This is a genomic window from Stenotrophomonas sp. PS02300 (assembly GCF_029959395.1).
Taxonomy (GTDB): Bacteria; Pseudomonadota; Gammaproteobacteria; order Xanthomonadales; family Xanthomonadaceae; genus Stenotrophomonas; species Stenotrophomonas maltophilia_AD.
The window spans coordinates 1-50,606 of record NZ_JASCOP010000016.1; the positions used below are offsets into that span (position 1 = coordinate 1).

The 50,606-nt window shown below is 67.6% G+C and carries 42 protein-coding genes, 1 other RNA gene and 1 pseudogene; 14 read left to right on the forward strand and 30 right to left on the reverse strand.

The annotated features are described in order from the left end of the window. From QMX79_RS05240 to hrcA, 6 genes and pseudogenes are all read right to left on the reverse strand, one after another. Nucleotides 1-300 (reverse strand): annotated as a pseudogene (locus tag QMX79_RS05240) (hypothetical protein); the annotation flags it as partial. Continuing rightward, on the reverse strand, nt 297-1,205 hold the full coding sequence (pdxY, locus tag QMX79_RS05245) for a pyridoxal kinase (RefSeq protein WP_282245075.1): 909 nt from the start codon (nt 1,203-1,205) through the stop codon (nt 297-299). The gene pdxY and the pseudogene QMX79_RS05240, both read right to left, overlap by 4 nt. Before the next feature lie 108 nt (nt 1,206-1,313). Next, nucleotides 1,314-2,441, reverse strand: a complete 1,128-nt coding sequence (gene dnaJ / locus QMX79_RS05250) for a molecular chaperone DnaJ (RefSeq protein WP_282245077.1) — start codon at nt 2,439-2,441, stop codon at nt 1,314-1,316. A 119-nt stretch (nt 2,442-2,560) separates the two neighbouring features. Next, nucleotides 2,561-4,495: a molecular chaperone DnaK gene (dnaK, locus tag QMX79_RS05255; RefSeq protein WP_282245079.1), complete on the reverse strand. Its 1,935-nt coding sequence runs from the start codon at nt 4,493-4,495 to the stop codon at nt 2,561-2,563. A 129-nt stretch (nt 4,496-4,624) separates the two neighbouring features. Next, complete coding sequence (grpE, locus tag QMX79_RS05260; protein WP_282245081.1) at nt 4,625-5,140, reverse strand: nucleotide exchange factor GrpE; 516 nt, start codon at nt 5,138-5,140, stop codon at nt 4,625-4,627. Nucleotides 5,141-5,222: 82 nt separating this feature from the next. After that, nucleotides 5,223-6,290, reverse strand: a complete 1,068-nt coding sequence (gene hrcA, locus QMX79_RS05265) for a heat-inducible transcriptional repressor HrcA (protein ID WP_282245083.1) — start codon at nt 6,288-6,290, stop codon at nt 5,223-5,225. Between the two features lie 92 nt (nt 6,291-6,382). On the opposite strand from hrcA, the gene recN reads away from it, so the two are divergent. Continuing rightward, complete coding sequence (recN, locus tag QMX79_RS05270; protein ID WP_282245085.1) at nt 6,383-8,047, forward strand: DNA repair protein RecN; 1,665 nt, start codon at nt 6,383-6,385, stop codon at nt 8,045-8,047. A gap of 32 nt (nt 8,048-8,079) precedes the next feature. Here recN and QMX79_RS05275 read toward each other — a convergent pair whose 3' ends face one another. Beyond that, entirely contained in the window at nt 8,080-8,997 is a 918-nt protein-coding gene (locus QMX79_RS05275) for a LysR family transcriptional regulator (protein WP_282245087.1), read from the reverse strand. A gap of 96 nt (nt 8,998-9,093) precedes the next feature. Here QMX79_RS05275 and QMX79_RS05280 point away from each other — a divergent pair, with 96 nt between their 5' ends. Further along, nucleotides 9,094-10,332, forward strand: coding sequence for an SGNH/GDSL hydrolase family protein (locus QMX79_RS05280; RefSeq protein WP_282245089.1), 1,239 nt, complete (start codon nt 9,094-9,096; stop codon nt 10,330-10,332). 76 nt (nt 10,333-10,408) lie between these two features. Here QMX79_RS05280 and fur read toward each other — a convergent pair whose 3' ends face one another. Then, nucleotides 10,409-10,825: a ferric iron uptake transcriptional regulator gene (gene fur, locus QMX79_RS05285; RefSeq protein WP_068851145.1), complete on the reverse strand. Its 417-nt coding sequence runs from the start codon at nt 10,823-10,825 to the stop codon at nt 10,409-10,411. Between the two features lie 103 nt (nt 10,826-10,928). Between fur and bamE the strand changes: the two genes are divergently transcribed. Further along, nucleotides 10,929-11,324, forward strand: a complete 396-nt coding sequence (bamE, locus tag QMX79_RS05290) for an outer membrane protein assembly factor BamE (RefSeq protein ID WP_282245100.1) — start codon at nt 10,929-10,931, stop codon at nt 11,322-11,324. Between the two features lie 78 nt (nt 11,325-11,402). Here bamE and QMX79_RS05295 read toward each other — a convergent pair whose 3' ends face one another. Then, the gene (locus tag QMX79_RS05295) at nt 11,403-11,660 is read right to left on the reverse strand and encodes an RnfH family protein (protein WP_282245102.1); all 258 of its coding nucleotides are present in this window, start codon (nt 11,658-11,660) and stop codon (nt 11,403-11,405) included. Nucleotides 11,661-11,663: 3 nt separating this feature from the next. Continuing rightward, nucleotides 11,664-12,092, reverse strand: a complete 429-nt coding sequence (locus tag QMX79_RS05300; protein ID WP_282245104.1) for a type II toxin-antitoxin system RatA family toxin — start codon at nt 12,090-12,092, stop codon at nt 11,664-11,666. A gap of 56 nt (nt 12,093-12,148) precedes the next feature. Between QMX79_RS05300 and smpB the strand changes: the two genes are divergently transcribed. The 3 genes from smpB (at nt 12,149) to ssrA (ending at nt 13,625) form a co-directional block, all read left to right on the forward strand. Continuing rightward, entirely contained in the window at nt 12,149-12,652 is a 504-nt protein-coding gene (smpB, locus tag QMX79_RS05305; protein WP_068851133.1) for an SsrA-binding protein SmpB, read from the forward strand. 100 nt (nt 12,653-12,752) lie between these two features. Then, nucleotides 12,753-13,109, forward strand: coding sequence for a hypothetical protein (locus QMX79_RS05310; protein ID WP_184123990.1), 357 nt, complete (start codon nt 12,753-12,755; stop codon nt 13,107-13,109). A 112-nt stretch (nt 13,110-13,221) separates the two neighbouring features. After that, nucleotides 13,222-13,625: a transfer-messenger RNA gene (ssrA, locus tag QMX79_RS05315) on the forward strand. 68 nt (nt 13,626-13,693) lie between these two features. Here the strand turns inward: ssrA and QMX79_RS05320 are convergent. After that, the gene (locus QMX79_RS05320; protein WP_095364192.1) at nt 13,694-14,005 is read right to left on the reverse strand and encodes a hypothetical protein; all 312 of its coding nucleotides are present in this window, start codon (nt 14,003-14,005) and stop codon (nt 13,694-13,696) included. 137 nt (nt 14,006-14,142) lie between these two features. Here QMX79_RS05320 and QMX79_RS05325 point away from each other — a divergent pair, with 137 nt between their 5' ends. From QMX79_RS05325 to QMX79_RS05340, 4 genes are all read left to right on the forward strand, one after another. Then, nucleotides 14,143-14,940: an isocitrate lyase/phosphoenolpyruvate mutase family protein gene (locus QMX79_RS05325; RefSeq protein WP_282245116.1), complete on the forward strand. Its 798-nt coding sequence runs from the start codon at nt 14,143-14,145 to the stop codon at nt 14,938-14,940. Between the two features lie 278 nt (nt 14,941-15,218). Beyond that, nucleotides 15,219-22,787, forward strand: coding sequence for a deaminase domain-containing protein (locus tag QMX79_RS05330; RefSeq protein WP_282245118.1), 7,569 nt, complete (start codon nt 15,219-15,221; stop codon nt 22,785-22,787). A 73-nt stretch (nt 22,788-22,860) separates the two neighbouring features. Then, nucleotides 22,861-23,529: a hypothetical protein gene (locus QMX79_RS05335; protein WP_282245121.1), complete on the forward strand. Its 669-nt coding sequence runs from the start codon at nt 22,861-22,863 to the stop codon at nt 23,527-23,529. Between the two features lie 94 nt (nt 23,530-23,623). After that, nucleotides 23,624-24,490 carry an endonuclease/exonuclease/phosphatase family protein gene (locus tag QMX79_RS05340; RefSeq protein WP_282245123.1) on the forward strand — a complete coding sequence of 289 codons (867 nt, stop codon included), beginning with the start codon at nt 23,624-23,626 and terminating at the stop codon, nt 24,488-24,490. Nucleotides 24,491-24,522: 32 nt separating this feature from the next. Here QMX79_RS05340 and QMX79_RS05345 read toward each other — a convergent pair whose 3' ends face one another. The 7 genes from QMX79_RS05345 to QMX79_RS05375 all read right to left on the reverse strand — a co-directional run bounded on the left by QMX79_RS05345 (nt 24,523) and on the right by QMX79_RS05375 (nt 32,725). Then, on the reverse strand, nt 24,523-24,747 hold the full coding sequence (locus QMX79_RS05345; RefSeq protein ID WP_282245125.1) for a hypothetical protein: 225 nt from the start codon (nt 24,745-24,747) through the stop codon (nt 24,523-24,525). Between the two features lie 201 nt (nt 24,748-24,948). Further along, nucleotides 24,949-26,379: an efflux transporter outer membrane subunit gene (locus QMX79_RS05350; protein WP_282245127.1), complete on the reverse strand. Its 1,431-nt coding sequence runs from the start codon at nt 26,377-26,379 to the stop codon at nt 24,949-24,951. Then, a complete protein-coding gene (locus tag QMX79_RS05355) occupies nt 26,373-27,110 on the reverse strand; it encodes an SDR family oxidoreductase (RefSeq protein WP_282245129.1) in 738 nt (245 codons plus the stop codon). The genes QMX79_RS05350 and QMX79_RS05355 overlap by 7 nt, the downstream gene beginning before the upstream one ends. Before the next feature lie 25 nt (nt 27,111-27,135). After that, the gene (locus QMX79_RS05360; RefSeq protein ID WP_282245131.1) at nt 27,136-30,306 is read right to left on the reverse strand and encodes a multidrug efflux RND transporter permease subunit; all 3,171 of its coding nucleotides are present in this window, start codon (nt 30,304-30,306) and stop codon (nt 27,136-27,138) included. 128 nt (nt 30,307-30,434) lie between these two features. Beyond that, nucleotides 30,435-31,637: an efflux RND transporter periplasmic adaptor subunit gene (locus tag QMX79_RS05365; protein ID WP_282245133.1), complete on the reverse strand. Its 1,203-nt coding sequence runs from the start codon at nt 31,635-31,637 to the stop codon at nt 30,435-30,437. 93 nt (nt 31,638-31,730) lie between these two features. After that, entirely contained in the window at nt 31,731-32,501 is a 771-nt protein-coding gene (locus QMX79_RS05370) for an SDR family NAD(P)-dependent oxidoreductase (RefSeq protein WP_282245136.1), read from the reverse strand. Then, on the reverse strand, nt 32,498-32,725 hold the full coding sequence (locus QMX79_RS05375; protein ID WP_282245137.1) for a hypothetical protein: 228 nt from the start codon (nt 32,723-32,725) through the stop codon (nt 32,498-32,500). Before QMX79_RS05375 ends, QMX79_RS05370 begins: the two co-directional genes overlap by 4 nt. A gap of 141 nt (nt 32,726-32,866) precedes the next feature. On the opposite strand from QMX79_RS05375, the gene QMX79_RS05380 reads away from it, so the two are divergent. Next, entirely contained in the window at nt 32,867-33,889 is a 1,023-nt protein-coding gene (locus tag QMX79_RS05380) for a LysR family transcriptional regulator (protein WP_282245138.1), read from the forward strand. 77 nt (nt 33,890-33,966) lie between these two features. Here the strand turns inward: QMX79_RS05380 and QMX79_RS05385 are convergent, their stop codons facing one another. Further along, nucleotides 33,967-34,662 (reverse strand): OmpA family protein, encoded by a 696-nt coding sequence (locus QMX79_RS05385; RefSeq protein ID WP_282245139.1) that lies wholly within the window; start codon nt 34,660-34,662, stop codon nt 33,967-33,969. Nucleotides 34,663-34,779: 117 nt separating this feature from the next. Further along, nucleotides 34,780-36,189, reverse strand: a complete 1,410-nt coding sequence (locus QMX79_RS05390; protein WP_282245141.1) for a deoxyribodipyrimidine photo-lyase — start codon at nt 36,187-36,189, stop codon at nt 34,780-34,782. A gap of 161 nt (nt 36,190-36,350) precedes the next feature. Here QMX79_RS05390 and QMX79_RS05395 point away from each other — a divergent pair, with 161 nt between their 5' ends. Continuing rightward, nucleotides 36,351-37,427: a catalase family protein gene (locus tag QMX79_RS05395; protein ID WP_282245143.1), complete on the forward strand. Its 1,077-nt coding sequence runs from the start codon at nt 36,351-36,353 to the stop codon at nt 37,425-37,427. On the opposite strand, the gene QMX79_RS05400 is transcribed toward QMX79_RS05395, so the two are convergent. The 3 genes from QMX79_RS05400 to QMX79_RS05410 are packed head-to-tail and all read right to left on the reverse strand — an operon-like array spanning nt 37,396 to nt 39,963. Then, nucleotides 37,396-38,433 (reverse strand): NAD-dependent epimerase/dehydratase family protein, encoded by a 1,038-nt coding sequence (locus QMX79_RS05400; protein ID WP_282245145.1) that lies wholly within the window; start codon nt 38,431-38,433, stop codon nt 37,396-37,398. The two genes, QMX79_RS05395 and QMX79_RS05400, sit on opposite strands and share 32 nt — an antisense overlap. A gap of 8 nt (nt 38,434-38,441) precedes the next feature. Continuing rightward, nucleotides 38,442-39,014, reverse strand: a complete 573-nt coding sequence (locus QMX79_RS05405) for a TetR/AcrR family transcriptional regulator (RefSeq protein WP_282245147.1) — start codon at nt 39,012-39,014, stop codon at nt 38,442-38,444. Between the two features lie 55 nt (nt 39,015-39,069). Continuing rightward, nucleotides 39,070-39,963: an AraC family transcriptional regulator gene (locus QMX79_RS05410; RefSeq protein ID WP_282245149.1), complete on the reverse strand. Its 894-nt coding sequence runs from the start codon at nt 39,961-39,963 to the stop codon at nt 39,070-39,072. A 113-nt stretch (nt 39,964-40,076) separates the two neighbouring features. Between QMX79_RS05410 and QMX79_RS05415 the strand changes: the two genes are divergently transcribed. Next, nucleotides 40,077-40,853 carry an SDR family oxidoreductase gene (locus QMX79_RS05415; protein ID WP_282245150.1) on the forward strand — a complete coding sequence of 259 codons (777 nt, stop codon included), beginning with the start codon at nt 40,077-40,079 and terminating at the stop codon, nt 40,851-40,853. 119 nt (nt 40,854-40,972) lie between these two features. On the opposite strand, the gene QMX79_RS05420 is transcribed toward QMX79_RS05415, so the two are convergent. The 4 genes from QMX79_RS05420 to QMX79_RS05435 are packed head-to-tail and all read right to left on the reverse strand — an operon-like array spanning nt 40,973 to nt 46,654. Continuing rightward, the gene (locus QMX79_RS05420) at nt 40,973-41,608 is read right to left on the reverse strand and encodes an inorganic diphosphatase (protein ID WP_282245151.1); all 636 of its coding nucleotides are present in this window, start codon (nt 41,606-41,608) and stop codon (nt 40,973-40,975) included. A gap of 8 nt (nt 41,609-41,616) precedes the next feature. Next, entirely contained in the window at nt 41,617-42,957 is a 1,341-nt protein-coding gene (locus QMX79_RS05425) for a metallophosphoesterase family protein (RefSeq protein WP_282245160.1), read from the reverse strand. Nucleotides 42,958-42,992: 35 nt separating this feature from the next. After that, nucleotides 42,993-44,105, reverse strand: a complete 1,113-nt coding sequence (locus tag QMX79_RS05430) for a phytase (RefSeq protein WP_282245152.1) — start codon at nt 44,103-44,105, stop codon at nt 42,993-42,995. Continuing rightward, a complete protein-coding gene (locus tag QMX79_RS05435) occupies nt 44,105-46,654 on the reverse strand; it encodes a TonB-dependent receptor (protein ID WP_282245154.1) in 2,550 nt (849 codons plus the stop codon). Before QMX79_RS05435 ends, QMX79_RS05430 begins: the two co-directional genes overlap by 1 nt. A 157-nt stretch (nt 46,655-46,811) precedes the next feature. Here QMX79_RS05435 and upp point away from each other — a divergent pair, with 157 nt between their 5' ends. Beyond that, nucleotides 46,812-47,447, forward strand: coding sequence for a uracil phosphoribosyltransferase (gene upp / locus QMX79_RS05440; RefSeq protein ID WP_282245156.1), 636 nt, complete (start codon nt 46,812-46,814; stop codon nt 47,445-47,447). 11 nt (nt 47,448-47,458) lie between these two features. On the opposite strand, the gene QMX79_RS05445 is transcribed toward upp, so the two are convergent. The 3 genes from QMX79_RS05445 to QMX79_RS05455 form a co-directional block, all read right to left on the reverse strand. Next, nucleotides 47,459-48,346, reverse strand: coding sequence for an MBL fold metallo-hydrolase (locus QMX79_RS05445; protein WP_282245158.1), 888 nt, complete (start codon nt 48,344-48,346; stop codon nt 47,459-47,461). Between the two features lie 80 nt (nt 48,347-48,426). Continuing rightward, complete coding sequence (gene ggt / locus QMX79_RS05450; RefSeq protein ID WP_282245159.1) at nt 48,427-50,172, reverse strand: gamma-glutamyltransferase; 1,746 nt, start codon at nt 50,170-50,172, stop codon at nt 48,427-48,429. Beyond that, nucleotides 50,169-50,450, reverse strand: a complete 282-nt coding sequence (locus tag QMX79_RS05455) for a YfhL family 4Fe-4S dicluster ferredoxin (RefSeq protein ID WP_068851051.1) — start codon at nt 50,448-50,450, stop codon at nt 50,169-50,171. The genes ggt and QMX79_RS05455 overlap by 4 nt, the downstream gene beginning before the upstream one ends. Nucleotides 50,451-50,606 lie beyond the last annotated feature (156 nt).

Below are 50,606 nucleotides of genomic sequence, written 5' to 3' on the forward strand. Positions count from 1 at the left end.
GGCCAGCATCGCAGCCACCGGCTCGCTCTTTACCGAGGTCACATCCAGCCACAGCCGGCCGGCTTCGCGGCCGGCCGAACGGGTCACGTAATCGGCAATCAAGGCAGGCGTGTGCCGAATCGGCGCGGAGAACACCAGCACGTCCGCGCGCTCCAGCAGTGTTTCCGGGTCGTCCGACTGCGGATCGGCCGGGTCATGCCCGATCACTTCCAGCCCCAGGCGCTGCGCCAGGAACGTGCGCAGCCAGCGCCCATAGGCGCCGGCGCTGCCGACGATGCCGACAACCGGGCGCAGGCTCACGCCAGCCGCTCGGCGCGGAAGCGGTGCGGCTGCGCCAGCGCGGCCGGTGCGGCAGCCAGCACGTCGAATTCTTCGTGGTCGTTGGCCAGGGTGGCCTCCAGCGCGGCATGCACGCCGGAGATCGACCGCGACAGTGCCTGCTCGAAGCGCTCACCACGCAGCAGGAACGCGACCAGCAGCGACATCAGCACATCGCCGGTACCGGCCACGTCGACCGGCAGGTGCGGCGAAGACCAGCGCCAGATCGCCTCGCGGCTGACCGCCAGCGTGACCAGCTCGCCCGGGTCGCCACCCACGCTGTGCGCCAGCACCCATTCCGGCCCGCGCGCCAGCAGTGCCTTCGCGGCGGCGATGGCATCGGCTTCGGCCAGGCTCGGCATGCCGGTCAGCCGGCCCAGCTCGAACGCATTCGGCGTGACCAGCCACGCATGCGGCAGCAGGCGTTCGGCGAAGATGGTTTCCAGGCCCGGCTCCACGTAGGGACCGGTGTGGGTATCGCCGATCACCGGGTCCAGGCAGTAGCGCAGCTGCGGCGACGCCGGCAGCACCGTGTCCAGCCAGTCGGCGAACGCCGCACCATTGCCGACGCTGCCGAAGTAGCCGGACACCAGCATCTTCGCGCGCGCCGGCAGGCCGCGTTCGCTGGCGCCCAACAACAGGTCGGCGAACCAGTCGGCCGGCAGCACGCGGCCGCGCGTGGTGGGATAGAACGGCGCATTGCTCAGCAGCGTGGTCGGCACTTCGGCCACGCGCACGCCCAGCGCGCGCAGCGGCGGCACCGCCGCGCTGTTGCCGGCGTGGCCATAGACCAGCTGCGATTGAACCGAGATGACGTCGACCGGCGACGGACCGTCCGGGCGCTGGCGGCGCCCATGGACCAAGTGGCTTTCGAGGGTATCGTTCATGGCTCATTTTAGAGCCTACCGACCAACGGTCGGTACCTGCCGGCTGAATCGCAGCCACGAAAAAGCCGGGACGTGCCCGGCGTTTTCGTTACCGATGGAACCAACCGCTTACGAGGTCATGCGATCCCAGAAACCCTTCACGCCATCGATGAAGGTCGCCGACTTCGGCGAATGCTTGCGCGCTTCTTCGCCGGTGAAGGTGGTTTCGAACTGCTCCAGCAGCTTGCGCTGCTCGGTGGTCAGGTTGACCGGGGTCTCCACCACCACGCGGCAGTACAGGTCACCTTCGCTGCGGCTGCGCACCGAACGCACGCCCTTGCCGCGCAGGCGGAACAGCTTGCCGGTCTGGGTTTCGGCCGGAATGCGGATTTCCGCATAGCCGCCCAAGGTGGCTACGCGCACGGTATCGCCCAGCGCGGCCTGCGAGATGCGGATCGGCACTTCGCAGTGCAGGTCGTCGCCATCGCGCTGGAAGATGGCGTGCTCGCGCACCCGCACTTCCACGTACAGGTCGCCCGGCGGCGTGCCGGCCGGACCGGCCTCACCCTCGCCCGCCAGGCGGATGCGGTCGCCGGTGTCGACGCCCGCGGGCACCTTGACCGACAACACCTTGTCTTCCTCTACCCGGCCATTGCCGTGGCAGGTCTTGCAGGGGTTCTGGATGATCTGGCCGCGGCCGTTGCAGTTGTGGCAGGCCTGCTGCATGGCGAAGATGCCACGCTGGATGCGCACCTGGCCCTGCCCACGGCACACGCTGCAGGTTTCCACCTTGCCGTCGTCCGAACCGCTGCCGTGGCAGTCGTCGCACTCGGCCAGGGTCGGAATCTCGATGCGGCGCTCGATGCCGCGCACCGCTTCTTCCAGGTCCAGCTCCATCACGTAGCCGATGTCGGCACCGCGACGTGCCTGGCGCGGACCACCACCGGCACCGCCGAAGATGTTGCCGAAGATGTCGCCGAAGATGTCGCCCATGTCCGGGCCACCCGGGCCGCCACCGCCGCCCATGCCGTGCTCGAAGGCCGCGTGGCCGTGCGCATCGTACATGCGGCGCTTGTTGGCGTCGGACAGGGTTTCGTAGGCTTCCTTGCACTCCTTGAAGGCCGCTTCGGCGGCGCTGTCGCCGGGGTTGCGGTCAGGGTGGTGCTTCATCGCGCAACGGCGATAGGCCTTCTTCAGTTCTTCTTCGGTCGCCGTGCGGGTAACACCCAGCACTTCGTAATAATCGCGCTTGCTCATGGTTTGAATCGGGTTCCGGCGGTCGGGATTCATCCCCGACATGCCGCGGCACGGCTGTCAGGATCTAATGGAAACGACAACGGGACGTTGCCTGCGCAACGTCCCGTCTGGCGTCCGGATCAGGACTTCTTGTCGTCCTTTACTTCGGTGAACTCGGCGTCGACCACGTCGTCCTGTGCGCCGCCGTTGGTGCCGGCACCGGCATCGGCACCCGGGGCGCCGCCGCCCTGCTCGGCCGTAGCCGAGGCCGCGAACAGCGACTGGCCGGCTTCTTCAAGCACCTTCGACTTGGCTTCGATCTGGGCCTTGTCGTCACCCTTCATCGCGGTTTCCAGGTCGGCCAGGGCCGATTCGACCTTGCCGATCACTTCGCCACCAACCTTGCTGCCGTGTTCGTTGATCGCGGTACGGGTACCGTGGATCAGCGCGTCAGCCTGGTTGCGGGCCTGGACCAGCTCGTGGAACTTCTTGTCTTCTTCGCGGTTGGCTTCCGCGTCGGCGACCATGCGCGCGATCTCGTCCTCGGACAGACCCGAACCGGCCTTGATCTCGACCTTCTGTTCCTTGTTGGTCTTCTTGTCCTTGGCCGACACGTGCAGGATGCCGTTGGCGTCGATGTCGAAGGACACTTCCACCTGCGGCAGGCCGCGCGGGGCCGGCTCGATGCCGGAGAGGTCGAACTTGGCCAGCGACTTGTTGTAGCGGGCCTGTTCGCGCTCACCCTGCAGCACGTGCACGGTCACGGCCGACTGGTTGTCTTCGGCGGTGGAGAATACCTGCGACGCCTTGGTCGGGATGGTGGTGTTCTTTTCGATGATCTTGGTGAACACACCGCCCATGGTTTCGATACCCAGCGACAGCGGGGTCACGTCCAGCAGCAGCACGTCCTTGACGTCGCCGCCGAGCACGCCGCCCTGGATCGCCGCACCCAGTGCCACGGCTTCGTCCGGGTTGACGTCCTTGCGCGGTTCCTTGCCGAAGAACTCGGTCACGGCCTGCTGCACCTTCGGCATGCGGGTCTGGCCGCCGACCAGGATCACTTCGCTGATGTCGCTCGAACGCAGGCCGGCATCGTTCAGGGCGATGCGGCACGGCTCGATCGACTTCTTGATCAGGTCTTCCACCAGCGCTTCCAGCTTGGCGCGGGTCAGCTTGATGTTCAGGTGCTTCGGACCGGAGGCATCGGCGGTGACGTACGGCAGGTTCACTTCGGTCTGCTGGCTGGTCGACAGCTCGATCTTGGCGCGCTCGGCCGCATCCTTCAGGCGCTGCAGGGCGAGCGGATCCTTGCGCAGGTCGATGCCCTGGTCCTTGTTGAACTCGTCCACCAGGTACTCGATGACGCGGTTGTCGAAGTCTTCGCCGCCCAGGAAGGTGTCGCCGTTGGTGGCCAGCACTTCGAACTGCTTCTCACCGTCGACGTTGGCGATTTCAATGATCGACACGTCGAAGGTGCCGCCGCCCAGGTCGTACACGACGATCTTGCGGTCCTTGCCGTCACCCTTGTCCAGGCCATAGGCCAGGGCAGCAGCGGTCGGCTCGTTGATGATGCGCTTGACCTCCAGGCCCGCGATGCGGCCGGCGTCCTTGGTCGCCTGGCGCTGGCTGTCGTTGAAGTAGGCCGGCACGGTGATGACCGCTTCGGTGACGGTCTCGCCCAGGAAGGCTTCGGCCGTCTTCTTCATCTTTTCCAGCACGCGCGCGGAGATTTCCTGCGGCGCCATCTTCTTGGCATCGCTGGTCTGCACCCAGGCATCGCCGTTGTCGTGGGCCAGGATGCCGTAAGGCACGTGCGCGATGTCCTTCTGGACTTCAGCGTCGGTGAACTTGCGGCCGATCAGGCGCTTGACGGCGTAGAAGGTGTTCTTCGGATTGGTGACGGCCTGGCGCTTGGCCGAGGCACCCACCAGCACTTCGCCATCCTTGGTGTAGGCGACGATGGACGGCGTGGTGCGGTCGCCTTCCGAGTTTTCGATGACGCGGGCCTTGCCGCCGTCCATGATCGCCACACACGAGTTGGTGGTGCCGAGGTCGATACCAATGATCTTGCCCATGGGGAGACTCCTGAAAAATTTGGGAACATCCGGCAGCTGCCGGGTTATGAATGGGATGTGTGGGACGCTGATGACACTTTCAACCCATCCATCGAACGCTGTGTCCGATGGCGGCCAAACGCGTTCAGGTCAGTCCCGCGCCACTACGACCAGGGCCGGCCGCAGCAGGCGGTCGTTAAGCAGGTAGCCCTTCTGGAACACCTGGACCACGCTGCCCGGCGCCGCGCCGGGCGCGTCGACCTGGCTGATGGCCTGGTGGTGTTCGGGGTTGAAGGTCTGGCCGGTGGGGTCCAGCAGGGTCAGGCCGTTGTCGGCGGCGACCTTGAGCAGCTGCTTGTAGGTCAGCTCCAGGCCTTCGCGCAGCGGGCTGGGTTCGGCGCCGGCGGCATTGAGCCCGGCGTCCAGGCTGTCGAACACCGGCAGCAGCTCGCCCAGCAGCTTTTCGTTGGCGAAGCGGCGCGCCTGTTCGACGTCGCGGGCCACGCGCTTGCGCTGGTTGTCCAGGTCGGCGCGCTCACGCAGCGACTCGGACCGGAGCAGGGCCACTTCGTTGTGCAGGCTGTCCAGCTGCTGCTGCAGGGAATCGCCCGTGGCGGCGTCGCCGGCCGGGGTCTGGGATGCGATATCAGGCTGATCTTGGTTCATTTCCGGATCCTTGGCGGTGACTCTCCGCCTCCACCCACCCCAATGTGGGCGGCCGGACCCGATTCAAGAGCTGCGGGCGTGTTTAGGTGCGATCCCGGGACAATCCGCCCCCTGCGGGGGCATCCAGGGCTGCGCCGAGCACCTGGGCAGTGGCCTCCACCAGCGGAATCATGCGGTCGTAGGCCATCCGCTTGGGCCCGATCACCCCCAGCACGCCCAGCACCTGGCCGCCGGCCGAGTACGGGGCGGTGACCAGCGAGATGTTCTCCAGCGGCATCACCCCGGTCTCCTCGCCGATGAAGATGCGCACCCCCGGGGCCTGGATGGTGCGCTCGAGCAGCTGCAGGATCTCGCGCTTGCTGGCGAACAGGTCGAACAGCTCGCGCAGGCGGTCCAGGTCGGACAGGTCCTGTACCCCCATCAGCCGGGTCTGCCCGGCCAGCACCATGTCGTCGGCCGGCGGCGCCATCGCCTGTTCGGCCAGCTCCACGCTGTGCGCCAGCAGCTGCTCCATTTCCGTGCGCGCCTGGCGAAGCTCGACCAGCAGGGTGGCGCGGATCTCGGCCAGCGGGCGGCCGGCGCAATGGGCGTTGAGGTAGTTGGCCACCTTCTCCAGCTCGGCCGGCTCCCAGCTGCGCTTGGGCTCGATCACCCGGTTCTGCACTTCATTGTCGGCAAACACCAGGATGGCCAGCACCCGGCGTGCGTCCAGCGCCACGAAATCGATGTGGCGGAACGCGAACTGTTCGCGCCGTGGCGCGCCGACCACGCCGACGAAATGGCTCATCGCCGAGAGCAGCTCCGAGGCGCTGCCGAGCAGGGCCTGGGTGCCGGCGCCACTGGACAGCTCGCTGCGCAGGCGGCTCAGCTCGCTTTCGCCGGGCGGCTGCATCTTGACCAGGCTGTCGACGAACACCCGGTAGCCGTGCGCGGTGGGCACCCGCCCGGCCGAGACGTGCGCCGAGCTGAGCAGGCCCAGGTCTTCCAGGTCGCCCAGGATGTTGCGGATGGTGGCCGGGCTGACATCCAGCCCGGCCAACCGCGCCAAAGTCTGCGAACCGACCGGCTCGCCATCCTGGATGTGGCGCGCGATCAGCGTCCGCAGCAGGTGGCGGGCACGCGGTGCAAGATGGGGCGCGGAAGGGTGCATGGAATCAACCTGTGAGACGCAACGTTGGATAATGGCAGGAACACTGCCTGCCCCACCCATGCTAGCGTTGCGCGGCTCAAGAACCCACGACCATGCTTAAACATCTATCGATCAAGGATTTTGCCGTTGTCCGTGCCACCGAACTGGAGTTCGGCGCGGGCATGACCGTGGTTTCCGGCGAGACCGGCGCAGGCAAGTCGCTGATGGTCGACGCGCTGGGCTTCCTGTCCGGGCTGCGCGCCGACAGCGGCGTGGTCCGGCACGGCGCGGCGCGCGCCGAGCTGTCGGCCGAATTCGCGCCGGGCGAACAGGCCCCGGCCCGGCAATGGCTGCGCGACAACGAACTGGATGACGAGGAACAGTGCCAACTGCGCCGGATCATCCGTGCCGACGGCGGCTCGCGCGCCTGGATCAACGGGCGTCCGGTGACCCTGTCCCAGCTCACCGAGCTGGCCGGCATGCTGGTCGAAATCCACGGCCAGCACGAACAGCAGGCGCTGCTGGCGCGGCCCTCGCAGCTGGCGCTGCTGGACGCCTACGCCCGCAACGAGGCCGAGCGCATCCAGGTGCGCCAGGCCGCCGGCCGTTGGCAGGCGCTGGTCGATGAGGCCGAGTCGCTGTCGCGGCAGGGCGATGTCAGCGACCGCATCGGCTTCCTGGAACACCAGCTGGGCGAGCTGCAGCGCGAAGACCTCGAGCCGGCCTCGATCGCCGCGCTGGGCAGCAGCCACCGTCGCCAGGCCCACGCCGGGGCGCTGGTCAGCGCCTGCGACGTGGCCGCCGCCCGGCTCAACGGCGACGATGAGGTGTCGGTACTGCAGCTGCTGCAGCAGACCCGGCATGACCTGGCCCGCGTGGCCGAACACGACGCCCGGCTGGGCGAGGTGGACGCGCTGCTGGACAGCGCGGTCATCCAGCTGCACGAAGCGCTGGCCCTGCTCGACCGGGTCCACGACGACCTCGATGCCGACCCGGAGCAGTTCGAGGACATCGAACGCCGCCTCGGCCGCCTGCACGACCTGGCGCGCAAGCACCGCGTGCCGATGGAAGGCCTGGCCGAACACCGCGATGCGATGGAAGCCGAAGTCGAGCAGCTGCGCGGCGCCGATACCCGCCTGCAGGCGCTGGCCGGCGAGATCGACCGCGCGGCCGCGCAGTGGCAGGCCGTCGCCACCACGCTCAGTGCCAGCCGCGCCACCGCGGCCAAGGCGCTGTCGGAGACCACCACCACGCTGATCGGCGAGCTGGGCATGGGCGGCGGCCAGTTCCTGATCGAGATCGAGCCGCACGCGGCCGCCAAGCCGGACCCGAACGGTGCCGAGCGCGTGGAATTCCTGGTGGCCGCCAACGCCGGCCAGCCGCCGCGCGCGCTGCGCAAAGTGGCCTCCGGTGGTGAGCTCTCGCGCATCTCGCTGGCCATTGAAGTGGCCGCGCTGGGCCTGGATGCGGTGCCGACCATGGTGTTCGACGAAGTCGATTCCGGCATCGGCGGCGCGGTGGCCGATATCGTCGGCCAGAAGCTGCGCGCGCTGGGCGAGAAGCGCCAGGTGTTGTGCGTCACCCACCTGCCGCAGGTCGCCTCCAAGGGCCACGCCCATTACCGGGTCAGCAAGGCACCGGTGGAGGGCATGACCCAGAGCGCGGTGGAGAAGCTGGATGCCAAGGCCCGCGAGGAAGAACTCGCGCGCATGCTCGGCGGGGTGGAAGTCAGCAAGGAAGCCCGCGCCGCCGCGCGCAAGCTGCTGCAGGAAACCTGAGGGCAGTACCCACCCACGGTGGGTACCTACCGTCAGATCAGCGGTTTGCGCAGATCTACGTGTTCCACCAGGAAATCCAGGAACGCGCGCACCCGCAGGGGCAGGTAACCCCCCTGCCCCACGAACACCGCGTGCACGTCTTCCAGGTCACCCGGGTTGGCGTGCTCCAGTACCGGCAGCAGCCGCCCGGCGGCGATATCGGCCTGCACCTGGAAGGCCGCCAGCCGTGCGATGCCCGCGCCGCCCAGCACCAGCCGCCGCAACGCCTCGCCATCGCTGGCGCGTGCGTTGCCGCCGGTCGGCACCATCTGCACCTGCCCCTGTTCGCACACCGGCCAGCCGGTCTGCGCACGTGCGTGACCGATATCCAGGCGGTTGTGTGCCAGCAGCGCTGCCGCATCGCCCGGCAACCCATGCCGGGCCGCGTATGTTGGCGCCGCCACGATCATCATCCGGGTGCTGCCCAGCCGCCGCGCGACCAGGCTGGAGCTCTTCAACGGGCCGGCCCGCACCGCCACGTCGGTACGCTGCTCCAACAGGTCGATCACCTCATCGGTGAGCATCAGGTCCACCCCCACCTGCGGGTGCCGGTCCAGGAAGGCCGGCAGCAGCGGCAGCAGGAAGTGGTGGGCAAACGGCACGTTGCTGTTCACCCGCAGCCGCCCGCGCGGTTCGGCATGGGCGCTGGCGCAGCGCTCGGCCTCGTCCAGGTCGGCCAGCACGCGCAGGCCACGCTCATAGAAGGCGCAGCCTTCCGGGGTCAGCTGCAACTGGCGGGTGGAACGCTGCAGCAGCCGCGTGCCCAGCCGTTGCTCCAGCCGCGCCACCAGCTTGCTGACCGCCGAAGGACTCATGTCCAGCGCGCGGGCCGCCGCCGAGAAACTGCCGGCCTCGATCACCCGCACGAAGATTTCCAGCTGGCCGGAACGATTGATGTCGGGCGTCGGCATTGGATGAATTCAGTTCACAGATGATTGTCCGCAGGCAGTCTAGTTCACAGATAGCCCGCCGCGCACGATGGCCGCCTCTTCCACGGGATGGCCTACATGAACCCCCTGATCCGCCTTGCCACTGGCACCCTGCTGACGCTGTCGGCCGCTGCCGCCTCCCTCGCCACCGCTGCGGAAGGTCCCGCGCCGCCGCACTGGGTCGCCAGCTGGCAGGCCAGCCCGCAACCGGTCTGGGGCGCCGACTTCCTGTTTCCGACCGGTATCCCGCAGGTGCTGGACAACCAGACCTTCCGCCAGACCGCCCGGATCAGCCTGGGCGGGCCGCGGTTGCGCGTGCGTTTGAGCAATGCGTTCGGCACCACGCCCTTGCGGATCGGTGCGGCCAGCGTGGCCGGGAGCGCCGGAGCAGCCCCGGTGGCGCTGTCCTTTGACGGCCAGGCGGGCACCACCATCGCGCCCGGCCAGGACCGCGTGACCGACCCGCTGGCCCTGCCCGTTGGCAACCAGCAGGCTGTGCAGGTCAACGTGTACGTTCCCGGCCCCACGCCACTGCAGACCTTCCACTGGGAGGGGCGCCAGACCAGCGCGATCGCCCCGGGCGACCAGTCCGGCAGCGTTGCGCTGCGCGACAGCAGCCCCACCACCGCGCGGCTGTTCCTGACCGGGATCGAGGTGGAGGCCCCGGCGGCGGCGCGCACCGTGGTGGTGATCGGCGATTCGATCACCGACGGCGCCACCGCCAGCCTGGACCGCGACCAGCGCTGGACCGACCACCTGGCTGCCCGGCTGGCGCCGCAAGGTATGGCGGTAGTCAATGCGGGCATCTCCGGCGGGCGGCTGCTGCGCGACGGCATGGGCGAAGCGGCGCTGGCCCGGTTCCAGCGCGATGTGCTGGACGTTCCGGGCGTGGCCAGCGTGGTGGTGCTGGTGGGGATCAATGACATCAGCTGGCCGGGCACCGCCTTCGCCCGCGACCAGCCACGACCGTCGCTGGCCGAACTCCAGGCCGGCTACCGCCAGCTGGCAGAGCGCGCGCATGCCCACGGCGTGCGGATCATCGGCGCCACCCTGACCCCGTTTGCCGGCGCATTGCCCGGCACCCCGCTCGACGACTATTACGCCCCTGAAAAGGACGCCCTGCGCCAACAGCTCAATGCCTGGCTGCGCGAGCAGGCCCCGTTCGATGCCGTGATCGACCTGGACGCCGCCCTGCGCGACCCGGCCGACCCGGCCCGGCTGGCGCCGGCGTTCGACTCCGGCGACCACCTGCACCCGGGCGATGCCGGCAACCGGGCGATGGCCGAGGCGGTGGACCTGGCGATGTTCGGGCAATAAAAAACCCGGGCTTGGCCCGGGTTCTTTTTAAGCGTCTACCGACCAACGGTCGGTAGCTACCGTAACGGCTGCGCCGTTACTTCCTTTTCTTGCGCACGTAGAGCACCAGCGAGTGCTCTTCCAGCTCGTAGCCGTGGTCGGCGGCGATCTTGCGCTGAAGTTCTTCGATCTCGTGGCTTTCGAACTCGATGATCTTGCCCGAGTCGACATCGACCATGTGGTCGTGGTGGCCGCCCCGGTCCAGTTCGTAAACGGCCTGGCCGCCTTCGAAGTTGTGCTTCAGCACCAGGCCGGCGGCCTCGAACTGGGTCAGCACGCGGTACACCGTGGCCAGGCCGATCTCGTCACCGTGCTCCAAAAGCTGGCGGTAGATGTCTTCGGCCGTCATGTGGTGCTGGTGCTTCTGGGCGTCGCGCTGCTCGAGCAGGGCAAGGATCCGCATACGCGGATGGGTCACCTTCAGGCCAACTTTGCGCAGGTCGTGGGTTTCCATAAGTCTCCGTTCATTGGCGATTTAGCGCCAGCTGCCTCGGATTGGGTCGCGGCGACACGTTCGGAGTGTATCATCGACTGGATTTCCCCAAACGCCATTCCCGATGCGCAATCTCCTGCTGGTCGCCGCCGTTGCCCTGTCCACCACGGGCTGCGGCATCATCTATAAGCAACCCATCTATCAGGGCAACCTGATCCGGGAGCAGGCCGTCGGTCAGCTGCAGGTGGGCCAGAGCAAGCAGCAGGTCAACGCGCTGCTCGGCACCCCCTCCATCGACGACCCCTTCCACGCCCAGCGCTGGGACTACACCGCCAGCCAGCGGCTGGACCGCCTCGGCCGCACCGAAGTGAAGAACTTCGTTGTCTTCTTCGAAGGCGACCAGGTCACCCGTTGGGAAGGCGACTACTTCCCGAACAACGATGCCCAGCTGGCCCGGGACCAGGTGCGCCAGTTCGGCCGCAACCTGGCCAAGGACAAGAAGAAGCAGCGCGGCCGCTGATCCGGCGCACCGCCCGGCACACAGTGACCGGGCGGTTGGCAATGCGGCGTAGAGCCGGGCCCTGCCCGGCTGGCACCATCAGCGAGCGCGAGCCCGTTTACGCCGGTTGTCCTTCGGATCCGCCACCAGGGGCCGCAGCAGTTCCACGCGGTCCCCGTCGTTGAGCACCTGGCTGGCCTTGGCCAGCAGCCCATGCACGGCCACGGCCGGGCAGTTTTCGCTGTCCTCGATCGCCGCGGCGGCAATGGCGTCGGCCACGGTGGCGCCGTCGGCCAGCTGCAACGGGCGCGCATCGGCCCGGTCGGGCCAGGCCAACACCACTTCCACCCGGATCACGGCTCAGTCCTGCTCGTCGGCGACGCGGACGAAGTCATTGACCATGCGGTCGGCCAGGCCCTGGAAGCCCAGTGCCAGTGCCGGCCCCAGCAGGCGTGAGTTGGGTTCAAACTCCAGGGTGAGGCTGACCTTGCAGGCATCTTCGGCCAGCGCATGGAATTCCCAGCGGCCGTGCAGGCGCTTGAACGGCCCATCGCGCAGCTGCATGTCGATGTGGTGCGGGCGCTGGAGGGTGTTTTCGGTCATGAACCAGGTCGAAAACGACCCCAGCCCCAGGTCCAGCCGCGCCACCAGCCGGTCCGGGCCGGATTCCAGGATCTGCGCGGCCGAGCACCACCGGAAGCGGCGCGGGTAGGCATCAATATCATTGACCAGGTCGAACATGCGGGCAGCCGAATGTTCAACCAGGGCACTACGTCGGATAGTTGGCATGCGAAGGCTTGGCTGGCGAATCGACCACGGAGGCCCGAATCGGAGACAATACGGAAATGAGCAAGAACAGCGGCAAGGATAAAGCAAAGAACGCGACGGCCAACAAAACCATCGCGCTCAACAAGCGTGCCCGCCACGAATACACCCTCGAGGACCGTTTCGAGGCCGGCCTGGCCCTGCAGGGCTGGGAAGTGAAATCGATCCGCGCCGGGCGCGGCAACATCATCGACGCCTACGCCTACGTCAAAAGCGGCGAGATCTTCCTGATCGGCGCCCAGATCACCCCGTTGATCCAGGCCTCCACCCATGTGGTGGCCAACGACCGCCGCGAGCGCAAGCTGCTGCTCCACCGCAGCGAGATCGACAAGCTGGTCGGCAAGGTCGAACGTGACGGCTACACCATCGTCCCCACGGCGATGTACTGGAGCAAGAACAAGATCAAGCTGGAAGTGGCGCTGGCCAAGGGCAAGCAGACCCACGACAAGCGCGACGCCGAAAAGGACCGCGACTGGGCCCGCGAAAAGCAGCGCACCATGCGCCGCCACAACCGCGACGCCTGACCCCCCGGCGGACACCGTACCGCCTGGCGCATCATTACCACCATCGTAGAGCCGGGCCCTGCCCGGCTGCCCTACCCGCCCCAACTGTCCGGAGCACCGCGTGACCCAGGAAATCCCCCAGGAGACCGCCCCGAGCGCGGACCCCATCGCCACGCTCCAGGCCGACGTCGCCGCCTACGAGACCATCTTCGGCGAGCTGGCCCGCGCCATGGACCCGGCCGCCCTGCTCAAGGTGCTCACCTACACCCTGCGCAACGCCAAGCGCGTGGCCTCGGAGGCCCAGAGCTACGACTCGCTCGAGCACCGTCGCCTGGTCGCCCGGATCGAGGCCCTGATGGCCCGGGCCGAACCCGAAGCCCGCAAGCAGGCCATGACCCAGCGCAACGCCCAGAACCATGACCGCAAGGTCCGGGCCAAGCACCAGGCCGACAGCAAGCGCCAGCGCGAAGGCAGGTAAGCCCAAACCGGGGTGGGTGCGCCTTTCAGGTGACTGTTCAGCTGAATTGGAGTAGCATCGGCCCCGTCAAGTAGCGTCTGGTCGCAGACGGCTTGCAGTTCTTGAAGAAACCGGGGGTGCATTGGTTTCGACGGGGGTTGTGAAGTTACTTGGTGCATGCCGAGGGGGCAGCTTTCCTCGTTAATCCAGCAGCAAACTTCTAGTTGCCAACGACGACAACTACGGTTCGAACGACTTCGCAATCGCTGCCTAAAAAACAGCTTTAGCGTTTAGTTCTACAGCCGCCTAAGGCGAACCCCCGAACCTACTTGTGCCCGTGCTCGTAGATGTAGGGTCATTATCACGGAACCGGCTGTGATGGCTGCCTGTCAGTCACGGCTTAACTAAAGCAGGCTGGTCCTGGGGTGCGCTTTGCACACCGTGCTGCCACAGGGCGAGATTCAACGGTGAGCTAAGCATGTAGTACCGGGGATGGAGTGCCTTCGGACGGCGGTTCAATTCCGCCCACCTCCACCAATGCGGGGTCTGCGAAGACCCTGGAAAGCCGAGAGATCCCTTAGGGACTCTCGGCTTTTTTATTGCCCTCAGGGCAGCGTGAACTTGCGCGCCATGCGGGTCGGCCACAACGAAGTGAACTGCGCGCCGCCCTCCAGCCGGTAGGCGGCCGACACGCTGTGCAGCACCCCCAGCCGTTCCAGCACGTCCTTGGCACGGCGGAAGGCCGGGCGCGGGTCGGCGGTGAACATGAAGAGGTTGATCTCCTTGGCGCTGACGTCGTAACCGTCCAGCTTGGCTGCGCTGCCCAGGGCGGTGCCCAGCTCGGCCTCCAGCGTGGCCAGGAAGGCTTCGTCGTCCAGCGACTTTCGCCAGAACTTGATGATCAGCTGGTAATCCATGCGGCGGGCCCGGGGTTGGCGATGGGGGACTGCCCAGAGTACCCCTGTTCCGACGCCCGGGTATTACTGTCCGAAAACAGCGAGCCCCGGCCCGGCAACCGGCGCAGACTCCGGATTTCCGCCAAGGAGCCACCGCCATGAGCACCCTTCACCCGCGCTTCGAGCAACTGCACCGCTCCCCTGCCCTGTTCGTGCTGCCCAATGTCTGGGACGCCGGTGGCGCCGCCCTCGCCCAGCAGCTGGGTGCCAGCGCGGTGGGTACCACCAGTGCGGCCATGGCGTGGTCATGCGGCTATCCCGACGGCGGCGCCCTGCCCGAGGTGGCCCTGCTGCAGCGCGTTGCGGAAATCGTGCGGGTCACCTCGCTGCCGGTGACCGTGGATATGGAAGATGGCTACAGCGACGATCCGCAGGAGGTCGCACTGCGCGTGGCCAAGCTCGTCGCGCTGGGCGTGGTCGGCATCAACATCGAAGATGGCGCGAACAGCCCTGCGCTGCTCGAAGCGAAACTGCAGGCGATCCGACAGCAGCTGGGCGCACGACCGCTGTTCATCAACGCGCGGACCGATGTCTACCTGCGTGGCATGGCAAAAGGCGAGCAGGCGGTAGCCATGAGTATCGAGCGCCTGCAGGGCTACGCGCGTGCCGGTGCCGACGGCGGCTTCGTCCCCGGCATCGCCGACCTCGGCGAGATGGCGCACATCGCAGCTGGGCAGCCACTGCCACTCAACGTCATGTGGCTGCCGGGCATGGCCGCGCACGATGCATTGGCAACGGCCGGCGTGCGTCGCCTGAGCGCGGGACCGGCGCTTTCCACCCTCGCCTGGAAGGCGATGACCGATGGCATGCAGGCACTGCTCGGCGACACGATATCGCTGCCCACCGATGCACCGGGCTACGCGCAGTTGAATGCGATGTTCGCGGCGTCGATGTAGGTAGAAAGATCGATACAACAATTCCGATACCGACACTGCCACGCGGCGGCGGTCAGACCAAGGTGGCATGCCGGGATCCCGCGCCCTGCAACGACTTCCAAGCACAGCTTGAATGGTTTAGTCAGGTTCGATTGATGTAGTCGATTGCAGTGGCGCACCCCGTGCGTAGGATCGGCGCCCTTCCGCGCCCCTGCGCCTGCCGCGACCTGTTGCCTGTGCCGATGCTGTCCCACTGTTCCGCCGTCCAGCCCCCTTCCGGCACGTCAACGCGCGGGGGAGTGAGCCCGCCTGTGCGACAGCAGCGCCTGCCCGGCCCGCAGCGCGTGCAGAACCGCCCGCAGGCCCCGGCGCCGAACATCGTGCCGCTGATCGGCGTGCCGCATGCGCAACTGGACGCGCTTGCCCAGACGCTGGTTGGGCCGCGGATCGACACCGCGTTGCTGCACGCACTGCTGGACGGCGGGCTGCCCGGCACGCAGTTGGGACAGGTGATGGCGGAGTGGCTGGCGGAAAACTGCATCCTGCCCGCCTGCAGTGCCGCCGAAGCGGCCGCTTGGCGGCGCGTGCTGCTGCTTGCACTGCGGCTGCCTGTCGCGCAGTGGCAGGTGGAGTCCATCACCGAGCGGCCGCACCTGAGCGCGGCCGTCGCCGACACCGATCCGCTGCTGCAGCAGCTTCGCGATGCGCTCTATTGCCCGGCCGACGTTGCTCCCGCCAGCTGGCAGGCGCTGCTGGACGCGCATCGTGCGCATCACGCACAGACCGACCCGCGGCAACTCGCCCTGGAACACCAGCGCACGCAGTACGCCGGCATGACCACCGACGTGCGCCACGCCGCCGTGCACGCGCAGCTGCAGCGTCTGGCGCCGGAGGCCTCGGCGCGCACGCTGCAACAGGCGCTGCGCCGCGTGCGCCAGCAGGAGCAGCGCGAGGGCGGCCTGCTCGAACCGCGCGCCGCGCTGCCTGCGGTGTTCGATGCGCTTGAACCCGCGCAGATCGCCGCCATCCATGCACGGTTGGCCGCGCATCACGGCGGTACGCCCGGCGAACGCCGCACTGCGTCCGGGCACGGCCCGATCCCCCCGATGGCCACGCAGCTGCTGGCGGTTGCCCATCAAGCCAGCGTCGAGGTACCTGCAGCCGCTCGGCCGCTGGGCCGTTACAACAGCGTCGCCCGTGCGTTGGTCAGCCTGTTGAGCGTGCCGGGGCAGTTGCCGCAGTTGCTGGGCACGGGCTTCGGCGTGGCCTATGCGGGTGCGGTGGGTGCGCGCCTGCTGGGTCACACCGCGCGGGCAGCGGATGCGGTTGTCGAGGTCGCGCGGACGCTGGACCTCGATGCAGCCTGGATGCTTCCGTTGCAGACCGTTGCCTGTACACCGGCAGCTGGCGCCGCCACGCCTGCACCGGGCAGCGATGCGCTGCTCGGTCGGCAGCGCCCCGGCACCGCGCTGGCGCAGGTGGGCCAGTGCTGGGAAGAACGGCGCACCGTGCCGGGCCTGCTGCGCGCGCAGGCAGCGGCGATGGGGGCGCTGCTGGCCCGCCAAGGGCGACCTGCTGCTCCCCCGCAGCGGACGCCGCTGCAGGCGATGGCACCCGCCGCAGACGCGCGCTCGGTACATCATCCTGCAGTGCTGCCACAGGCACTGTCCGGTGCACTCACCGATAGGGGCGTGCCTGCGTTCGCCTCGACTGGCACGCCGTCGTTGATCGGCGGCGCAGCCGCACAAGCCATGGTGCCGATGCAGGGTGCGCTGCCACTGGCGGTGCTGGTCCCGCTGATGGACCACATTCCGCCGCGCGACTGGTGGAGCGCGCTGGACTGGCAGGTCCCGCGCACGGCCGCCGGGCTGTACGCCGCCGTGACCGAAGCCTTCGCTGCTGCCGGGCTCGACCTGCAGCAGCGCACGCCGACGCCGGCCGCACTGGCAGCTTTCTTCGATGCCGCTCCTGCGCGCGCGTGGTACGCGGCACTGCAGGATTTCGCCGTGTTGCCCGAAGGCGCCAGGCGCACGCTTGCAGACGGCGACAGCCATGCCGCTCGCGCGTATGCCTTTACCCGCATGCTGGACGTGCTGACCCATGGCCCGCACGACGACGAGGACGCGGCAGAACTGCACGGATTGGCCCGCACCGGCAGCGCTGCCGTCGGCCATCTGCAGGCGCAGGAAGATGTCCCGCTGGCGGCGGCACACGCGTACTTCGATGCACTGGCCTGGCAGACCGATACCGTTGCCGGGCGCCTGGCGGTGCCGATGACCGCGCCCCAGCTGGACGCCCACCAGGGTCGCATGCGCCAGGCGTACGGCATGCCGGTGCCGCATCCTGGGGACCCGGCACAGACCCGGCGCTGGCTGGTCGAGGCCGAGCCCGCGTTGCTGGATGCCACCGGCTTCGAAGTGCTGGATGCCGCCGATGCGCTGCTGGCCGACCTGCTGGTCAGCCTGCGCGGCGCGGTCGATCCGCTGCGGTTCGGCGAAGGCTGGGAGTGGCGCGGCCAAGCACCCACAACGGCCGACTGGCGCGATCATCTTGAACGCCGCGCTGCGATGGCGGGCACGCACTGGGCGACCGAACTGGGCGCGTTGTTCCATCACATTGCCGCGTCGTTGGCGCGCTACGACGACCTGGAACCGGCGCTGCAGTCGGTCATCGACCCGCGCCGCAGCGATATGCGCGTGCTGACCCGGGATCTGATCGCACCGCTGGTACAACTGTATGCCGGCGTGGACATGCCGATGGAACGGGCCGATCCCTGGTACCCCGTGGCGTACTCAACCTGTGCGGCGTTCCTCGCGTGGGTGGGCGACACCCGTTCTTCGCCGGTGCTGGACCTGCTCGAACGCATGGATCTGGGTGGCAACCCGATGCCGCTGCGCCGGCTGCTGCCGCCGATCAGCATCGGTCGGCCTCTGCCTGGTGCGGTGATCCGTCATCTGCTGGGCAGCGAGCGCTTTCCGGAGACGGCAGCAGAGCAGGAGCGCGCCCTGCTCCAGCTGATGCGCGGTGATGAAAGCCGCGAGCTGATCGCCTCGACGCTGGGCATTGGCAGCGAAGCGGTCACGCCGGAGCTTGCACACGGCTTCTTCCGTACCCTGGCGGCATTGCCCGGTGGTGAAACGCTGGGCGACTGGCGAAATCCGTTCGAGCGCGGCTCGACCTGGCACCTGTCACCGGCCGAATGGCTGACGCTGCAACCGGCCAGTGCGCTGGCCGCGCTATGGCGCGCCCCGGACGGCTACGACAGCCGGTGGGGCCTGGTGGACGTGGTGAACCGTGCCAGCGCCTCGCGCGTGGAGACGCGCCAGGCGCAGGGCGTGCCGGTGTTGTGGACGCGGATCATGGAAGGTCCCGCTGCACTCGATGACTGGTGCGGCAGCGATGATGCGCGCCACACAGTCTGGCGCCAATTATTGCGCCCGCTGCCGGGCGGCACCGCGCCTTCGCGACTGGACCATGCCGCACCGCTGACGGCTACCACGTGTGCCGCGTTGCTGTCGGCCTCGGCGCAGGGCCAGCTCGCACTGACTGGCGAACTTACCGGATGGAGCGAGCGCTCGCTTGCCGACGATGGCGCGCCGGTGCTGTCGTTGGCGATCGCGCTGCGTGCGCGTTACCCGGCATTGAGCACCGATGAGGCCATCGCCTTCAGTACCGCGCTGCTGCCGCCAGACGCGCGTACAGCAAACCCGCCGAACGCACCCCTGCAGTTCCCGCTACTGGCGCCGCGCAGCGATCTTCCCGCACCCGTCGATGCCATCGAGCGGGCGCTGCCCGAGTACGCACTACGCGAAACGCAGACGCCCGCATTGGTTCCCTCCGGCCTCGACCCGGGCGAACTGCCGGAACTGGATGCCCTGCTCGACCGCTTCGGGCTTTCACTGCTGCACCCGCGCAGTGAGCGCGACAGCGATGCGGCGCCGCTGGCCGCCGTGGACGCGTGGGCGCTGATGGGCCGCACCCGCCAGTTCGCCGACTTCTGCCGGCCGCTGCTGGCCGAGGCAGGCTGGCACGGCGGAATTGATGGCGAAACGGCGTCTTCGCGCGGCGCGCAGACACTGCTGGCAACGCAGATGCTCGAACGCTATGTGGGGCGTGACCGGATCGACGCCCTGCGTGATCGATTCGCCTCCCCCTCCGTCGTCGATGCGCGCTTTAGCGAGCTCGCCCGCGAACTGCGCGATGCGGTGCTGCAGGCCAATCCCGGCGCATCGCCGGCGGCACTGGAGATCGTGTACTGGATTCTGGCCAGTGAGCTGGACCAGCCTGCGCTGCTGGTCAGCGGCATTCCCGAGTACCTCAGCTACGGAAGCTCCCCGCTGAGCGTGACGCTCCGACATGCAGCGACCCTCTTTGACGCCATGCAGCCCGGTGCGTGCGGTCGAGTCGACTTCGATACGATCACGGCCCTGCCCGCGCAGCTGGGGATGCCGGCGCATGCGCCCGGTGAGCATGACGATCTGTACGACGCGTGGGCGCGAACCGTGGTGCCGGCCGCGGTGGCGTACGCGAGCGCCCATGGTGCGATCAACAACACCACCCCGCTGGACGAGCTCAGCGCCGCACAGATCAGCGAGGCGCTCACGTTTCTGCACACCCGGCAGGGTGAGCACGCCCTGCATGTGGAGCAGCTGGGCAGCCCCGCGCCGCGGCGCATGGATGTCGCCGCGCAGACGCTGCGCGAGGCCGGGGTCGAGCCTGCGCTGTGGGCAAAGCGGCCGGCTGAAATCGGAGACGACTACCTCGCGCAACACGGCATCGTACCGTCACGGTTGATCGGCTTCGAATCCGACCTGCTGGCGTTGGGCAAGCCTGCGGCGGTGGGAGGCAACCCGGTCGACGACGCCCGCGTGCAGCGCCTCGTCACCAACGATGATTCGCTGCAGGCCTTGCTGGTGGCGGACGCCTATGTCTCCACATCCGGCCCCACCAGCGCGGACCGCTATGCCAGCGAGTTCGACGCCTACCAGCGCCGCGTGGAAGCCGGGCTGGCCGGCCTGATCGAGACAGCCCTGGAAGGCCTGCCGGCCGATGACCGGCGGCTGCTCCAGGAGGGCACCTGCAGCACGCTGCGGGTCAGCTGCGATGACCGCCAGGCCGACCAGGGCCTGCTGGTGAGCTGCGACCCACCGGACAGTGACGACGCCACGGTGTATTTCGAAGTGGTACCGCAGCCCGGCATGGCTCGACGCGCGTGGCAAGACCCGGCGCTGGGTCCGCTGATCGATTTCGAAGGGCTGATCAGCGGCGCGGTGCGACGCACCCGCGATGGCAACGATCTCAACCCGCTGTCAGGCCTTACCCTGGCCTCCACCGGCGTGGCGATCCGCGGCAGCGATGCACAGAAGCTGCCGGCCATCGCGAAGATGGCCGCCACGCACCTCTGGCAGCCGGTGCTGGATCGCGTACGGGCCAAAGAACTGGCCCAGCTGACCGGATTGGAGCAGCTGTGGGAGCGCGAGCGCCGCATGCTCAAGCAGCTGGCGGAATTTGTGGTGCCCGGCTTTACCTGTGTCGAACACCTGCGTGACGGCGACCTGTCCGCACGCACCCTGGTGGGATGTGCGCTTGATCTATCGGCGCTCGTGCCCGTCGGCGAGTTCATCAGCACCACGGTACTGATCGTGCGCACCGCCGGCGAACGCAGCATCCGATCCATCGCAGCCGAGGCCGGCGGCGCGGTGCTCAAGCTCGGCGCCGATCTTGTCCGGCAAGGCGGCATCGGCACTATCGAGAACGTTGGCAAGGGCGCGTTGTGGGTGGGCAGTCACGCCTGGACCAGTGCCCTGAAGCGCGCGGGGTGGCTGCGCCGTGCGCTTCGCAGCGGAACCGCGCTGGACGGTTCGGCGCAGGCGATGGAACACGCACTGGCTCAGGGCGCGGCGCCCGCAGCGGCCGTGCGCGAACTGCGCGCCGCCACGCCTTCACTGGCCGAGGCGCGGCTGGCCGATGGTCGCTCAGCGCTGATCATCGCGCAGGGCACGGCGTGGCATCGGTTCGATCTTTTCACCGGGCAGGCCTACGGCCCTCCGCTTGAGGGATTCACGTTCGAGAACGAGCTGCCCACCACGATTCCGGCACGGCGCACCGAACGGGGCCTGCAGGTCTCAGTGGGGGATACGCCGGTGCAATTCCTCGCACACGGCGAGGACGAGTGGGACGTGCTGCTCCATGGCCAGCGCTACAGGCTCAACGCCGAGGGCGACGCACTGGAAGTCCAACCTGGCGCGGAGCCCGGTCACTGGCAGCCGCTGCCGGCGAGCTGCCGCCCGCGCCGTTCGCTGGAGGTGCTGCCGTGTGCGCGGCAGTCGCGACTGCGCTTCGTTCCGGATGCGGCCAGCGACCTGGACGTCGGCGCCCTTCCACCGGAGCGCTTGGACGCCCTCGCCGCCGCTACCCGCGAGTTCACCCTGGACCTGGGCCACGCCTCCCCCGACACCGGTGAAACGCTGCGCCTGATGGTGCACAAGGGTGAGATCTGCACGTGGACCCCATCGGCGAAGGGAGCACCCCCGACGTTGTCCCCGCTGCCGGTTACGCAGCGCGATGCGCTCGGCCTGCCCGCCAGCGTGAGCTATCCCGACACACTGCGCGGCACGCTGGTGGATGTACCCGACTTCGGTCTCGGCGCGGCGCCGCAGGAAGCAGATCTGGCACGCCTGCAGCACACGCTGCCCGTGGTCGACGTCGGCGCGCTGGTGCCCGGCATAAAGGATGCGCGCCGCCTGCGTGCGGTCCGGGTGGAATCGCCGTTCCTGCGCGGATTGTGCATCGAGCCTGATGATGGCGTGTTCTACCAGGCCGCGCTGCCGGATACCCTCGACGCCGGCGCCGAACTGCAGTTCACCCGCCTGCAGAACGAACGCGATGCTGCGGCGATCCATGCGTACCTGCGCACGTCGGAAGGTTACCGGATGAACCTGCTGCGCCCTTACCTGGAACAGGATCGGGAGAACATCGCGCGACTGGCGTACAGCTTCATCCGTCCCGGCCTGAGCGAGGACCAGCTGGCGCAGTTCCCCACCTACGAAGCGTACGTCGACTACTTCGCCGCGCGCGGGCGCCCGGATGTGCTCAAACGCTACGCCGACAGCGTGCTGACCGGCGAGCGCGAACAGCTTGGCTTCGTCCAGATCGCGCGTCGCCGCATCCCGGACTGGAAGGCGATGGGCAGCGCCACGGAGGACGAACGCAAAGAGGTTGCCGACGTCCTCAATGCGCTGCTGCCGGCCACCGGCGGCAAGGGCATCTGGCAGCCCCTGGATGCGACCGCGCTGGCCCTGCCTGATGCCGGCCGGTCGATCCAGGTACACCTCAAGGGCACCAACCTGGCGTTCCTCGAGGTCATCTCCGATGACGGTAAGCGGACCATCCTGTACGCGCTCTCCGGCGGAAAGCGGGGCCGCAACCTCCAGTTGCGGCAAGACGCATCGCTCGGTGACGGCACCCGCTTCGTCGATGCCCGCAAGGCGATGCAGGGGGTAGCCCCCCTGCAGACCATCACCAGCCTCCCGGTGGTGCGCAACCTCGACAATCTCGAAGCGCGCCCGTTCGGCCGCGAGGTGGATTCGGAGCGGCTGATCGCCAGCGCCATGGAGGAACACCCCCGCGCGATCTCGTTCAAGCTGTGGACGCTGCAGGACACCTGCCGCTCCTGCGGCGGAGTGGTGATGCAGCAGCTCCGCAACCGGTTCCCGGATGCCGACCCCTTCTCGGTGCGCTACATGGTGGACTACGGAACCCCCACACGCGTGCCCGAGCCACTGCCCGCCGCTGCGGAGCGGCTGGAGCCCGACGCAGGGCTGGTCACCTACTTCGACCAGTGGCGGCAGGACGCTGGCATGCGATAGCTCCCTGGGCCATGCTGGTACCGGCGGCGCCGCGTCCTGCGGCCTCGCGCCCTGCCCCGCGCCGGAGGCCTGCATGGATTTCCTCAAGCTGCTGCGTTCGCTGGAAGAGTTCCTGTACGAGCTCTGCACCTGGTTCCTGTTCTTCCCGCGCACGCTGTACCGGGTGGTGGTGCATCCCCGGCGGATGGCGCAGTACGTCAATACCGAGCTGAAGGAAAAGCTGGAACGCCAGTTCGACGATGCGATCAGCCCGCCGATGTTCCTGATGCTGGCGGTGCTGGTCGCGCACGGGGTGGAGCTGCTGATGCACCAGACCGTGGTCGGCACCAGCGAGCTGTCGCGCACGGTGATGGGCAACGAGGAAAGCCTGCTGCTGTACCGCTCGATCACCTTTGCGATCTGGCCGCTGGTAGCCACGGTGCACCTGCTGCGCCGCAAGCGGATCCCGATGACCCGCGAATCGCTGCGCCGGCCGTTTTTCATGCAGTGCTACCTGACCGCGCCCTTCGCGGTGGCGTTGTCCACCAGCATGGTGTTCGTGCGCCTGCCCGGGCAGCTGTCCACCAACATCGGCATTGCCACCGCCCTGCTGTCAGGGGCCTGGTTCGTGGTGGTGCAGGCCGGCTGGCTGAAGGTGGCGCTGCAGCGTTCGTGGCTGAATACGATCCTCTCCACCTTGTGGGTACTGGCGCTGGGCGCGGCGATCAACATGACCATCGGGGTGCTGCTGCTGGCCAGCTGAGCCGTTGCGGCCGCTGCCGCCAAGCTGTGCATATCCACGCGCGACCCTTCCATGCGACCCTCTGCAAACGATTTCACGGAATGGAGGGATTCCCATGTTGTCTCGTTTTCGTCGTCCGGCCCTGCTGGCCCTGATCGCGCTGGCGCTGCCGCTCGGCTCCGCCCTGGCCAAGGCCCCCGAGCCGCTGCGGGTGATGTCATTCAATGTCCGCACCCCGGTGGACACCGAACCCAACAAGCGCTGGGAGGACCGTCGCGATGCGATGGTGGCGCTGCTGCGCGAGCAGCACCCGGTGGTGTTCGGCACCCAGGAGCTCAAGACCAACCAGGCTGATTACCTGGTGCAGCACCTGCCCGGCTACCGGTGGTTCGGCGAGCCGCGCGGCCCCGGCGACAATGAAGAGCATATGGGCGTGTTCTACGACAGCGCCGCATTGAAGGTAGTGGAGTCGGGCAACTTCTGGCTGTCCGACACGCCGGAAGTGGCCGGCAGCATCACCTGGGGCAACCTGATGCCGCGCATGGTGACCTGGGCGCTGTTCGAGCGTGCCGCCGATGGCAAGCGTTTCTACCTGTACAACACCCACCTGCCCTACCGCGATGAAGACGAGCCGCGCCGGGTACTGGGCGCCAAGCTGATCAGCCAGCGGCTGGCCGCGCTGCCGAAGGACATTCCCGTGGTGGTCACCGGTGATTTCAACAGCGAGCCGGGCAGCACCACGTATGCGGCGTTCACCACCGGGCTGGCCGATGCCCGCAAGCTGGCACGCAAGGTCGAAGGCCCGCGCCTGACCTTCCAGAATTTCAGCGACACGCCCACGGCCGAGATCGACTGGATCCTGGTGCGCGGCTTTGGCGTGAACCGATTCGCCACGCTGGACCAGAAGCCGGGCGGCGTGGTGCCGTCGGACCACTATCCGGTCCTGGCCGAGCTGGTGTTCCCGGCCGCGTCCACGCGCTGACCCACACCGCGCGGCCAATCGCTGGCCCTGATTCAACCGCGCGGTAACCGGCGCATTCCTTCCAGCGCCCTGCACAGGGCCTGGTGTTGTTCGCGTGCCTGGCAGATGCGGGCGCTGATGGCCAGGAACACCCCGACCCCGACCACGCCGATGCCAAGCAGGCTGTCCGGCAACCGCGCAAAGCCCAGGCTGACGGTCAATGCCGCCACCACCAGCAGGACGATCACGCTCGGTGACAGGCCCGAGGACGTCCACACGCGCTCGTCCTTTGGTCCGTCTCCTGGCGGTCTCCAGCACTTCCGTTGCATCACGCATCTCCCGGGCAGGCGGTGTTTTTAGCACCGCGTCCGGCCGACCCGGCAGAGGCAAAGCCGTCAGCGCGGGGTTCTCCGGTACGCCATTGCGGCGAACCATTACAAAGTGTGCAGGGGGCGACTCTTGCCGCCCCCCGCGTTCCTTCACCGCATCGTGCCGGCCACCGCCGGCGGAGTTGCGTCCTGCTGCTGGCCCCAACCGCCCAGCGCCTTGTACACACCCACCACGCTGACGTTGACGGTCGACTCGGCCGCAGCCAACGCGTCGTCGGCGGCCAACTGGGTACGCTGCGCATCGAGCAGGGTCAGGAAGTCTTCCGACCCTTCGCGATAGCGGATCTGCGCCAGCTGTTCGGCACGCCGTGCGGCCTGGGCCTGCTCGGCGACGATCGCCAGGCGGGCCTGCTGCTTGGCATAGCGGGTCAACGCGTTTTCGGTGTCTTCCAGCGCCAGCAGCACCGCCTTCTCATACTCGGCAGCCGCACCATCGGCCTGGGCCTTGCTGGCCCGCAGGCGCGCCTTCACGGTACCGAAATCGAACGCGGCCCAGCTGATCGACGGGGTCACCGACCACGCCTTGTTGTTGCCGTTGACCAGCCCGCTGGCATCGCCGGACAGGAAGCCGACGAACCCGCTCAGGCTGATCCGCGGGAACAGGTCGGCGGTGGCCACGCCAACCCGCGCGGTGGCGGCGGCCAGGCGACGCTCGGCCACGCGTACATCGGCACGCTGGCGCAGCAGGTCGGTGGTATCGCCGAGCGGCAATGCTTTCGCATACGGCGCGGCATCACGCGGTTCCAGCAGCGTGTCCAGTGCATCCGGGCGCTGGCCCAGCAGCACCGCCAGGCGATGCCGTGACTGCACTTCGGCCACTTCCAGCAGCGGAATGTCGGCCTCGATCGCCTTCAACCGCGCGCGGCTGCTCTGCACGTCCAGCTCGCTGCCCGCGCCCAGGTCCCACCGGGTTTCGGTCAGCTTCTGGGTGTCGCGCAGGTTCACCAGCGTGCGCTTGGCCACTTCGATGCGCTTCTGGGTGCCGCGCAGTTCGAAGTAATTGCGCGCCACTTCAGCCGCCACCGTCACCTGCGCATCGGCCAGGTTGTCCTGCTCGGCGCCCAGGTCCGCACGCGCCGCTTCGGCGGCACGGCGCTGGCGGCCGAACAGGTCCAGCTCCCAGCCGGCATCGAAGCCGAGCTGGTAGGTTTCGCTGAAGACGCGCTCACCACCGGCGGTAAGATCCGGCGCCTTGCGGCGGTCATAGCTGCCGCCGCTGGTCACGTGCGGCAACTGGTCCAGACGCTGTTCGACGAATACCGCACGCGCTTCACGCACGCGGGCCATCGCAATGCGCAGGTCCAGGTTGTCGCCCAGTGCATCGTGCACCAGCTGTTCCAGCACCGGGTCATCGAACTGCGCCCACCAGCTGGCCACCGGCGAGGTGGTGCTGAACACCGGCGCGGCCGCGCCCTGCAGGACCACCGGCTGCGCCGGCGGTGCCTGGTAGTTGGGGCCGACGCTGACGCAGCCGGCCAGCAGCGCGCTGGCAACGGCGGCGGTCAACACACGGATCACCATGGCAGCACCTCACCCAGGTAGGTGAAGCTGCCGTTGGGGCCGTCGGCACCGATCAGTGCCATGCCCACGCTGGAGCGTGCGCCATCGGCGATTTCCAGCTCGCCTTCGCCACTGTTCATATCGGTCTTCACGTAACCGGGGTGCACGGTGTTGACCTTGGTGGTGCTCTCGCGCAGCTCATAGGCCAGCTGCACGGTCCAGGCATTCACCGCGCTCTTGGAGGCGTTGTAGGCCGGCACCGCGAAGCCGTAGATCGGCGAACCCGGCTGGCTGTGCAGGGTCAGCGAACCCAGGATGCTGGACACGTTGACGATGCGGCCGGCCGGCGACTGGTTGAGCAGCGGCAGGAAGGCCTGGGTCACGGCGATCACCGCGAACAGGTTGGTGTCGAAGGTGCTGCGCCAGGTGTCCAGGGTCTGCGCCGAAGGGGCCAGCGCCGGGTTGTCGAGCAGGATGCCGGCGTTGTTGACCAGGATGTCGAGGCGACCATGGCGGTCGCTGATCTCCTGCACGGCGGCGGCGATGCTGGCGGCGTCGACCACGTCGAGCTGGATCGCTTCCACCGGCAGGCCTTCGGCCTGCAGCTTCAGCGCTTCGGCCACGGCGGTGTCGCGCTTGCGACCGGCCAGCAGCGTGTGCACGCCGGCCTGGGCCAGCTGGCGCACGGTTTCCAGGCCGATGCCACGGGTGGCACCGGTGACCAGGGCGATCTTGGAGGTAGCGGTATTCATGCGTGATTCCTTGTAGGGGTCAGGATCAATGGTGGAGAGTGGATTCGCCGTGGGCGACCAGCTTGCCGCCGCCGTTGCGGCTGACGAACTTGCGCAGGGCCACGTAGAACACCGGGGTCAGGAACAGGCCGAACAGGGTCACACCGAGCATGCCGGCGAACACGGTGATACCGGTCACCGAGCGCACCTCCGCACCGGCGCCGTGCGAGAGCACCAGCGGGATGGTGCCGGCGATGAACGCGATGGAGGTCATCACGATCGGGCGCAGACGCAGGCGGCAGGCTTCCAGCGCGGCTTCCACGATCCCCTTGCCGCCCATTTCCAGTTCGCGGGCGAATTCGACGATCAGGATCGCGTTCTTGCACGCCAGGCCCATCAGCACCACCAGGCCGACCTGCACGAACACGTTGTTGTCACCGCCGGTCAACCATACGCCGAACAGGGCCGACAGCAGCGTCATCGGCACGATCAGGATCACCGCCAGCGGCAGCGACCAGCTCTCATACAGCGCGGCCAGCACCAGGAACGCCAGCAGGATCGCCACCGGGAACACGATGAAGGCGGCCTTGCCCTGGGTGGCCTGCTGGTAGCTCAGGTCGGTCCATTCGGTGGTCATGCCGACCGGCAGCACCTTGGCCGCGATTTCGGTCAGGTTGTTCATCGCTTCGGCCGACGACAGCAGGCGCGGGTCGGCTTCACCGGCCAGGTCCGCGGCGGGGTAGCCGTTGAAGCGCAGCACCGGGTCCGGGCCGTAGGTTTCCTTGATGGTCACCATCGAACCGATCGGCACCATCTCGCCACGGTCGTTGCGGGTACGCAGCTTGCCGATGTCTTCCACGCTGTTGCGGAACTGGCCGTCGGCCTGCGCAATCACCTGCCAGGTACGCCCGAACTCGTTGAAGTCGTTGACGTAGGACGAACCCAGGTAGGTCTGCAGGGTGTCGAACAGCTCGGTGAGCTGCACGCCCTGGGCCTTGGCCTTGACCCGGTCCACTTCAGCATCCAGCTGCGGCACGTTGGCCTGGTAGCTGGTGATCGGGAAGGCCATGCCCGGGGTCTGTGCCACCGCACCCTGCATCTGGCTCACCGCCGTCTGCAACGCACCGTAGCCCAGGTTGCCGCGGTCTTCGATGAACATCTGGTAGCCGTTGCCGTTGCCCAGGCCCAGGATCGGCGGCGGCATCATCGCGAAGGCGAAGCCTTCCTGCAGCCCGGCGATCTTCTGGTTGATCTCGGCGTTGATCTGCGCGGCGGTGCGACCATGGCGCTCGTTGAACGGCTTGAGCGGAATGAACGCCACGCCGGTGTTGGGCGTGTTGGTGAACTGCAGCGCGTTCAGGCCCGGGAACGAAATGGTGTGCGCCACGCCCTCGGTTTCCTGGGCGATCTTTGCGACCTTGCGCAGCATTTCATCGGTGCGGGCAATGGACGAGCCTTCCGGCAGCTTCACACCGGCGATCAGGTACAGCTTGTCCTGGGTCGGGATGAAGCCCGGCGGCACCACCTTGAAGATGAAACCGGTGGCGACCAGCAGCACCGCGTACACCACGAACACCGCGCCACGACGACCGAGGATCTTCGACACGCCGCGCTCGTACTTTTCCGAGCTGGACTTGAAGAAGCGGTTGAACGGACGGAACACCCAGCCGAACAGGCGGTCGATGATCCGGGTCGGCGCATCCTTGGCCGCGTCGTGCGGCTTGAGCAGGCGGGCCGCCAGCGCCGGCGACAGGGTCAGCGAGTTGATCGCCGAGATCACCGTGGAGATGGCGATGGTGACGGCGAACTGCTTGTAGAACTGGCCGGTCACACCGGACAGGAACGCCATCGGCACGAACACCGCACACAGCACCAGCGCGATCGCGATGATCGGCCCGGACACTTCCTTCATGGCCTGGTGCGCCGCGGCGAGCGGGGTCAGCCCCTCTTCGATGTTGCGTTCAACATTCTCCACCACCACGATCGCGTCATCGACCACGATGCCGATTGCCAGCACCAGCCCGAACAGGCTCAGCGTGTTGATCGAGAAGCCCAGCACGTAAAGCGCGGCAAACGTACCCACGATGGACACCGGCACGGCGATCAGCGGAATGATCGAGGCACGCCAGGTCTGCAGGAACAGGATCACCACCAGCACCACCAGCGCGATGGCTTCCAGCAGCGTTGAGACCACCGCCTTGATCGAGTCGCGCACGAAGATGGTGGTGTCGTACACCGCTTCGTACTTGACGTCGTCCGGGAAGGTCTTCTGCATCTCGTCCATCGTGCCGATCACCGCATCGCGGATTTCCAGCGCGTTGGCACCCGGGGCCTGGAAGATACCGATGCCTACCGCGTTCTTGCCATCCAGCTGCGAACGCAGGGTGTAATCGCCGGCGCCCAGTTCCACACGGGCCACATCGGACAGGCGCACCACTTCACCATCGACACCGGCCTTGAGCACGATGTCGCCGAACTCCTGTTCGCTGCGCAGGCGGCCCTGGGCGTTGATCAGGGTCAGGAACTGGCTGTTGGGCATCGGCTCGGCGCCGAGCTGGCCGGCCGAGACCTGCACGTTCTGCTCGCGCATGGCGCGCACCACGTCGCTGGCGGTCAGGCCGCGCGCGGCGACCTTGTCCGGGTCCAGCCAGGCACGCATGGCGTAATCGCCGCCACCGAAGATCTGCGCATCACCCACGCCCTGGATGCGCGCCAGCGCGTCCTTGACATGCAGGCGGGCGTAGTTGCGCAGGTACAGGGTGTCGTACTTGCCCTTCGGCGAGGTCAGGTGCACCACCATCAGGAAGGTGGGCGACTGCTTCTGGGTGGTCACACCCTGCCGCCGCACATCTTCCGGCAGGCGCGCCTGCGCCTGGGCGACGCGGTTCTGCACCTTCACCGCCGCATCGTCCGGGTCGGTGCCCGGGCGGAAGGTGATGGTCATCTGCAGCACGCCGTCCGAACCGGCCACCGACTTGAGGTACATCATGCCCTCAACGCCGTTGATCGCCTCTTCCAGCGGGGTGGCCACGGTTTCGGCGATCACCTTCGGGTTCGCACCCGGGTACACGGTGCGCACCACCACCGACGGCGGCACCACTTCGGGGTACTCGCCGATCGGCAGCATGGGTATGGAGATCAGGCCGGCGGCGAAGATCACGATCGACAGCACCGCCGCGAAAATCGGCCTGTCGATGAAGAAACGGGAAAAGTCCATTAGGGGATTCCTGGGTTTTCACCAACGCCGGCGTGCAGCACCCCTGCCGCTGTCGAAGACGACAGCGGGAGCGGTGCCCCACGGGGCGTTGAAAGACACGGTAGAGCCGACCGTTGGCCGGCTGCTCTTTAGTTCAATGCAACAGGTGCAGCCGCCGCAGCCGGCTGCATCGCAACCGCCTTGGCCTGAACCGGCATCCCCGGCATGAACACCTTCTGCACGCCATCGATGATCACCCGGTCGCCGGCCGCCAGCCCCTGCTGCACGATGCGCAGGCCTTCGGCGGTACGGCCCAGCTGGATGTCGCGGCGCTGCGCCTTGCCTTCCTTGTCGACCACGTACACGTACTTGCGGTCCTGGTCGGTGAGCACGGCCTTGTCATCGATCAGCATGGCCTGGAACTCGCCGCTGCCCAGCAGCTGCACGCGGGCGAACAGGCCCGGGGTGAAGGCACGGTCGGCGTTGTCCAGCAGCGCACGCACGCGGATGGTGCCGGTGCTGCGGGTGACCTGGTTGTCCAGGAAGTCGACCTTGCCCGCATGCGGGAAGCCTTCTTCACCGGACAGGCCGACCTTCACCGGCAGCTCGCTGTCGCGCTCGCTCGGGCGCTCGCCCTTGCGTGCCATCTGCGCGTACCGCAGGAAGGTGCCCTCGTCGGCATCGAAGTACACGAACACCGTGTCCAGCGAGACCAGCGTGGTCAGCACGCTGGCGCTGTCCCCGGCGGTGACCAGGTTGCCGGCGGTGACCATCGCGCGGCCGGCACGGCCGTCGATCGGCGCACGCACCTTGGTGAATTCCAGGTTCAGGGCCGCCGCATCCAACGCCGCCTGCGCGGCCTGCACGTTGGCACCGGCCTGGTCGGCGGCGGCACGGCGCTGCTCCCAGGATTCGGTGGAGATGGCCTGCTGCTCGGACAGCTTCTTGGCGCGCTCGGACTCGCTGCGGGCGACGGTGGCCTGGGTGCGCGCGCGGGTGAGTTCGGCACGGGCGCGGTCGTACTCGGCCTGGTAGCTGCGCGCGTCGATGGTGAAGAGCACATCGCCCTTCTTCACTTCATCGCCTTCGACGTAGTTGACCTTGTCGATGTAGCCGGACACGCGCGGGCGCAGTTCGACGCTCTGCACCGCCTCGACGCGGCCGCTGAAGTCGTCCCACTGGCTGACCGGCTTGACCAGCACCGGCGCGGCGCTGACCTGCGGCGGCGGCGGGCCGGCGGTTTCGGCCTGGCTGCCGCTGCATGCGGTCAGCACGGCGGCCGCCAGGATCGATACGCCGGCCATGGCCAGCCGTCGGGAGAAGCGATGCGGAGTGGAATTGGAGGAAGTCATGGAATGCATCCGTACGTAGGGGTGGTCAAAGAAAAACAAAATCGCGTTGTAGTGCTTGGGGCCGGCAGCTTGGGACCTGAACCTAGGTAAAGGTCAAGCGACACCTGCGATGTCGCGCCAGGCGGGAGGCCGGTCCAGTTGCAGCAGTCCACGCGGAAGTTCCGCATCGCGGGTGTCGCAGCGCACGATGGCGCGGTTGTCGACGCAGTTGTCGAGCAGGGAAACCACGCGGCGGCCGACCAGCAGCGCGCTCGGCCATTCGATGCACGCGTTGGCGGCGTTGGTCGGCGTGCACACCGGGTTGCACACTTCCAGCATCTGCGCGCGCACGCCCAGCGCCTGTGCTTCCTGGTGCAGCACCTGCGCATACATGCGCGTGGCGGCGCCGGTGATGGAGCTTTCGCCATAGCCGGCCCACGGCTTGAAGCCAGCCGGGCTGCCGACCAGCACGTAACGGCGCGGGTGGCCTTCGCTCTGCAGCAGCGGCAGCAGGCGGCGCCCGGCGTGCACGTGCGGCATCATGTCGGCCTGCAGCGCCTGCAGCAGCGCATCGCCGCTGCGGTCGATGACCCGGCCGCGGTTGTAGGGGCCGCCCATTGCATCGATGACCGCGGCCAGCGTGCGCGGCCGCTGCGCGATGCGCTCGGCCAGCGCCTGCGCCGAACCATCGTCGGCGAGCGAGCCCAACAGCGTTTCCAGCCCCGGCTCATCGGCGAACTGCTCGCGCAGCGCCTCAAGCCGGCCCGGGTCGCGGCCGACCACCAGGACCGGGCTGCCGGCCTCCAGCAGCGCAGCCACGATGCCCTGCCCGACGCTGCCGGTGCCGCCAAGCACCAGCACTTCGGGGGCCAGTGTCCCGTTCATGGGACTTTAACTCCCGTCGCCGGGATAATCCCAATTCGACCCAGTCGGCCGCCGTTGCGGGCACCCAGGCGCAGGCTGCCGCCGCGCTGCAGGTTGGCGGGCGGGGTGAACTCGCGGAAAGCCTTGCCGGAGAAGGCCGAGGGGCGCTTTTCAACGGTCAGGGCCAGCTCCAGCGAGGGCGTGCGGCCGCCGATGACGCGGCCTAGAATGTTCTGCAACCACATGGTTGGCGTCCTCCAATTCGGGAATGGCGCCAGATTAGTCCTCGAACTCCCCCTTGATTAGTCCGAATTAAGGGGAATAATCGTCCCGTACCCGGCACAATCTTTCGGGCACCCTACCCATCCCCCGATATGGACTCCGTCATGGCCCACGATCTCAACGACACGCTGATCTTCGTCAAGGTGGTCGAGCAAGGCAGCTTCATTGCCGCTGCCAATGCGCTCGGCCTGCCCAAGACCACCGTCAGCCGCAAGGTGCAGGAACTGGAAACGCGGCTGGGCGCACGCCTGCTGCACCGGACCACGCGCCGGCTGGGCCTGACCGAGGCCGGCTCGGTGTACCACGAGCACTGCCAGCGCATCGCGCGCGAGCTGGAAGAAGCCGAAGGCGCGGTCAACCAGCTGCAGTCCGGCCCACGCGGCTGGCTGCGCTTCACCGTGCCCTATTCGATCGGCATCACTTGGATCGCACCGCTGCTGGGGCAGTTCCACGCCCAGTACCCGGAGATCCAGCTGGACATGCACCTGGGCAACGAAAAGCTGGACCTGATCGCGGGCGAAGCGGACCTCGCGCTGCGCGTGGGCGCCCTGCCCGATTCCAACCTGGTGGCGCGCAAGCTGGGCAGCCTGCGCACGCAGGTGTTCGCCAGCCCGGCCTACATCGAACGCTACGGCGAGCCGCTGCACCCGGACGAACTGCAGTTCCACCGCATCCTGGCGATGCGCAAGGCACGCAACCTCAACAACAACCGGTTCTTCTGGCAGCTGGGCGAGAACGGCGGCGACCTGCGCGATTTCCCGGTCAATCCGCTGCTGGTGGCCAACGATCCGTCGGCGTTGAACGGTGCGCTGGTCTGCGGCGAGGGACTGCTGCTCACCGGCGATGTGATGGCCAAGCCGTTCATCGAATCAGGCATGGTGCGCCGCGTGCTGGCGGGCTGGACCGGCCCGGAAGTGGATTTCAACGCGGTGTTCGCCGGCGGCCGGCTGGTGTCGCCGAAGGTGCGCGCGTTCGTGGATTTCCTGGTCGAAAAGCTCAACTTCGACGCCAACTACATGCTGGCGCAGTGCCCGGCGGCGAAGTTGGCCAAGCAGCAGCAGAAGGAAGCCGAAGCGGAGCTGCAGGAGACCGGGAAGCGGATCCTGGAGACGGTGACGGCCGGTTGATCCAACCCGTCCGCGCAATGAAAAATGCCGCCTTTCCAGGCGGCATTTTTATATCGCGAAAGTGCGCGGCGCTACCGTTATTGGGTAAGCGGGATCACGCGGATCTCAACGCGGCGGTTCTTGGCGCGGCCGGCATCGGTGCTGTTGTCGGCGATGGGATAGGCCTTGCCGGCACCCAGCGTCTCCATGCGCACGCGATCCACACCCTGCCCGGCCAGGTAGGCAGCCACCGAATCGGCGCGCTCCTTGGACAGCTTGTTGTTCACCGCATCGCTGCCGATGCTGTCGGTGTGGCCGACCACTTCGATCATGGTCTGGTTGTATTCGGTAAGCGTAGCGGCCACGCCGTTGAGCGCACCGTAGAACTGCGGCTTCAGCGCGGACTTGCCGAAGTCGAAGGTCACGCCATCGGGCAGGCTCAGCACGATGTTGTCGCCCTGGCGCTGCACGTCGATGCCGGTGTTGGCGGTACGCTCGCGCAGCTGCCGTTCCTGCTTGTTCTGATACGCACCCACGCCGGCGCCGGCCAGTGCACCGATACCCGCACCCACCATCGCGTGCTGGCGACGCTCGGTCGCGCTGTCACCGGTCAGCAGGCCGGCGGCCACGCCGATGGCGGTACCGATCAGCGCATTGCGGCCGGTGCGGCTCTGCTGCTCGGTCGGGTTGCCGTACTGGTCACTCTGCACGTAGGAGCCACCGGTGGCGCAGGCCGACAGGGCGGCAGCGGTCATCAGGGCCAGGGCCACGTTGCGGGGTGCGGATCGAATCATGGTGTTCTCCTTGGATGCCGTCTGGCGGCGTGCGGACGGCCAGAAGGATAAACACGCAGATGCGATGCCGGCATGATGAACACGCACGGATTCGGCATTTCGTTCAGGTTTCGGGCATCAGCCCGTGTGTCGATACGCGGCCAACGCCGCCTCGCGGCCGGCCGCCAGATCCACCAGCGGCACCGCCGGATAGCCCGGTGCCAGCTCGGCCAGCAACGACGGCGACTGCCACGGTGCGAAGCGCGCCTTCACCGGCAGCGGCGCCAGTTCGGGCACCCAGCGGGTGATGTAACGCGCATGCGGATCGAACTTCTGCGACTGCGTGACCGGGTTGAAGATGCGGAAATACGGCGCCGCATCCGCACCGGTACCGGCGACCCACTGCCAGCCCATGGTGTTGTTGGCCAGGTCCGCATCCACCAGCGTGTCCCAGAACCAGCGGGCGCCGTGCAGCCAGTGCTGGCGCATGTGCTTGCACAGGAAGCTGGCCACGATCATCCGCACGCGGTTGTGCATGTAGCCGGTGGCCCACAGCTCGCGCAGGCCGGCGTCGACGATCGGCACGCCGGTCCGGCCCTGCTGCCAGGCCTGCATCTGTGTCGCATTTGGCTCGGCCCAGCGGAAGTTCGCGAAACGCGGGTTGAGGTTCTGTTCCGGGGTCTGCGGGAAGTGGTGCAGCAGGTGGTAGGAGAACTCACGCCAGCCCAGCTCGCGGATGTAGCCATCGACATCGGCATCGCGGCTGGCGCTGCGCTCTGCTTCCAGCCGTCGCACGATCTGCCACGGCGACACTTCGCCGAAGTGCAGGTGCGGCGACAGCAGCGACGTGCCTACCCGGTCAGGCAGGTCGCGCTGCTGGCGGTAACCATTCAATGCACCGTCAATGAACACCGACAGCGCTTCCTGCGCGCCAGCTTCGCCGGGCTGCCAGTGCTCCCAGAATTGCTTGTCCCAGTCCAGCGTCGGCGCCAGTCCCAAGGTGTCCAGTGCCACGCCTGTCGCAGCGTGCGCCGGCAGGGTCTGCGGCAGCCGGGCGGCCGCCGGAATGTTCATGCGGGTCAGCGCGTTGCGCCAGAACGGGGTGAATACCTTGTACGGCCCGCCCTGCAGCGTGGCGATGTCCCATGGCTCGAACATCAGGCTGCCGTTGCAGCTGTTTGCATCGATGCCCTGCCCGCGCAGCTCGCGCTTGATCCGGGCGTCGCGCGGTTGCGTGGCCGGTTCGTACTTGCGGTTCCAGTACACCGCCTCGGCGCCGGTTTCTTCGATCAACGCCTGCAGCTGCGCCTGGCTGTCACCTTGGCGCAGCACCAGCGCCGACCCGCGCGCACCCAACTCCGCATCCAGCGCGGCCAACGAGCGGTGCAGCCACGCGTTCGACGCACCGCCCGGCGCCCATGCGCCCTCCTCGTCCGGCGCGTGGATGTAGACCGGCACCGGGATATGCCCCGCCTCCAGCGCGGCCTGCAGCGCCGGGTTGTCCTGAAGACGCAGATCACGGCGGAACCAGACCAGAGCTACCGACACAAGCACCGCCTACGCTGAAAGAGAGCCACATGATAGCGATGCCGGGTGAAGGTGCTGCACGCGGCCTTCGCATCATCGCAATGTCCCCTGCACTACTCCTGCACGGGTCAAGCGGGAAGGTGGCTGTGCCCAGCCCCCTCATTCCTTCGGATGCCACTCCCATGCCTGCGCTTCTCCCTGCTGTCGCGTACTCGGTCAACGTTGAACATGCCGACGCTGACGAACAGGCCACCATTGCCGAACTGGTCAAGGTGTTCACCGGCATGGCCCAGGTCGTGGCCGAGCACGAAGGACGTGCGCACCGCGCGGTGCATGCGAAGGGCCACGCGCTGCTGCGCGGTCGCTTCCGCGTGCTGGATGGGCTGTCGCCCGAGCTTAGTCATGGCCTGTTCGCCGCACCCGGTGAGTACGACGCCCTAGTGCGGTTGTCCTCGCCGCCGGCCGAGCAGCTGCCCGATACCGTCTCCACGCCGCGCGCGATGGCCGTCAAGATCCTGCACGTGCCAGGTGCACGCGTGGAGGGAGGCGATGAGCAACACAGCCAGGACTTCCTGATGGTCAACGGGCCGGCGTTCAACACGCCCGGCATCAGCGGTTTCCTGCGCTCGGCGAAGCTGCTGGCGGCCACCACCGAGCGCATGCCGCGCACCAAACAGCTCCTGTCGGCCACGTTGCGCGGCACCGAGGCAGCTCTGGAAGCTGTCGGAGGACAGAGCGGCACGCTCAAGGCGCTGGGCGGCGAACCGCAGCATCACCCTTTGGGTGAAACCTTCTTTACCCAGGTGCCCTTCCGTTATGGCGCTTACATTGCCAAGTTCTCCTGGGTGCCGGTATCGCCGGCATTGAAGGCGCTGACCGGCGAGCCGCTGGAATCGGCGCCGGACACGCAACGCGAGGCGGTTGCTGCGTTCTTCGCCCAGCCGGGTGCCGTGGCCGAGTGGGAGCTGCGGGTGCAGCTGTGCCGCGACCTGGAGAAGATGCCGATTGAAGACGCGTCGGTGGTGTGGCCTGAAGAGCTCAGCCCGTACCTGCCCGTCGGTCGTCTGTTGGTCGAAGCCCAGGCCTCCTGGAGTGCAGACGCCGAATCGAGCGAAGACCAGCTGGCCTTCGCCCCGTGGCATGCCCTGGCGGCGCATCGGCCGCTGGGCAACCTCAACCGCGCACGTCGCGTGGTAATGGCAGCCTCGCGTGAATTCCGGTCAACGTTCAACCGTTGCCCGATCCACGAACCGACGTAGAGCCACGCCCTGCGTGGCTGGGCGTTTCCCGCAGAACGTGCAGTTCGTCCAGCCCCTGTTGGCGCGTGATCACGTCGCGATATCCCAGCTCCTGGCGCGCCTTGCTGGTCTCCAGGGTCACCTCGACCGCGGAGGCAGCGAACTGCTGGCGGGTCAGCGGCCCGCGCAGGCGACCACCACTGACCGCCGCCAGCGCATCGCCCGCGTTGGCCAGCGCCCACAGCAACGGGCGCGGAGCACTGCGTTCGGGCACTGCCATGCCCTGGGTTTCCAGCAGCGCCGTGATGAAGCTGCGGAACTGGACGGGCTGCTGGTCGGCGATGAAGTACACCTCTCCCGGCCGCGCGTGCGTGAGGGCGGCAAGTACCGCTTCGCACAGGTTGGCGATGTGCGTGGTGGAGGTCAGGTAGTGGCCGCCGGAAATCCAGGCGAACTGGCCTGACCGCACCGCTTCGCACAGTTGCGGAAGCGCAGTGGTGTCGTCGCGTCCCCATACGAAGCGGGGGCGCAGCACGCTGACCGAGAGTCGCTCGCCGTTGGCGGCCAGCGCGATCTGCTCCGCCGCAGCCTTGGAGCGTGAGTACCCACCAATGGCCCTGCGCGGCAGTGGCGCGCGCTCATCCACCGCGACCAGCGCGCGCCCCGTGGCCAGCACCGATTCGGTGCTGAGCAGCAGCAACCGGGTGACGCCGGCCTGCAGCGCCGCCCGCACCACCTGCCGGGTACCGTCGACATTGATCCGGCGCTGCCGTTCGCCGCCCGCCACGTGATCGGTGTCCGCGGCGGCGTGGACGACCACATCGCACCCCTGCATGCCGGCTGCCAGCGCTTCGTCGAGCAGCTCTCCGCGGTATGCGCGTGCGCCACGCTGTTCAACCACGCCTGCCGCCGCATCACTGCGGGCAAGCGCAACCACTTCGCAGCCGCGGCGGGTGAAGGCCTCGATCAGGTTTCGACCGACGTAGCCGCTGCCGCCGGTGAGGAAAATACGCTGGGATACAAACATGGAGACTCCTACGGCAGTGGCTGCGCCGCATGCGGGCGCTGCTCCACCAGCCAGGCGATATCGCTCAGCAGCTGTGCGCGCTGCTGTTCGGGGAAACGGTGGTAGTCGAGCGATTCGAGGAGCTTCAGGCCTTCCAGCGCCAGGTACGCCAGCATCGCGCCACGCGGCTGCTGCGCGCTCGATTCGACCGCGTCAATGACCTCGCGTTGATGCGCCTGGAAGGGCGCACGCAGGCTGGAATCGCTGGCCATGGCCGCCACCAGGCTCAGCGCCACGGGACGGAAGGGTTCGGGCAACGGCTGCGCCGCCGCCAACAGGCGCCCCCGGATCACCGGGCTGTCGTCGCCATCCAGCGCGTCGATGGCAGCCTGGTTGTGGGCGCTGTCGCGCTGCAGCGCGCGCATCACCACCGCTTGCACCAGTGCCGCCTTGTTGCGGTAGTCGTAGAGCACGCTGCCCTTGCTGATGCCGGCCTCCACGGCCACTGCATCAAGCGTCAGCCCGGGCACGCCAAGGCGCGCCACAACGCGCTCGGCGGCATCCAGCAGTTGATTGGGGTCGATGGTGCGGGGTCGAGCCATGCTGGCGTCCATTAATATCCGTCCGGTCGGATATTAATTCAGGTCCCGCACGCGATCAAGCGGCGCCGTGCTCCTCTGTCCCTGCCTGAACGCTGTGCCGCGGGCTGTGCCCGAAGCAGCGCAGGTATTCCCGACTGAACTGCGACAGGCTTTCATAGCCCACGCTGAGCGCTGCACCGGTGACATTCACCTCGTCGTTTTCCAGCAGGCGCTTTGCCTCCAGCAGCCTCAGCTGCTTCTGGAACTGCAACGGCGACAACGCAGTTACCGCACGGAACTGGCGGTAGAACAACGACACCGACAGGCTGCTTGCCGCCGCCAGCGCCTCGACCTGCAGCGGCTCGCGGAAATGGCGGCGCAGGTAAACAACAGCATCGGCAACGCGATGCAGTGCCCCTTCCGGGCGTGCCATGGCGGCCACATCCGCCGCGGTCGCGCCGGTAAGCAACCAATAGTTCAGTTCGCGCAGGAGGGTGGGCAACAGCACGTCCGCCTGCGCCAACGACGCCGCTTCAACAATCCGCGCCACGCAGTCCAGCACCGGTGGCGGCAAGACGTGCACGCACAGGCCTGGAAGCGCCCCTTTGGCAGACGGCATCGGATCGAGCCGGGCCAGGGTCTCCTGCAGCAACACCGCATCAAGTTCGATGGAAACGCCCATGAACGGTGCCGCCTTGCTGGCAACGAGCACCCTGCCACTTGCCGGCAGGGCAATCCGGGTCACCAGTGCCTCACCTGCGCGGTAATCGAGGCGTTGTTCCCCCACCAGCACCTGCTTGGCACCCTGCACCACCACGCCAAGCGCGGGCCGGTACAGCGCATGGCTGGGCATGCGCGCGTGGGGGGTGCTGGATACGATCACGCCTGGCAGCGGCGTGAGCACCTGGCCGCCTGTAGCCGGCGTTCCACGCAGCAGGGCTGCTACCGCCTTGTGCAATCGCGCGATCATGCGCGGCCGTTCCGCGCATCTGCACGATCAGGCAAGAACGCTGCAGGAACCTGCAAGACCTGCGCATCGCCGGGGTCGATCATGCCGCTTCCTTCCTCGCAACAAGTTGTCTCATGCACAGGCATTCTCCCGATAGCGGCGCCCGCGTTGCGCTGGTCACCGGTGGCAACAAGGGAATCGGCCGCAGCATCGCGCAGCACCTGGCAGAACAGGGCTGGGATGTGATCTTAACGTACCGCACCGATCCCGATGCAGCACATCCTGCCCTCGCGGAGATCACCCGCATGGGCCAACGGACGCTGGCGCTTGAGTTGGATCTCACCGACAGCGCCAGCTTCCCTGCGTTCCAGGAAGCGGTGACTGCCTGGCTGCAGGAACGTGGAGGCAGGCAGCTGGATGCGCTGGTCAACAATGCAGGCGCACATGCGCCGGCCCTGTTCGGCAGCATCCGCGCTGATGACATCGACCACCTGCATGCGCTCCATTTCAAAGGTCCGCTGCTGCTGAGCCAGACCCTGGCCCCGCACCTGGAAGATGGGGCCCGCATCGTCAATATCTCCACCAGCCTTACCCGGCATACGGCGCCAGGCAGCCTGGTGTATGCCTCCATGAAGGGCGCGATGGAGGTGATGACGCGCTACCTGGCACTGGAACTGGGTCCGCGCGGCATCGCCGTCAATACGGTAGCGCCCGGGGCAACCGAGACCGACTTCTTCGGCGGCGCGGTGCGCGACAACCCGGACGTCAAGCGCTATGTGAGCGACCACACCGCGCTGGGACGGCCCGGTCGCGCCGACGACATCGGCGCGATGGTCGCGGCGCTGGTGGGAACCGGCAATCATTGGGTCACCGCGCAGCGCATCGAGGTGGGCGGCGGGATGCTGTTGTAAGGCGCAGCCACGCACACAACCATGTCCACTTCCGGCGGAGGCTGGCAGTGCCACCATCGTCGATGCGGGCGGCATCACCAAGAAGGGCCGGAAGTCAGGGTGCACCCCGTCCGGGGCGTTCAGTCGCCCTTGGCGCGGCGCTGCTGGGCGTCGAAGCGCTGCATCGATTCGCGGATCAGCGCCTTCGCTTCGGCCGCGTTGCCCCAGCCGTTGAGCTGCACCGGGTTGCGGCCTTCGGGCAGGTCCTTGTAGACCCGGAAGAACGCTTCGATGCGCTGGCGTTCGATCAGCGGCAGGTCCTGCAGGTCGCGGATGTTGGCGTAGGTCGGGTCGATCTTGTCCGTGGGCACGCCGATCACCTTCTCGTCGTGCTCGCCCTTGTCGACCATCTTCAGGTAGCCGATCGGGCGGAAGCGCACGATCACGCCCGGATGCAGCGGCTCGCGGGTCAACACCAGTGCATCCAGCGGGTCGTTGTCGCCGGCCAACGTGCGCGGCATCGAGCCATAGTTGGCCGGGTACGCGACCGGCATCGACTGGAAGCGGTCGACGTGGACCAGGCCGTCTTCCTTGATTTCGTACTTGGTGAAGCTGCCGGCCGGGATTTCTACGGCCAGGTTGGCTTCCTCCGGCGCTTCCTTCGGCTGGGCGGCCAGGAAGGGGTGCAGCACCGCGTTACTGGCCAGGCTGGCGCCGGTGAGCAGCAGCAGTGCCGCGGCAAGGGCGATCAGGGGAAGCTTGGGTTGCGGGTTCATGGCAGTCCTTATTCCCAGCAGCGGTCGGCGCGACCCTTCAGGGTCTGGGTACGCGCGCAGTCGCGCGGGGCGATGCGGCCCTCGGTGAGTTCGGTCTTGCGCTTGCTGCCATCAGCGTCCCGGTTGAGTTCGAAGCCGTCGTACAGGCGGCCGGTGACCGTGCGTGCTTCATAGCGCAGGTGCCGTGGATCGATCGTGAGCACCTGGTACAGCTGGGTGTCCTCACCGACCGGCGCCATCGTCGCGCGCGCTTCGTCGGACAGCCGGTACTGCTTCGGGCCGGCTACCGTGACCACGTACTGCGGGGTGGCCGCCTGCCCTTCGCCACGACGCCCGTAGGTGTGGTCGTGGCCCTGCAGCACCAGGTCCACGTTGTGGCGGCGCACCACCGGCAGCAGCACGTCACGCAGCTCGGCGTTCTCGCGGCCCTCGCGCGGCGAATAGAACGGCTGGTGCAGCAGCACGATGCTCCACGGCTGCGGGTTGTCCGCCAGCACCTTGTCCAGCCACGCCGCCTGCGCCTGGGCCGTGCCCAGGTCCAGCGCCGAGGTGCCGTCCAGCACGGCGATGCGAACGCCCTGGTAGTCGAACCAGTAGGTGCTGGTGGATGCGGCATCCACGCCGTTGCGCGGCAGGGCGAAGGTCACCGGCCAGTGCCGGCCCAGCACGCGGCGCTCCTGCGGGGTGTCCTCGAATTCCTCGAAGTACTCATGGTTGCCGATCGCCGGTGCCACTGCGGTTTCCTGCGGCAGCCAGCCGGCGGCAGCGAACCACTCGCCCCACTCGCTGTCGTCCACACCATCACCGCCACTCACCAGGTCACCGGCAAACAGGGTCAGGCGCGCGTCCGGTGCGGCCTTGATGCCGGCACGCAGCACGCGCGAGACGTGGCTGACGTTCTTGTTCTGGGTGTCGCCGAAGTACAGCAGGGTCAATGGCTGGTCGGCCCGCCCGGCGGTGCGCAGCTGGTTCCAGGCGCTCCAGGTCCCGTTACCCTGCACCCGCCACAGGTACAGCGTATCCGGCGCCAGGCCCGCGACGTCGGCACGGTGATGGTGCGAGGGGCCCAGTTCGGTGTCCAGCGTCGCGGTCACGGCGGTGACGCGTTTGGGCGTGCCGACATCGGGCGAGTCGCCTGCAACCACCCATTCCAGCAGCGGCGTGCTGACGCTGGTATCGGTACGCCACGCCACGGCAAAGCCGCGCGATGCGTCCTGCGCCGGCGATGCCACGATGCGGTCCGGGAAGCCGGACGCCGCGTAATGCCGGTTGCCGGCCGGCACCTGGGTGTTCGGTTCGGCCTTGCCCTCCGGCTTGGCCCAGCTGGACGCGCTGCCCAGCAGCAGCACTACCGCGAGCGCGCGGGCGCATGCATGGATACCGCTCACTTTGCACACTCCAGCGGCAGCGACAGCTGTCTGGCCACGCTGGCCCAGTCGAAGGCGACCACGCCCTGGTCGTCATGGACAGCGTACAGTGCGCCATGCGGGAAGCGCGGCGAGGCGGCCGTGCTCAGCCAGATGCCATCGGTATTGGCCACGGTATTGCCCTGGAACGCGCCGACATGCTTCAGCGTGTGGCGGTCGAACAGATGGAACACGCTGCGATCCTTGCCCTGTTCGGTGGTGATCCACCAGCCGTCCTTGCCGCAGGTGCGCAGCATCACGCCTTCGGCCTGGGCCTTGAACGCATCGCGGCCAAAGGTGGTCCCGCTGAACCTGCCTTCCAGCGTGTACACCTTGAACTCACTGGCGTAGGTCTCGTCTTCTTCGGCGATCAGCAGGCGGTCATTGGCCGGGTCGCCCCAGATCGATTCGACCACGCGCAGCGCGCCGGCCTCGGAGGTGTCGCCGATGCTGGAGGTCAACGTCGCCTGCACCTTGCCGTCCTGCACCTGCACCGCATAGCGGCGCACGCGCTTGTCCAGCTCGGCCAGCGGCGGCAGCACGTCGTTGCCCTGCGCGTCTTCACCGGCGTCGTAGGAATCGGTCACGTACACGTCGTAATCGTTGGCCTGCTTGTTGACCCACAGCCCGTACGGCTTGCGCAGGTCGTCGGCGGCGAACGTGCCCAGCGGCGTGAACGACGGCAGCTGCAACACCTGCACGCGGTGGTTGTCGCGCTCCACGATCAGCACCAGGTCATCGACCACGGCGATGCCGTTGGGGCGGACGAACTGGCCCGGCGCGGTGCCGGTGCTGCCCACATCGCGCAGGTGCGCGCCGGTCTGGCCGTCATAGACCACCAGCTTGTCGGTGGCCTTGGCGGTGGCGATCAGCCACACCTGCCCTTCCGGGCTGGTCCAGCTGGCCGGCGAGTCGATGTTGTCGGCCGGCGTCATCGGCGTGAGGAAGGCCTCGGCCACGGTGGCCACGTTACGGCCGGTGGTGGCTGCGGCGGCGTCCGCGGCGGGCGCGGTCGGCGCGGGGGCAGCAGCCGGCTTGCAGCCGGCCAGCAGCGCCAGCGCAAGCAGGCCCAGTGCGGGGCGTGCGCGCATCACAGGGCCACCTTCAGGCCCAGCGCGTAGGTGCGGCCGTACTCTTCGTTCTGCAGCGTGCGCGAACGCACGCCCTGGTACAGCTCCAGCGGCTTGTCGAGCAGGTTCTGCGCTTCGAAGTACACGCTCACGTTGGACGTGATCTTGTAGTCCAGGCTGAGATCGAGCTGGGTATTGGGCGCCACGAAGATGTCGTAGGCGCGGCTGTCGCCCAGCGTATCCAGGTACTCGCTGCGGTACACGGCGGCGATGCGGGTGCTGAAGCCGGCCTTCTCGTAACCCAGGTGTGCGCTGTACACGTGCCTGGAGGCACGCGGCAGGGTGAAGTCCTCGTCGGCACGGCCGTCCAGGCCCGGGCCGAAATCGGCCTCCAGCCAGGTGCCGCTCGCACCGACCAGCAGGCCATCCCAACCGGCCGGCAGGAAGCTGAGCTGCTGCTGCCAGTTGAACTCGGCGCCGTAGACCTTGGCCTTGTCGCCGTTGATCACGCGGGTGACGTCGAAGCCCGGGTATTCGGGATCGCTGTCGCTGACGGTGTTGACGATGTAGCCGTCGATCGACTTGTGGAACAGGCCCAGCGAGAGGATGCCGGTGCTGCCGATGTAGCGCTCGAACGACAGGTCCACGTTCTTGGATTCGTACGGATCCAGTTCCGGGTTGCCCAACCGCACTTCCTCGTCGCCGCGGTTGTAGCCGATGCGCGGCGCGATATCGCCGAACGACGGGCGCGACACGGTCTTGTTGGCAGCCGCGCGCAGCACCCAGTCGCTGCCCGCGTCATAGCGCAGGTGCAGGCCCGGCAGCACGTTGGTGTAGCTGCGGTCGGCGGTCAGCGGGGTCACGGTGTAGCTGCGGCCATTGGCGGCCACGTCGACCTGGTTGCCGGTGGCCTGGAACTGGGTGTTTTCCACGCGCACGCCGCCGATGATGCGCAGGTTGCCCACATCCCAGGTGCCCATGGCATAGGTGGCGAAGATGTCTTCGCTGGCGGTGTAATCCTCTTCCAGCGAGGTCATCGCATTGGCGCCGACATCCTGCGGGCGGGCACTGTACTGGCTGCCGAACTGGGCCCAGTAGCGGCGCATCGCATCCGAGCTCATGCCCTGGCCGAGGCTGCCGCCACGGTGGTCGGGCGTGGAGGTGGTCCAGTCGGACAACGCCACGTCCGGACCCACGCGCAGTTCGCGCTCGTCGGTGTCCACGTCACGGTCGCGCCAGCGGCCCAGCAGGCCGAACTTGTAGCTGCTGTTGTCGCCGTCGAAGCGGATGTTGACCTGGGCGCTGTGCTCCTTGTCGTCCACCCGCTTGGGCGAGAGCACGAAGCGGTCGAAATCGTAGTTGCCGTTGTCCATCCAGCTGGCATCGCTGAGCGTGTAGCGCGGAATGCCGCTGTTCTGGTCCACGGTGGCGGCCAGGTCATCGCCGTTGTACTCGAATCGCGCTTCCATCTCGTCGTTGACGCGTTCTTCGGTGCGGGTGTAACCGACCTTGTAATCCAGCACAGCGTTGGTCAGGCGGTTCTCGCCGCCCAGGCTGGCAGCGAAGGTGTTTTCCTTCTTGGTGCGGTAGCGCATGCGCTTCTGGATCGCATCGGCCGGCAGGTCGTCGACACGGAACTGGTTGTTGCCCAGCGCGGTAACCTCGCCATCGCCGAAGTTGAAGATGGTGCGCTGGCGGGTTTCGGCGTCATCGAACTGGCTGTACAGCGTGCGCAGGTAGTACTGGCTGTCTTCGCTGGGGCGCCAGTCGAAGTTGAGGTTGGCGCCGATGCGCTTGCGCTCGATCTCGTACTTGCGGTGCTGCAGGCTGTTGGCGAACAGCTCGTCTTCGCTGCCGCCGTCGAATTCGCCGTACTCGACTTCGCTGTTGTCGGACTCGAACTTGCGGTTCTGGTAGTTCACGCCCAGCGCCACGCCGAAGGTATCGGCGAACACTTCGCTGTAGTTGAACGCGGCCTTGGGGCTGGTGTGGCCGGACAGGTCCTGGTGACTGGCTTCGATCTTGCCACGCAGGCTGCGCCCGTCGCGGTCGAAGGCCGAGGCGGACTCGACCAGGATCGCGCCGCCGATGGCGTCGCCGGGCATGTCCGGGGTCGGCGACTTGACCACGCGCAGGCGTTCGGTCGAGTCGGAGGGAATCACGTCCAGGGGCGCGGCGCGGCTGGAATCTTCCGGGGTACCCACGGCGATGCCGTCGATGCTGACGCTGTTGAGGTTGGCATCCAGGCCGCGCACCACCACGAAGCGGCCCTCGCCCTGGTCACGGGTGACGCTGACGCCGGGCAGGCGCTGCAGCGATTCGGCCACGTTCTTGTCCGGGTAGACGCCCATGGCATCGGACGATACCGCGTCCTGGATGGCGTCGCTGCTGCGCTTGAGGTCAACCGCACGGGTCTGCGATTCCAGCTGCGGGCGCACTTCCACCCGGTCCAGTTCGGTGGCTGCCGCAGCGCCAGCGAGCTCCCCGCTCGCGGCGGCCACGGCAGGCGCGGTGGACAGGACGAGCAACGACAGGCTGATGGCCAGCCCCAACGGCGATTTGTTCTGCACGGCTTCCCCAACGGTGTAAAGATTGGGTCAGCACGGTATGTCCGGGAGATTGCATGAACGTGACACCGGTGGCGATGGGCACCTTCAGGGGCGGGCTATGGCCGGCCATGGCACCGGTGCGGCAAAATGGCGTTCTCCCCGTTTTGTTGGCATTCCCATGAAAATCGTCGAAGTTCGCCACCCGCTGGTGCAGCACAAGATCGGCCTGATGCGCGATGCGTCCCTGAGCACCAAGGACTTCCGCGAGCTGGCCAACGAGCTGGGCGGCCTGCTCGCCTACGAGGCCACCGCCGACCTGGACACCGAAGCGCACACCCTTTCCGGCTGGGCCGGCCCGGTGACCGTGCAGCGCATTGCCGGCGCGAAGATCACCGTGGTGCCGATCCTGCGCGCCGGGCTGGGCATGCTCAGTGGCGTGCTGTCGCTGATCCCGGCGGCGCGGGTCAGCGTGGTCGGCCTGCAGCGCGATGAGGAAACCCTGCAGCCGGTGCCCTACTTCGAGCGCCTCACCGGCCGCCTGGAAGAGCGCGACGCGCTGATCCTGGACCCGATGCTGGCCACCGGCGGCACCCTGATCGCCACCATCGACATGCTCAAGCGCGCCGGGGCACGGCGGATCAAGGGTATTTTCCTGGTGGCGGCGCCGGAAGGCATTGCGGCCGTGCAGGCGGCGCACCCCGATGTGGAAATCTTCACTGCCGCGATCGATGCGCGGCTCAACGAAAAGGGCTACATCCTGCCGGGCCTGGGTGACGCCGGCGACCGCATCTTCGGGACCCGCGTGGTCGGTTGATCCGCGCGCTGTCAGGCCAGCGCGCGGGCCTTCAATTCACCCTGTTCGTGGGCGGTACCGAACCGCCCTTTCTCGTCCCGGGTGACCTGGGCCAGCGCGCACTCGGGATCGTGGGTAAAGAACAGGTGCACGTTGCGCGCCAGCTTGTCTTCGAGGAAGCTGCGCTTCTCGTCGATCAGCAGTTCGGCGTTGCGGTCGTAGCCCATGGTGATCGGAACGTGCACCCATGAGCGCCCCGGAATCAGGTCGGCACAGAACACCACGCCGCCGCGCGGCTCGCCCTGCACCTGTTCGGGGCCGACGATCTCGGCCAGCATCAGGCCCGGGGTGTGCCCATCGCTGAAGCTGAAACGCACGCTGTTGCCCAGCGTGCGCGAATACGGACCCTGCACGATCTCCAGCCGCCCACTGTCCTGCAGCAGCTGCGGCAGTTCGGGAATGAAGCTGGCGCGGTCACGCGGATGCGGATGCAGCGCGCGTTCCCAGTGTTCGGCACCGACCAGGAAGGTCGCGTTGGGGAACAGCAGTTCCGGCGCGCGGCCTTCACTCCACGGCGCCAGCAGGCCGCCGGCGTGGTCGAAATGCAGGTGGCTGAGCACCACCACGTCGATATCCTCGTGTTCGAAGCCGGCTTCGCGCAACGATTCGATCAGCACGTGGCTGGGTTCCTGCACGCCGTAACGGTCACGCAGCTTCGGTTCGAAGAACGCGCCGATACCGGTTTCGAACAGCACCGTCTTTCCGGCCAGCGGGCTGGCCAGCAGCGCGCGGCAGGCCAGTTCGATCCGGTTGAGATCGTCGGGTGCCGCCCATTTTTCCCAGACCGCACGCGGCGCATTGCCGAACATCGCGCCGCCATCGAGCTTTTGTGAGTTACCGCGGATGGACCATAGTTTCATCGGTAAATTATCCGGCGGGCCGCGTTAATAATTCGCTATCCGCCGGCATGAAAAAACCCCGCCGCAGCGGGGTTTTCGTCTTACTTTGCCGCCGCCGGTGCGACGGCGCCGGAGCCGACCGGGTTGCGCGGATCGCTGCCCACGCTGAGCTGGTTGCTGCGGCGGTTCCATTCCACCGTCTGCAGGTTGCCCCACACGTGGCTGGAACCGCGCCCACCTTCGGCGCTGTCGCCGGGCAGGTCGATCTTGTGGCCCATCGCCTGCAGCTGCTTGATGGTGGCCGCATCGAACGCACCGGTTTCCGCCTCGATCACGTCCGGCAGCCACTGGTGGTGGAAGCGCGGCAGCGCGGCAACCTGCTGCGCGTCCAGGCCATCGTCATAGCCCAGCACGCCCAGCAGCACCATGGTGATGATGCGGCTGCCGCCCGGGGTGCCCAGCACCACGACCTTGTCGGCCGATTCCATGAAGGTCGGGGTCATCGAGCTGAGCATGCGCTTGCCCGGCTTCGGCGCGTTGGCCGCATAGCCCATCACGCCGAACGCGTTGGGCGTGCCCGGCTTGAGCGCGAAATCGTCCATCTCGTTGTTGAGCAGCACGCCGGTGCCCGACGGAATCAGGCCCGAGCCGTACAGCAGGTTCACCGTCTGGGTGGCGCCGACGCGGTTGCCCTGCTGGTCGATGATCGAGAAGTGGGTGGTCTCGTCGTCTTCCAGCGGCGTCGGGTTGCCCGACAGCAGGTCGCTCGGGGTGGCCTTTTCCGGGTGGATGGTGGCGCGCAGGCCCTGGGCGTAATCGCGGCTGGTCAGCACCTTCTGCGGAATCTGCACGAAGTCCGGATCGCCCAGGAAGAAGGTGCGGTCACGGAACGCGCGGCGCATCGATTCCACCACCAGGTGGGTGCGGTGGGCCGGGTCCATCGCCTTCAGGTCCCAGCCTTCCAGGATCTGCAGCATCGATGCCAGCGCGATGCCACCGGAGGACGGCGGCGAGGCGGTGGTGATCTTCCAGTCGCGGTAATTGAACACGATCGGTTCGCGCTGCTTGACCCGGTAACCGGCCAGCTCGTCGGCCGTCCACTTGCCACCGGCCTGCTTCACCCCGGCCAGCAGCAGCTTGCCGGTCTGGCCCTTGTAGAAGCCGTCGAAGCCGCCTGCGGCCAGGCGCTCCAGCGTCTGCGCCAGTTCCGGCTGCTTGAACACATCGCCTTCGGCGATCGGCTTGCCGTTGCGCAGGTACACCTCGCGCGTTCCGGGGTAACGCTCCATCACTTCACGGCGCGAAGCATAGCCCTTGGCCATGCGCGCATAGACCGGGAAACCCTCGCGTGCGATGCGGATCGCCGGGGCCAGCGATGCCTGCAGCGGCAGCTTGCCGTGCTTGGCCGACAGCTCCACCAGCGCCGCGGGCAGGCCGGGAATGCCGGCCGACCACGGACCGTTCACCGAGCGATCGCGGTCCAGCTCGCCTTTCCTGTCCAGGAATGCTTCGGGCGTCGCGGCGGCCGGCGCGGTTTCGCGCGCGTCCAGCATCACGTCCTTGCCGGTGCTGGCATCGTGCAGCAGGAAGAACCCGCCGCCGCCCAGGCCGGAGCTGATCGGCTCGACCACCGCCAGGGTGGAGGACACCGCCACCGCGGCGTCGAACGCGTTGCCGCCCTTGGCCAGGATTTCCATGCCCGCTTCGGTCGCCAAGTGATGGCCACTGGCGATGGCGACGCCTTCAGGATGTGCGGCCAGTGTGGCCTGCGGCGCAGGCTCGGCGGCCCACAGGGCCGGCGTCCACAACAGGAGCAGCAGCAACCAGCGACGGGAGGGGGTGTTCATTCGGGCGCAGACTCCACATAGAGTTCGGGATGATCGCGCTGGAGCCCATGCAGCTTGGCCAGCAGCGCTTCCTGGGTTTCGGGAATGTCCGGATCGGGATCGATGCATTCCACCGGGCAGACGACCACGCACTGCGGTTCGTCGAAATGCCCCACGCATTCGGTGCAGCGTGCAGGGTCGATCACGTAGATGGTTTCACCCATCGAGATGGCCTGGTTGGGACAGGCGGGCTCGCATACGTCGCAGTTGACGCAGAGCTCATTGATTTTCAGCGACATGGCGTTACTCCACGCCAGTGCCGGCAGAGGAAAACCGGCCTGCGCAGCTGCGCGGGCCGGTCAACGGCGGCGTCCACGAAGGACGCCGCCCGGGCCGCGCGCCGGGCGCGGCCGCCCGGGGCCCGCGTTCGTGGGGTCGCCGAACATGTTCTAGGG

Coding starts and splice junctions, on each gene's coding strand:
- pdxY (WP_282245075.1), bottom strand. CDS start 1,205: ATGAACGATACCCTCGAAAGCCACTTGGTCCATGGGCGCCGCCAGCGC.
- dnaJ (WP_282245077.1), bottom strand. CDS start 2,441: ATGAGCAAGCGCGATTATTACGAAGTGCTGGGTGTTACCCGCACGGCG.
- dnaK (WP_282245079.1), bottom strand. CDS start 4,495: ATGGGCAAGATCATTGGTATCGACCTCGGCACCACCAACTCGTGTGTG.
- grpE (WP_282245081.1), bottom strand. CDS start 5,140: ATGAACCAAGATCAGCCTGATATCGCATCCCAGACCCCGGCCGGCGAC.
- hrcA (WP_282245083.1), bottom strand. CDS start 6,290: ATGCACCCTTCCGCGCCCCATCTTGCACCGCGTGCCCGCCACCTGCTG.
- recN (WP_282245085.1), top strand. CDS start 6,383: ATGCTTAAACATCTATCGATCAAGGATTTTGCCGTTGTCCGTGCCACC.
- QMX79_RS05275 (WP_282245087.1), bottom strand. CDS start 8,997: ATGCCGACGCCCGACATCAATCGTTCCGGCCAGCTGGAAATCTTCGTG.
- QMX79_RS05280 (WP_282245089.1), top strand. CDS start 9,094: ATGAACCCCCTGATCCGCCTTGCCACTGGCACCCTGCTGACGCTGTCG.
- fur (WP_068851145.1), bottom strand. CDS start 10,825: ATGGAAACCCACGACCTGCGCAAAGTTGGCCTGAAGGTGACCCATCCG.
- bamE (WP_282245100.1), top strand. CDS start 10,929: ATGCGCAATCTCCTGCTGGTCGCCGCCGTTGCCCTGTCCACCACGGGC.
- QMX79_RS05300 (WP_282245104.1), bottom strand. CDS start 12,092: ATGCCAACTATCCGACGTAGTGCCCTGGTTGAACATTCGGCTGCCCGC.
- smpB (WP_068851133.1), top strand. CDS start 12,149: ATGAGCAAGAACAGCGGCAAGGATAAAGCAAAGAACGCGACGGCCAAC.
- QMX79_RS05320 (WP_095364192.1), bottom strand. CDS start 14,005: ATGGATTACCAGCTGATCATCAAGTTCTGGCGAAAGTCGCTGGACGAC.
- QMX79_RS05325 (WP_282245116.1), top strand. CDS start 14,143: ATGAGCACCCTTCACCCGCGCTTCGAGCAACTGCACCGCTCCCCTGCC.
- QMX79_RS05335 (WP_282245121.1), top strand. CDS start 22,861: ATGGATTTCCTCAAGCTGCTGCGTTCGCTGGAAGAGTTCCTGTACGAG.
- QMX79_RS05340 (WP_282245123.1), top strand. CDS start 23,624: ATGTTGTCTCGTTTTCGTCGTCCGGCCCTGCTGGCCCTGATCGCGCTG.
- QMX79_RS05350 (WP_282245127.1), bottom strand. CDS start 26,379: ATGGTGATCCGTGTGTTGACCGCCGCCGTTGCCAGCGCGCTGCTGGCC.
- QMX79_RS05355 (WP_282245129.1), bottom strand. CDS start 27,110: ATGAATACCGCTACCTCCAAGATCGCCCTGGTCACCGGTGCCACCCGT.
- QMX79_RS05360 (WP_282245131.1), bottom strand. CDS start 30,306: ATGGACTTTTCCCGTTTCTTCATCGACAGGCCGATTTTCGCGGCGGTG.
- QMX79_RS05365 (WP_282245133.1), bottom strand. CDS start 31,637: ATGACTTCCTCCAATTCCACTCCGCATCGCTTCTCCCGACGGCTGGCC.
- QMX79_RS05370 (WP_282245136.1), bottom strand. CDS start 32,501: ATGAACGGGACACTGGCCCCCGAAGTGCTGGTGCTTGGCGGCACCGGC.
- QMX79_RS05375 (WP_282245137.1), bottom strand. CDS start 32,725: ATGTGGTTGCAGAACATTCTAGGCCGCGTCATCGGCGGCCGCACGCCC.
- QMX79_RS05380 (WP_282245138.1), top strand. CDS start 32,867: ATGGCCCACGATCTCAACGACACGCTGATCTTCGTCAAGGTGGTCGAG.
- QMX79_RS05385 (WP_282245139.1), bottom strand. CDS start 34,662: ATGATTCGATCCGCACCCCGCAACGTGGCCCTGGCCCTGATGACCGCT.
- QMX79_RS05395 (WP_282245143.1), top strand. CDS start 36,351: ATGCCTGCGCTTCTCCCTGCTGTCGCGTACTCGGTCAACGTTGAACAT.
- QMX79_RS05400 (WP_282245145.1), bottom strand. CDS start 38,433: ATGTTTGTATCCCAGCGTATTTTCCTCACCGGCGGCAGCGGCTACGTC.
- QMX79_RS05405 (WP_282245147.1), bottom strand. CDS start 39,014: ATGGCTCGACCCCGCACCATCGACCCCAATCAACTGCTGGATGCCGCC.
- QMX79_RS05410 (WP_282245149.1), bottom strand. CDS start 39,963: ATGATCGCGCGATTGCACAAGGCGGTAGCAGCCCTGCTGCGTGGAACG.
- QMX79_RS05415 (WP_282245150.1), top strand. CDS start 40,077: ATGCACAGGCATTCTCCCGATAGCGGCGCCCGCGTTGCGCTGGTCACC.
- QMX79_RS05420 (WP_282245151.1), bottom strand. CDS start 41,608: ATGAACCCGCAACCCAAGCTTCCCCTGATCGCCCTTGCCGCGGCACTG.
- QMX79_RS05430 (WP_282245152.1), bottom strand. CDS start 44,105: ATGCGCGCACGCCCCGCACTGGGCCTGCTTGCGCTGGCGCTGCTGGCC.
- upp (WP_282245156.1), top strand. CDS start 46,812: ATGAAAATCGTCGAAGTTCGCCACCCGCTGGTGCAGCACAAGATCGGC.
- QMX79_RS05445 (WP_282245158.1), bottom strand. CDS start 48,346: ATGAAACTATGGTCCATCCGCGGTAACTCACAAAAGCTCGATGGCGGC.
- ggt (WP_282245159.1), bottom strand. CDS start 50,172: ATGAACACCCCCTCCCGTCGCTGGTTGCTGCTGCTCCTGTTGTGGACG.
- QMX79_RS05455 (WP_068851051.1), bottom strand. CDS start 50,450: ATGTCGCTGAAAATCAATGAGCTCTGCGTCAACTGCGACGTATGCGAG.